Raw genomic sequence first — 54598 nt, forward strand, 5'->3', positions numbered from 1 at the left:
TGCATAGTGCCGGGGAGAGCCGGAGTGGCTCTCCCCGGAGTGTGATGGCGCGCGCAGCACGATTACTGCGCGTCGCCAACCTTGAACCAGTTCATCTTCATGATGTTGTAGTCGGTCACATTCACGACGCCGTCGCCGTTGATGTCCGCGAACAGGTCTACCGTAGACATCCAGGCGCCCTTCAGCACCGAGTAGTCCAGGACGTTGACCGAGTTCGAGTCGTTGATGTCGCCGCCGAGCAGCGTGAAGCAGTAGTCGGCCCCAATGTAGTAGTAACCAGCGTCCGTGAATGCGTTTCCGGTCGCTGGATTGATCTGCAACAGGTGCTTCGTACGGAGACTCCACGCGGTCTTGGCGCTCAGGTTTGCTATGTTAGCCGGAACGTCAGTCAGAGTGACGTCGCTACCCTTGGCCGTCCCACTCGCATTGCTGAACAGGAGAGAGGGTGTCCATGTCTTGAGCACCGTGCCGGCGGAGTCGGTGGCTGTGAAGACCACACTCCGGGTGACGGAGTACGAGGTAGACGATAACGTCGCGAACTTCACCCAGGAGGATTTCCCGCCGATGGTGAGTTGGTTGACGTTGACGTAGATCCAGTCCGTGAGTATCTGCATGTTCCCCGCGCTGTCCATCACCGTTACCGTGACCTCGTGGACGCCGTTGACCATAGTCGCGGGCACGAAGCAGGTCATGCCCTCGGGGCAGGGCACCAATGGCGGGGCAGCAGGGTTATTGCAGCTGACTATCGCCGGGCAGGTGTAGACCCCTCCTCCATCATCGGCAACGGAGCCTGCCCAGACACCGAGACCGTCTACCGCAACCGTGACGGCAGAGATACCTGCGGTGGCATCAGTCGCAGTAACGGTGAAGATGATGCCCGGTGCGACTGGATCTGGCGCAGCGCCACCGCCGCGAAGGGTGACTGGACTCGTCGCTATGGCGCTGCCCGTCAGCACATTGGCGCCGCCCTGAGTCGCCGTAAACGACGCTCCTGGGTCTGTCTTGTCCAGGTAGAAGTTCGTGCTGGCGGATGCCGAGTTCCCGGCCTTGTCGTATGCCGTCACCTGGGCGCTGTGAGTCCCGTCGGACATGCCTGACACGTCGAGGGCGTAGATGCTGGTTGCCGTGAACGGAGCACCTCCGTCTATCGAGAGCTCGTAGTAGTCAATGCCCGCGAGGGCATCTTCCGCCGTGAAGATCAGATTGACGGTGTTCACGTTCGTCCAGCTCGCCGGGTCGGCGCTGATCGCCACATCGTGCGGCGCGGTGCCGTCGATGACGACGTCCACGCTGTCGCTCTTTATCGGGCTGATCAACCCCCCGCCGGTAACCGCAAACCAGGTCTTCTCCACGTCGGTGGCACCATCTGGTCTGAAGACCATATTGGTTGTGCCTTCGGTGCCGGTGGGTGTCAACGTGATGATCGCCGTGGTTGCGTCGGCATCCGTGCCGCCGACCAGGTCGAACCTGACTCCGACTGCCACATCCAGATCGCCGTCCGTGTTCCAGACGTTCCAGATCAAGTTCGTCCAGTCGCCGCCGCCGGGGGCGACACTCACTGCCCCGGGCGCGCCGCTGAAGTAGGCCGAGTCGAACGCAAGGAATGCCTGCACTGCGTCAACCGGCTGCTGCAGGTTCTCGACGTTCATGTTGATGACGCACGTCTCCGTCGGCTTGATGTAGATGCTCGCCGGAGTCGGCTCGAGGTAGAGGTGATTCGGCTCTATCTGAGCATCTTCGAACAGCCCGACGTAGTCCGCCGAGTCGAATGTGATCACGGGATCCCTGACCATGCGGGTCTGTGTCGCATAGGTCGTGTTGCCGACTGTGTCGCCCCAGATCAGCGCAATGCCGTATCCGTTCGTCAGCGTCGGGTTGCCCGCGATGTTCATGTCGCTGAAGGCTTCTCCCCACGCGCCCCATCCCAGTGCAGGGCTTCGCTGGTAGTCGTACATCCCGGCGATCGTGTAGTTCTTTATGTCGCCCCACGTCATCGTCGTGAACGGATCGCCGTACACGTTCGTGAAGCCGTTGTGCTCGTATACGGCTACCACGGTCGAATCGGGTATCGAGGGCGAGGTCAGATCAACGGTCATCCGGCTCCAGTCGGCGTCCAGAACGGTGATCCCGCCGACCACCGTTATTCCAAGAGAGGTAGGGGCGAAGATTCCGTACTTGCCGTTGCCGTCGGTCATGAAGTAGTTGATGGTCGGATATCCCCCCAGGGAATGCTTGAAGTCGAACACAAGCTTGATATCCTTCAGTGCCTTGCCGACGGCGACGTTTGTGGCCGCGAAGGTCCGCGAGCCGTCTCGCCATCCGTTCGGGCCGAGCCCCCCGGTCGCCAGAACGTCTGGCGCGGCACCGTTGTTTTGGTACCAGTACCAGCCGCCGGCATTCCGAGGCTGCTTATGGTACCCCAACTCTGTGCCGTCGTCGCTGATGTCGAACTGGTTCACGCCGTGGGCTGTCGCAACCTTCCATGCGGCCGACTTGGTACTCAGCGATATGTTCGACACGGAGAAAGTCGTGTTCGACGTCCCGCTCATGCCGATCTGCGGGCCCCAGAAGGCGGCGTAGTCGCCGCCGTAGGACGTGCCCATGATCATGTTCTTGACCTGCTCGAATGTGCCGCTCTTCGCAGGGTCATACGCTGACCACGACCCGCCGGGCGGGCGCGTGCGGTAATCAGCGTGAGTCTTGAGATCGAAGGTGTAATCGTAGCTGCCGCCGGCTCCGCTCCAACTCATCGGTGACAAGAGGACCAGCACGCTGCTGCCCGGGCCGCCCGTCGGGCTCAGATACAGGCTCCCGTAGATAGTGCCTGGCGGGTTGTTCATGCCGTACACCTTGTAGCCGCCCCCGATGATGTCGGCAATGCTCAGGTGGTAGGTCTGCGTGTTGAGTCGCGCGAAGACTGAGGCTTCGTCCTCCGCCCAGGCCGCGACGTACGCACTTCCGATGCCTACGCTGGCACTTCCCGCTACGAAGTAGTCAGCCGGATTGCTGAAATCCCAGTTGTACACGTCAGCCTGTAAGGCCGGGCACATGACAAGCAATCCGAGCACTGCAAGTAGTAGATAACGCATTTCGCTTCTCATCCTTTCCCGTCGTCAGTGCGAGGCCTTTGACTGCACAGCGCTCGCATCAGATATCGTATCCCGAGAGACAGAAGGCCGCCGCGAGATGAGTCGGCTCGGTCCGGGGACCCAAGAACGACCCACCGAGGTCGCAACGTGCATTCCGTAACCAACCTCGCTCTCACTTGCCGCAAAGCTCGAAAGCATCACCTCCGTTGATACAGCGAATGGGTAGCCGGATCCACCGAGACGGTCAGTCGCTGGAACCGCCGCGCTACCCGTTGCCGTGAATCGCCATCAACGTGATTTACAGTCCGTGATCCCTTGGCGAATCGTAGACGTACGCGTTACGGTCTCGCGGACGTCGGAAACCCCTCTCAGGACGCACCCCGCCGATCCGTGGTGAGGCTGGCCGGCAAGCCGAACTCCCCGCGGTGCAAAAGCGCCCGGAAGGCGGCATCCGTCCCGAAACTTCATATTCTGATGGCTTGGTACTGGTCGGTAGAGGGCATCGCGGTTGTAAGTCGTCTCGTGGAGAGCAGCGGTGGTGCATCCGCCCGCCCGAGACCCGCGGTAGCCGGTACCGATGGTGCTGGGGATCGCAACGATCTGCGTCGTTTGCCCGAGTTTTCTGTGGCCCCGCTGGAAATCCGATGGACGCTACGTCTGCCCGTGCGACACTTCGGAGGAGTTATCACATGTTCACAGCGATGTCACAGATGCAGTGTTACCTCTAAGCGTGGGTGCGATAGTATTGCTGGCTGACAGTAACGAACCTATTCTAGACCCGAGCCGGCTATTTGTCAAGAGGGTTTTGAAAAACCGGTACATTTACCAGGTCAGTCTCAAATACCGTTGCTGTGGTGCGCCACAGTACTCGGCTAGTTAGTTCTAGCTATGTCAGCTATTAGCGCTGGCAATATTGACTGCTCGGCAGGTCAGGCAACCCTGGCAATAATACTAGTTTTGAGGTTCATGACCACGAAATGACTTGACTAAAACGTCAGTCTGGGGTAGACTGACATGGATAGCCACCAGTGGGTGGTGGCGCGTCAAGGGCAGGGCGCAAATAGTAGGGCCTGCAGACGGCCCGCATCTATACCGGGTTTTGGCACTGTAGAAACATACGGCACGATTCTTGCAGTGCAATACTGACGTGTGAACAACGCAGGTCTTAGAAACCCCGGGATTCCAAAAAGGAGGGATCAGAGGAAGATGGCAACACGCGTATTCTTGGCAATGGTGATTGTCTGCTGTGTACTATCGGTCGCAGTAGCGGATGATCTGGCTCCACCGGTGTGGCGTGGCCAGCCGGGCAGCACGTTCCAGGCCTGGGAGTTCGGCACCGGCGAGAACCCGGCATATCCTAGCGCGCTCAACAACCCGTACGGCACTCCGTGTGCGGTGATTGACTATGATCCTCCGTTCGGCACGGGCTGGATCGAAGGGACTGAGTGGTCGGACGTCTACGGTTCGAAGAGGGGTTGGTGGGACATCGGCACTGGCTCGATCACCATTACCATCCCAAACACCGTGAACACCGCGCCTGATACATACAAGGATATCAGGATTCAGATCACGTACTGGCAGGATATCAGCGACGCTCCATCGGTCAACGTTCTCCCGGGCGGGGTCCATATAGGTGAGACTCAGCACTCCCTGGTCGAGGCTGGTCCCACGGGTGGAGGATGGTATTCCATGCTCGCTGACTGGCGGCTTGTTCCCAATCCCAGTTGCGAAACCATCATTATCGCTGCGGATCCCATGTGGGGCAGTATGATAGATGAAGTCGTGGTTGACACTATCTGCACGGCGGTCCCCGAACCGGGAAGCTTGGCCGTGTTGGCGACTGGTGTGCTGGGCTTGGCCGGATTGGCGTTTAGGCGCAGGTCATAGACCTGGAACTCGATGATCTCAGGGTGGCCGCGGTATCCGTGTGGAAACTGCGGCCACATTCATCTTAGGCCATTGATGAGGTAATGAAGAGAACAGCTCTTGTTCGAAAAGCCAACATTTCGGCCCTTCTCTTGATTCTGCTTCTGGCACTGCCATCTGCGGTTTCGCCGTCCGTCCAATATCGTATCGAGGACCTGGGCGACCTTGGCGGGGGTTTCGCCAGGGCCAGGTCGGCCAACACCGACGGGGTGATTGTCGGAGAGTCACTCATTGACGCTCCAACTCAGGTTGAGAGGGCGTTCATCTGGATTGACGGCAACATGTGGGACCTCGGCACTCTCGGTGGAAGCAGAAGTCGTGCTCTGGCTGTCAACGAGCACGGAACGGCAGTCGGGTGGGCGCAGGATTCCGCCGGACTGTCGTGGGCTGCATATTGGGACTCCGCGGGCGCTCACGCCCTGCCAGGCCTAGGCGGGTCCGGAGGTAGCGCGTGGGCTGTGAACAGCGCAGGGAGCATTGTCGGGAGTGCATATGCGAGCCCAGGGGTCTACCATGCGGCGCTGTGGGATACTGACTCCATCCAGGATCTCGGGACGCTTGGCGGTGTCTACAGCGTGGCCTATGGGATCAACTCCAAGGGGGGAATCGCCGGCGCTGCCGACAACGGAGCCGGTCAACAGCGAGCGTGCATCTGGACTGAGACCGGCCCGATGGATATAGGAGCGCTGTCCGGCGGGAAATGGGATACCGCGAGGGCGATCAACGACAGCGGCGCCGTGATACTCTGGGGCATTCCCTACGCCGAGACGGCGAAGCGGGCGGGGTTCTGGAGCGGCATGACTGGTGATCATGTGGTGGACCTGGGTACATTCGGCGGCAAGGAAAGTTGGGCGTACGGGCTCAACAATCACGGTTGCGTGGTTGGCTGGGCCGGTCTGGCCTCAGGGATCTACCATGCATACGCATATCAGGGCGGAGTAATGACGGATCTCGGCACTCTGGGCGGGCAGTTCAGTTCAGCGAACGGCGTTTCCGATGACGGTGTGATCGTGGGCTGGGCTCACGATACACTGGGCCGCACGCACGCCGTCAGATGGGTGCCGGTCCCTGAGCCGTCGGGGGTGATCACCATGTTTGCTTCGCTAGCGCTTCTGGCTTGCGTAGCGGTCGCCGCCCATGCAGGCGCGCGGCGGAGATCTTCGCGGAGTTGCAGGCTCATCAGGCCTTGACACGGACTGGCCCGGGTGTTAGAATCCCTACATAACCTATCGGGGCGTAGCGCAGCTTGGTAGCGCACCTGTATGGGGTGCAGGTGGTCGCAGGTTCAAATCCTGTCGCCCCGACCATTGGCCATCTCTCTCCGGGGAGGTGGCCTTTGCTCAACTGCCGCAGGTAATGCGCGGCGTCTCACCGCGGGATGGTCTTCGCTTGTCACTCTGCTTTTCGAGGAAAACCATTGCAGAGCTGTGTAAGTTGTGTTATGCTTATTGTCGGGCAGCACCCGAGGCGAGCACGTCCGGCGCCAAGGTCAGTGAAGACTAAGCACGGTGGACTCATGTCGAATGCGCTCTGGATGATCCTGTTGTTCGTCGGAATAGCCGTTGGGGGCACGACGCTTGCGGTAGAGAGGATCTTCGACCTCGGCCGTACTCCGTTGCTCGACGGACTCGTTGTCGCCTCGATCGCGCTTGTGCTCATATCGTTCATCCCCTTCATATCGAAGCTTCGCGACTGACCGCGCTAGAGTATCGTGCGGAAGTAATCGGCATCCGACCTCAGCACCGCGGGCCATTTCTCCCGAGGAAATTTCCCAAGCGACTCGTCCTCTAGGCAGAGGTCCCGGCTGTACCCCGCGCCCTTCAGAATCTCGACGACGCGTCCGTGATCCACATCTCCCTCCCGCATGGGAGACACGTACTTGCTGTACTCCAGGCCGATCTCACGCTGTATCTCCCGAAGTCCTACGGGATAGCTGATGTTCTTCGCGTGTGTGTGCTTGCAGCAGGGGGCAAACCGCTCGATGATCTCGTAGACTCGAGACAGAGGGTGTCCATACCAGTAGAAGTTGCCTGTATCCAGTGTGAGACCGAGTCTCTGCGACCTCACGGCTTCGAACACGGCGTCCAGGAACTCGGGCCGGTTTCCCTGGAAACCGTGGTTTTCAATCCCCATTTCCACGTCGGAGGCCGACGTTTCATCGAGCACTCGGGACATCGCCTTGGCAAAAACCTCAATATTCGTCTCTGGCGGAGTCTCCTCCTCGCCGTGCATCATGGCGTCAATGCGGACCGCCGGGATGCCAAGGGCATCGGCCGCCCTGATAGCTGCAATCGTCCAGTCTATTTCGAAATCCAAGTCGGGATTCGCGAAGTTGTTTGCCATGAGAAAGGCCGGCACCCGGATGCCGTTCTCGGAGAGCTGCTTTCGAAGCGTGTCTATCCCTTGCGGCGTATCCAGTCTGATCCGTTCGTCGCCGGACGCACCGATACGGCGGACCGAGCAATTCCGGTCGAACTCGAGTTCTACTGCGTCGAATCCGAGGGCGTCTAGCCCTTCCTTGATTGAATGCCATCCGGCGAGAATGATATGGTCGCGAGCCGACGGGTACATGGTATGCTCCTCAGGTGGAATGCCTGGTCCGAGTATAGAGCGGCCCCGACGGCGAGTCAAGTTGAGTCCGAGTGCTGGCGAGAGTCATCTTTGACTGTGAGTCAGCTGTGCAGGTATAATGTCCGCGCGCGGAACCAAGCTTTGCGCCCGGGGTGTCTTGTCCCGAGCATTCCCTAGAGCCAACATCGTCTGATATGCTCGCTGAGTTCTTGTCAAACCCTAACAACGAGTTCACCGCCTTGCTTCTGCTGGCGGCGGTCCTTGGGGCTTTCGCCTTGCGCCTGCGCCAACCGCTCATCGTTGCCTTTATCGCTCTCGGCATTCTCGCCGGCCCTTCCGGATTGCGGCTTGCGAACGATACCCAACCCATTCATCTGCTCGCCGAACTTGGCCTCTCGCTGCTTCTCTTCGTGGTAGGTCTGCGCCTCGATGTCGGTCTCATTCGCAGCATGGGGAAAGTCGCCCTAGCCACAGGGTTGGGCCAAGTGGTCTTCACCACGGCACTGGGGTATGCAATCTGCATCGCCCTCGGATTTGCGCCGATCTCGGCTCTGTATATCGCCATAGCCCTCACTTTCTCGAGTACCATCATCATCGTCAAGTTGCTCTCGGACAAGCGGGAGACCGATTCGCTGCACGGTCGGATCGGCATCGGTCTGCTGATCGTGCAGGACCTGGTTGTGGTGCTGGTGATGATCGGGCTCACGGCATTCGGCCGGGACAACGGCCATATGGCGCTTACCCTGCTGGTTGTTCTTGGGAAGGGCATGGCCCTGCTGGCCGGCTTGGGCCTGCTCATGGTCGCGGTGCTCCCGAGACTGTTGGGAGTACTGGCCAGGTCCGCGGAACTGCTTGTACTTTTCGCGATAGCATGGGCGGTCGGCCTGGCTAGTCTAAGTGATGCGATGGGATTCAGCACGGAGGTCGGTGCCTTTCTTGCCGGAGTCTCTCTCGCTTCCACCAGCTACCGCGAGATCCTGGGGGCAAGGCTGGTAAGCCTTCGGGACTTCTTGCTGCTCTTCTTCTTTGTTGATCTCGGGATACGGCTGGATCTGGCATCGCTCGGAGAGCAGGTGTATGCAGCGATTCCGCTCTCCATTTTCGTGCTGATCGGCAATCCGCTGATAATGATGGTGATAGTCGGTCTCTTGGGATACCGGAAGCGAACTGGTTTCATGTCGGGGATTCTAATCGCTCAGATCAGCGAGTTCTCGCTCATTTTGGCTGCGCTCGGACTTGAGCTCGGGCATATCGGCGAGGACGTTGTGGGTCTGATCACTCTGGTGGGCCTGGTAACGATAGGTCTCTCTACGTACATGATAATCTATTCAGAAGCGCTGTACGAGTGGCTGTCCCCGTATCTTGATGTCTTCCAGAGGAAACAGCCGAGGCGCGAGTTGGAAGTAGGGGACGCGCACGGCTTCACATGCTGCGACGCAGACGTGATCCTATATGGACTCGGGCGCTACGGATCGGAGATAGCAGGGCACCTGGTTGATGCCGGGCGGACAGTGCTGGGGGTTGACTTCGACCCGCAGGCAGTGAAGAACTGGAACGCTAGGGGGGGTATGGCATGGTATGGCGATGCAGAGGACCCGGAGTTTCCGGCATCCCTGCCGTTGCTGAGTGCGAAATGGGTCGTAAGTTCGGTCCCTGACCGCGTGATCAACCGTTCCCTTATGCACTCACTCAGGCAGCACGGTTTCAACGGAAGCGTGGCGGTGACAACGCACAGGGCGGATGAGGAGTTGCCGGCCTACTCGGAGGCGGATCTCGTGTTTGTCCCGTTTACGGATGCGGCATTCCACGCGGTGGAACGCATCGCGGAAGCGGATGAAGAGCAAAGGAGGCGCAGGTTGGAAAAGACCATTGCAGGCATATCGAACCACTATATCGTCTGCGGATACGGTCGTATGGGCCAGCAGATCGTCAAGGACTTCCGCAGGTCGGGAATGCCTCACGTCGTAGTGGAGTCGAACCCGATCCAGTTGCCAAAGCTGATCGATCACGACGTTCCCTATGTGGAAGGAAACGCGAGCGAGGACCCGGTTCTGCGCGCGGCGGGGATCGAACGCGCGAGGGGACTCATAGCCGTTGCGGCATCCGATGAGGAGAACGTATTCATCGTTCTAACTGCGCGCGGCATGAACCAGGGGCTCTACATCGTCGCACGCTCGATCCTGGAGGAGAACGAGGACAAACTGCGAAGGGCAGGGGCGAATCGAGTCATGTCGCCGTATATCTTTGGCGGGCATCGGATGGCATCCGCGGCGCTCACTCCTCGCGCCATGGACTTTCTCGACTTCATGATGCACAGCGATCAGGACGATGTGGAACTTGGTGATGTGACAGTCTCCGCGGAATCCGTTCTTGCCGGACGCACGATCAGAGACAGCGGGCTTCGCCAGAGCGCGGGGGTTCTGGTCCTGGGCGTCAAGAGACAGGGAAGTGACAAGTATCATTGTCCGGAGGCGGATTTCGAGATTTCGGTCGGAGACGCGTTGGTGGTCATGGGCTCGGCCGAGGAGATAGACAGGGCCGAGCGCCTCGCTTCCGGGAAGTAGGCCGCCTATGCGGCAGTGGGAGGTCGCGATATTGAAGAGCTTGTTTTCAGTGGTTACGTTGCTAGTGCTCACGCGCACATTCTGCCTCGCTGCCGATGCTCCTAGGGTCGGGGAGGAGGTCAGCGTCAGTGAGTTCGGTGCGGTCGGCGATGGAGTGGCCGACGAGACCGCCGCGATCAGAAAGGCCATCGAAGCGGCAGGCACGGGCGGAACTGTGAAGTTCCCACCCGGACGGTATCTAATCTCCGGCACGCTGGAAATCGAGGGTGTCGCGCTGGTGGGCAGCATCGCCGGCGGGTTTCCGGCGGACTGGGACGTGATGCCGTGCATCATCGTGACGCACACAGGCGGCCCGGCAATCAGGTGCGGCCACGCCGCTAGTGTTCACGGGCTCGTGCTGAGGTACGAAGGAGTCAACTGGGAAGCCCCGGTCAAGTACCCGCCGACGATCCTTCTCTCCGGCGTCGGCATCTCGATAAGCAACGTCAAGACCTGGGGCGCGTACGACGCGATCATCGCCGATGGGAAGTCGAACATAGGGCGCGTGAACCTGGAGAACCTCTTCCTCGCGGAAGTGGTCAACACAGGTGTCTTCCTCACCCAGGCCTACGATATCCCGACGATGCGCAATGTCGAGGTATTCTGCACGAACAAGCGCTTTCTGAACCAGGGTGTAGGATTCAAACTCGGACGGCTCGATGAGTTCCACGCGTCGAACTGCTTCGTAATCGGCGCGCAGATCGGATTTCAGTTCATCGAGCATGAGTCGGCGATCGGCAAGGGCAGCACCGACGGTGGGCTGTCGAACTGCTCGACTGATTTCTGCGGATTCGGGTATGTTGTGGAGTCGGGTGCGAGGCTGCGGGTGACCAACGGCAGCTACCTGAACCACGCGACGGCGTTCAAGATCGCGCATCCGGGTGCCTGCGTGATCGTCCACGGTGCGATCATACAGGGCAACGGATATCATATCGTGGACATATCCGACTGCGGGAATGTGATGTTCAGCGCGTGCCGATTTCAGAAGGCCTTCGAAAACCCGAAAGCCTGGGGTGCGTATATCACGGGCGGCAAGAACATCATCATCAACGGCTGCACGTTCGATGCGTTTGGGCCCGGAGTCTACCTCGGCGGCACGGCCCAGAAAGTAACCGTTTCCTCGAACCTGTTCGAGGCTGAAAAGTTCGAGAAGGTAGAGAACAAGCTAGCGAAGACCGCAGGGACGGTTCTATCGGCGAATCAGTGAGTCCTCTGTCGTTGCGAAACGTAGACTGCGAGTAGAGTCCCCGGGCACGTCTCTGCAGGTGGGGCCGACGATCTGCCTCTAGTCCTTGTCGGCGGTGAACTCCAAGAGCGTCACCCCGTTTGCCTCGAGTCGGAACGTGTGGCAGAATTGGCCCGACCTCCCGACCGGGAACGTCTCTGCGGTTTCCAATCCGCGGCGGTCGGCGTTGTTCCAGATGTTGCTGTGCTCCTTGTCCATGAGATATCGCCTGCAGACGCCGCCTTGTATCTCCTTTGGCAAGTTGTTCAGCAGGAGCCTGATATCTCTCCGGACGCCGTATCTCTGAGCGAAGTTAAGAATCAGCACCGTCACGCACCTTGTTTTCGGGTGGAAGGAAGCGATTCCGGCAAGCTCATCGTCATTCCCTGAGAGCGCGATCCTCTGAGGGGCGAGCATGTTGAACATCCTGCACACATTTGCCGCCGGTTTGGGCCGGTTGTCCTTGAGGAACATTCCCCACGATCCGGCGAACCGATCGTCCCAGTCCTTCGCCAGGAAGTAGCACGCCTTGTCGATACCCCCGGGGATCATGCCGCGCGCCGCGGATGCCGCCGCCCATGCCGCGCCGATCTCGTTGTCGTACGGTCGGTCGTGCCACCAGGCATAGCTCCACTCGGTCAGAATGAACTCCTTCACCTGCTTCTTCACTCGTGGATAGTCCTGGAGGTATCTGCGCGTCGTCTCCGCCTCATCCCTGATGGTCTGCCAGGGGTGGAAGTACTCGTGCCAGGTAATAAAGTCGAGCGGTATCCCCGTTTCTTCACAGTGAGCCATCAGCCCGCGCAGGAAGTCCTCTCCCCGGATGAACGCCGTGCCTTTGTCTGCGTTCCAGGGACCCGCCGCGTTGCACGGACCTCCGACCCATGCATTCGGGTCCGCCCGCTTCACCCCTCGAGCGCACGCATCGTAGAGCTTAAGGTAAGTCTGCAACAGGTCCTCACCGGGCGACGGGACGATCCAGCCCGCGTTCGATTCGTTCCAGACCTCCCAGTACTTCACGTAAGCCTTCCGCTGGACGTTGCACCGCCGGACCGCCGCGTAGACGAAATCCTCCCACTCCTGCCAGTCCCTGGGGCGAGCGTGACGGTCGCTGTTCGGAAAGGCTTCCAGCGCCTCAGGCATATACGAGATGCAGAGGATCGGTTCGGCGGGGATGCTGCGGATGAAGTCGACCCTCCGATCGAAGTCCTCCCAGTCGTAGTAGATCGTGCCGTCGTCTCGCTTCTTTGCGACGTTGGTCAGCACGTTGTCCATGCGGATCCACTTGACGCCCGTGTCGCGGAACCTCGCCGCAGTCTCAGGAGAGTAATCCGGGAGGCCCGCGCCCTGGGACAATCCCCCGAACGGCTGGAGTAGCTTCCCGAGCCGTTTCTCGCAGTCCACCGTGATCTGGAAGGGCTCGTTAACTCGCGCCGAGTCGAGGAACACGATATCGGACTCATTGAGTTCGCCCTCGCCCTCCGCATCGTCCGTCAGGCCCATGAACGCGCGAACCGCCACCCACACGCGTCGCCCCGGGCGCCCGTGTTCAGCGAGGAGAATCATGCCCGCATGGTCGTTGTCGTAGCGCGACTGCAGCTTCCCGTTGACATAGATCTCCCCGCCGCCGGGGGTGTTCCACTTCATGCCAACAGGAAGACCTGCGGTCGGCTCTCCCTCCAGCGTCTCGGGGATGGTCACGATCCCCCTGAACCAGGCGTATCCCCGACACCGCCACTTGTGCCCGCACCGGACGGTCTCCCAGGCCGAATCGTCGAAGAGCAACGCGTGCGCCCCGGACTGATCACCCGCGTGGAATCTCCAGAGCAGTTCCCGGCCGGGGTTCACGGATTGGGCACTCGCAGGACAGGACAAGCCGACAAGCACGATGACGACCAGAAGGGTCCGTATCAGTCCCATGAGTACACTCCTTGCGTTGTGCGTGGCCACAACGAACCTTGACCGGGCGACCGTTGGGTTATTATACTCGGTTTCATGGAGAATGGGATAGAGATGAACCAGCCGCGGCGCCTCGCGCCCCGATACCGTGCCATAGTTCTCGGGGCGATGCTCGTGCCCGTCAACGTCTACTTCCTGCTCTACATGGAGGTAGGCTTTCGGAACATGAGCAACGCCGGCGCCGGTCCGTATCCCTCGACGATCTCTCTATTCGCGAATACCGTCCTCTTTCTCATCGTCCTGACCCTCCTGAACGGCCTCATCGCCCGGTGGTTTGATACTGCACTGGAGCGCGGCGAACTGCTCGTCATCTATGCGATGCTCACCATCTCGACGGCGATCGTAAGCATTGACTTCCTCGATGTCCTGGTTCCGATGATGACGTACCCCTTCCGGTTCGCCACCGCCGAGAACCGCTGGGCGCAGATCATACTCCCGCACATTCCGAGTTGGATCAGCGTGAGCGATCCGGATGCCGTGCGCGGATGGTACGAGGGTCACACTGCACTCGACTGGGCAATCATCCGACACTGGTTGGTCCCGATCGGGGTCTGGTCCAGTGTAATCCTGACCATGCTGGCGGTGATGTACTGCATCAACACGCTCGTCAGGCAGCAGTGGATGGAGAGCGAGAAGCTGCTCTTCCCGATCGTAGAACTGCCACTCCAGATCACCGAGCCAAACCGGCGCATCTTCCGAAGCAGGCTGATGTGGGCGGGGTTTGCAGTCGCCGGCGGAATCTCCATCCTGAACGGCATGCAGCTCTTCTATCCGTCGCTCCCTGCGCTCAATGTGAAGATGTGGGACGTATCGCCGCTGATGCCCGGACGCCCGTGGAGCGCGATCGGCTGGACTCCGATCTCGTTCTACCCCTACGGCATAGGGCTCAGCTTTCTGCTTCCGCTGGACATGCTCTTCTCGTGTTGGTTCTTCTACGTCTCGTGGAGGGTGATCCGCATCGTGGGGGATGTGTACGGCGTGTACGAGTCTACGCCGACGTTTCCTTTCATGGACCAACAGGCGCTGGGCTCGTACTACCTTGTCGCTGTGTTCGCGCTCTGGTCCGCGAGGAGACACCTGGCCAGAATCTTCAGGGCCGCCTTCCGAGGACAGCACGACCCGGACGAGGCGAACGGTCCGATGCGCTATCGAACGGCGTTCCTCGGGATAGCAGTCGGCCTGATCGTGCTGACGTGGTTCTTCCAGGTCATCGGCATGGGATGGTACGTTGCAGCCGCAGTGGTGGTGATGTACTTCTTTCTCGCGCTCGCAATCGCCAAGATGCACGCCGAGTTCGGGCCCCCTGCGCACGATCTACACGGCATCGGACCGGAGATCGTGCTCATCGGCGCACTCGGCCCGGCCGCGTTCAACCCTCAGCAGCTCACGGCGATGAACTGGCTGTTCTGGTTCAACCGCGCCTACCGCAGTATCCCCATCGCTTACCAACTCGACGCCTTCAAGCTGGCACACCGGACTGATACGCCGCAGAGGTACATGGCAATCGCGCTCGGTCTCGCATCGGTCGCCGCGGTGGTCAGCGGGTTTTGGATCTTCCTGCACTTCGGGTACACCAGGGGCGCGTCGGTGGGGATGGCGGGGCACATACCGTATTTTGGGATGCAGGCGTACTCCTGGCGGCTGCACAGTTGGCTCGTCGTTCCGAAGCCGCCCGATATCCCGGCGACGCTTGCGATCGGATGGGGGATGGCTTTCGCCTACTTCCTCTACTTCATGAAGCTGCGGGTCGGATGGTGGCCGTTTCACCCGCTCGGGTTCGCGATCTCGACCAGCTATTCGATCGGTACGCTCTGGCTTCCGATGTTCATCGCGTGGCTTGCGAAGTTCCTCACGCTGCGCTACGGCGGGATGAAGATGTACAAGACGGCGATGGACTTCTTCATTGGCCTGCTGCTCGGCGATTTCATCATCGGGTGCCTCTGGCCGATGGTGGGGTGGGTGCTCAACGCCCCAACGTACAGCTTTATGCAGTGAGGTTTGCATCCTCAGCCCCGATAATGTATCCTTGAAGGGAATCCCCGACGAAAGAGGTCACCCATGGAAGGCATTCTGGTAGCAACGTACCGCTGCAACGCGCGGTGTCACATGTGCAACACCTGGCAGTTCCCATCCACGCCCGAGCAGGAGATGGACCCCAAGTACTACGAGAAGTTTCCCCAGTTGGAGTTTCTCAACATCACCGGCGGTGAGCCGTTCCTGCGCGACGAACTGGAGGATATCGTCAAGATCGTCAAGAAGAAGGCGAAGCGCATCTGCATCAGCACGAACGGGTACTATACCGACAGGATCGTCGCCCTCGCCGAGAAGTTTAACGGCGACATCGGCATCCGCATCTCGCTCGAGGGGCTCCCCTCCGCGAACGACGAGCTCCGCGGCCTCGAGGACGGCTTCGACCACGGGCTCCGTACCCTCCTGACACTCAAGCGGATGGGGATGAAGGACATCGGATTCGGCATCACGATCTCGGACAGGAACTCCGCGGACGTCCTGGAACTGTACGAACTCGCGAAGCACCTCGACGTCGAGTTCGCGACCGCCGTCGTCCACAACACCTACTACTTCCACAAGATGGACAACGAGATCACCAAGCAGGACGAGATCGCGGAGAACGTCCGCAAGCTCATCCGCGAACTATTCAAGAGCAAGAAGCCGAAAAATTGGTTTCGCGCGTACTTCAACCACGGGATCATCAACTACGTCTACGGGGGCGACCGCCTCCTCCCGTGCAACATGGGTCAGGACATATTCCTCTGCGAGCCGTGGGGAGACATCAAGCCGTGCAACGCTCTGGACGAGGTCATGGGCAACATCAAGGATCAGACCTTCGAGGAGATCTGGAACAGCCCCCGGGCGGAGGAGGTCCGCAAGATGGCGCGAAACTGCGGGAAGAACTGCTGGATGATCGGCAGCGTCGCGCCTGAGATCAAGAAGCGGAAGCTCGAAATCGGCAAGTGGATCCTGAAGAACAAGGCTAACTACTAGACGCATCTCCCCTTACCGCTGCGCAGCCAGTGCCGGCCGAATCAGGCCTGCTCCTACCCCGGGAAGGTGGTGCCAGTTCCGTCTGTGTTCTTCCCGCAGCCGCTTGGGGACGTTTCCATAGCGAACGGGGACGTTTCCATAGCGAATGGGGACGTTTCCATAGCGAACGGGGACGTTTCCATGGCGAACGGGGACGTTTCCATGGCGAATGGGGACGTTTCTATGCCGAATGGGGACGTTTCTATGCCGAATGGGGACGTTTCCATGCCGAATGGGGACGATCGCCAAGCGTTGAAGGCCGATCTCGAGCCGGCACTTACCCGCTTCCGCTCGGAAGTGCTATAATGGCGCGTCATGAACGAACACGGCGGGCCGAACATCCTCATCACCAACGACGACGGGATTCATGCGGAGGGCATCCTGGCGCTGAAGCGGGCGCTCGACCCGCTGGGAAACGTGATTGTCGTCGCCCCTGACCGCCCGAGGAGCGCCTCCGGCCACTCCATCACGCTCCACAAGCCTTTGCGCGTCAACCGCGTGCGGCTGCCCGACGGCTCTGCAGGTTACTCCACGAACGGCACCCCGTCAGACTGCGTGACCCTGGGGATACTCGACATCCTGGAGGGGCAGGCGGCGCTCGTCGTCTCCGGTGTCAACCGCGGGCCGAACCTGGGGTGGGACCTCACGTACTCCGGGACGGTGTCTGCGGCAATGGAGGGGGCGATCATGGGGGTGCCTTCGCTCGCGGTCTCGGTCGCATCCTACGACGAGCATGCGTCGTTCGACTACGCGGCGGAGTTAAGCGCGCATCTGGCTGAGTTGATGCTTCGCCATTCGCTTCCGGCCGAGACCCTGCTGAACGTGAACGTGCCGAACCTGCCGCGCGACGAGATTTCGGGTATAGAAGTGACGACGCAGGGGCGCAGGCGTTACGCGGGGCGGATTGACAAGCGCACCGACCCGCAGGGGCGCACATACTATTGGATCGGCGGGGACGTGGTTCCGGAGGAACTCGAGCCGGGGACGGACGGTCGGGCGGTGGCGGACGGCAAGGTATCGGTCACGCCGGTGCACCTGGATCTCACGGGCTACGGCGCACTGGACGAGGTGCGGGCATGGGGCATCGAGGCGGACGACGGCCGCGTCGGCGGTTAGCGATCCGGCTCGGATCGCCTGCCGCGGGAAGAAGGGACGAGGGACATGGAACACCAGATCATTGACGCGAACACCATCATCGGGGTGCATCCGACGCATCATCTCGACCTGTCCTCGGAGCGGCTGCTCAGGGACATGGAGGCGTACAAGATCGAGATGGGGCTGACGCTCTCGACGGTCGGGATCTTCAGCGATCACGTGAAGGGGAACGAGGAGACGCTCGAACTGGCGAAGGCGGAGAAGAGGCTCGTGCCGGTGGCGACGGTAAACCCGGCGCGCTACTTCGGGACGGGCGAGGACCTGCGAGCGTTGCGCGGGGCGGGCTTTCCGATCTGCAGGCTGTACCCTGACGAGCAGGGGTGGCCGGTTGACTCGGCGGCGGTCATACACGTGGTGACCCAGCTTGCCGCGCAGAAACTGCCCGTTATGATAAACGCGGAGGGGGCGGGCGACGCGTCGAGGATATCGCGGCTGATGGCGAACTACCCGGCGCCCGTGATCCTTTGCGGGATCAGCGGCGCGAACCTGAGCGAAGCGCTGGCGCTGTCGGCGTCGCGGAACATCATGGTGGAGACGCACGAGCTTCACGTGCCCGGCGCGCTGGAGTCGCTGGCGGAGCGGCTGGGGGCGGAGCGCATCGTATTCGGATCGGGTGCGCCGAGGCGTTCGATCGCGGCGTCGCTTTATTACGTAATGTATTCCGAGATGTCGGACGAGCAGAAGCAACTCGTGCTCGGGGGGAACATCAAGCGGGTGCTGGAGGCGGCATAGATGGCGATAGACATCAGGGTAAACTACACGGACACGGACGCAGTGGGGAGGGCCTTCGGCACTGAGGGCCTGGTGAAGGCTATGGACCGCTACAAGATCGAGGCGGCGGTGCTCACGTCTCGGCTGGCGGTGGAATGCGACTTCCGGCGGGGCAACGAGGAGCTGCATCAGGTATTGAAGGGCGACGAGCGGCTCTACGGGTACTTCGTTGCGAACCCGAACTACCCAGGGGAGACGGTGGAGATGATGCGGGAGCGCATGAACTCGCCTAAGTTCCTGGCGGCGGCGCTCTACTTCGGCTCGACGAAACCTTACCCGAACGCGGAGGACTTCGACGAGATACTGAACGGCTTCAGGCGGTTCGGCAAGCCGGGATTCATCCACACGACGGACCAGCAGTCGGTGGATGCGGCGGAGGAGATCGCGCAGGCGTTCCCCGGGATACAATTCATTCTCGGCGGGATGGGCGGGGCGGACTGGAAACGGGCGGTGAACGCGGCCGACCGAAGGGTGAACATCTTCCTGGAGACTTCCGGGTCGTACGATGCGGAGAAGATCGCCTATGCGGTGGAGAAGGTGGGAGCGCATCGGATACTCTTCGGCAGCGACCAGCCGTTCGCGGACCCGGCGGCGATGCTGGCGCTCATAAAGAGCAGCGGCATCAGCGAGGAGTCCATGGCGAAGATCGCCGGGCAGAACGCGCGGAGCGTTTTTGAGGAGATGGGGAACAAGGGTTAGGACTTCATCCTCGTCCATCCTTCTCTTCCTCGGACCGACACGCAACTTGCGGAGGGAGCGTCAAAGGTGAACAAGTTCCTGGCGATCGTCGTGCTCTTGGTTCTGCTCGTCGTCCCCTCGGCGGGGGAGAACCTCCGCATTCTCGCACAGTGGGAGTTCACCGAGGCGGGGAACTTCGGCGGCTGGGCGCCTGGGAACGGCATCGAAGGCGCGGAGGTCCGTGACGGGTGCCTGGTGGGGAAGACCGTTTGGCGCGATCCCCTGATTACCGGGCCGTCGGTGAGCCTCCCCGCGAAGCCTAGCCAGTACGTTGAAATACGGATGAAGTCCTCGGCGGACGGGTGGGGGGAGCTCTTCTACACGAACACCACGGAGCAGCCTTACGGCGGCTTCCGCCCGGAGAAGATGCAGCGCATCGAGTATAAGGCGGGCGACTTCCGCGTCTACCGCATCTACCCCTTCTGGCAGAGCGAGAAGCTGATCCTTCGGCTGCGCCTTGATCCACCGGAGGACGCGGACTTTGCGCTCGACTACATCAGGGTTATAGAGGTTGATTCGGGCCTGACGACGCGCGCATTCTTCGACTTCACGAGACTCGATCAGAGGTGGGTATCTCATCAGCCCTACGGCTCGATCGACGATGAGTGGATGCTGCTCGGCGGTGATGAGGAGATCGTGCTCTTCTCGCCGAGACTCGACTTCGACGCGGAGGACTGCTCCTGGCTCTCACTGCAGGCGCAGTTCTTCGGGGTCGAGCACGTCACGCTCCAGTGGGTGACCGACGACCTCCCTGGAGTGCAGTCGCTGGTCATCCGCCCTGGGGAATATCGGTCCCTGCGGGTATACAACATCCGGGCGGAGGAGATTCCCGAGTGGACGGGGCGCATCCGCCGGTTCGTGCTAAGAGTCCCGCCCTGTGAAGGCAAGGGGATCTCCGTCGGCTTCGTGGGCGCATCTGACAAGCCGATGGGACCCGCGCAGATCGAGGTGACGCGCTTCGGTGCCCGGGACGCGATCAACCGCATGGGTAAGACCGCTGTCGTGCAGGCGATGCTGACGAACAGTGGCGGGGAGACGGCGCGTGAAGTCGAGGCGACCCTGCGCCTGCCTGAGAGGGGAGTTCAACTCGTCCTGTCGCCGGACTCCGCGCACGCGACGATAGAAGGTTCGGCGCGGCAAAAGATCGCACGCCTGGGTGCGGGAGAAACCCGGGCGCTGGAATGGGAAGTGAATGCGCGAGGGGAGGGCGAGCTTCGGGCGCGGATTCACGTTACTGCGGCGAACGCGGGAGTGACCTCGGACGAGGCGGTCCTCCGCTGGCATCCGGCGGTCCACGTCCAGAACGCATCGTACGTCCCTGAGCCGAAGCCGGTTCGCGGAGAGTTCGAGGTGGGCGTGTACTACTATCCGGGGTGGCCGAGCTACACGAAATGGAGCGTGCTAGATGACTTCCCGGAGCGGCGCCCGATCCTGGGGTATTACCATGAAGGCGACCCTGAAGTCGCAGATTGGCACATCAAGTGGATGCTGGAGCACGGGATTACTTTCATCATTTATGACTGGTACTGGTCGGCGGGCTCGCGCCATCTCGAGCACGCGATTCACGAAGGGCTGTTCAACGCGAGATATCGAGAAGTGATTAAGTTCTGCCTCCTGTGGGCAAACCACAATCCGGAAGGAACCTCCTCGGCGGAGGACATGGTCAATGTGACCAACTACTGGCTGGACAACTACTTCCTCCTCGAGAACTACGTGAAAGTTGACGGGAAGCCCGTCGTGGTGATCTTCTCGCCCCTTCGCCTGACGGACGACATGGGTGTCGAAGGAGTCAGGGCGGCATTCGAGAAGTCGCGTCAGATGGCAAGGGCGTGCGGCCTCGAAGGCATTTACTTCGTAGCCTGCTCATATCCGGGGCGCGGCGGACTCGAAGTGCTGGAGAGGGAAGGCTACGATGCGGTATCCGGGTACAACTACCCGAGCGCCGGCGACAACGGGCAGCTTGTGGCTCCGTATGCGGACATGGTGAGCGGTTACTCGGAGTTCTGGAAGTCTATCCAGGACAATACGTCGCTTAGATACATCCCGGTGACGGAGCCGGGCTGGGATGCGCGGCCCTGGCACGGACCGGACACGCGTGTTCGCACGGGGAAGTCGCCGGTGCTGTTCGAGCGGATGCTTCGGAACGCCAAAGGGTTTGTTGAGGAACGCAGTCCCGATGCTCGGGAGAAGATCGTGATCATCGAGGCGTGGAACGAGTTTGGCGAAGGCGACTACATCGAACCGCATCAGGAGTGGGCTTTTGAATACTTGGACGCGGTGCGGGCAGTCTTTGCACAGGCCGACGAACCGCACGAAGATATCATTCCGTCGGACGTAGGACTCGGACCGTATGACCTGCGAAAACCACTTCCCGTCACCTCCTGGCAGTTCGACGATCCGAAGCACGCAGGGTGGGATGCTACTCAGCATCTGGGGGAATCACGCGTCGAGGATGGAATCCTCCGGGCGGTTTCCACCGGACCCGACCCGGCACTCTACGGCGAGCTTACGGAACTCGACTCCCGTAGGTTCGGCATAGTCGAGGTCGGGATGCGGGTAGACAAGGGAAGAACGGGCCAGCTATTCTGGGCCCAGCGTGCCAGGGGGTTTAGCGAAGCCTTGAGCCTCAAGTTCGACCTGAGCGCGGACGGCGAGTTCCATGTATACAGACTCGATGTCGGGTCAGTAGCCACGTGGAAAGGGGAGATCAACCGTTTGAGGCTCGATCCGACGGATGAGCAGGGAGCGCGCGTTGAAGTGGACTACTTGAGCATGGTCGAGGGAAGGAATCAATGAGCGATATGAGAGAGTTTCCAAGATTCTGCGTCCTGGGCGCCGGCCACGGCGGCACCGCCATGGCGGCGCATCTTTCATTGATGAGCTTCAGTGTGAGCCTTTATAACAGGAACCCTGAAAGGTTGGGTCCCATACAGGCCCAGGGAGGAATCGAACTAATCGCAGACGGCGGCGATCTCCCCAGGGGGATGGCCAAGATCGACGTGGTCTCGGACAACATCGAGGAGGCTTTGAAGGGTGCCGATGTGTTGATGGTCGTGGTGCCCGCGACAGGGCATTCTTTCATGGCGGAGCAGATGGCGCCGCATCTCGTCGATGGACAGATGATCGTGCTGCACCCCGGGCGCACCGGTGGTGCGTTGGAGGTCCACAGCATCCTCCGCGAGCACGAGGTGACCGCAGATGTCATCGTGGCCGAGGCACAGACCTTCATCTATGCGGCGCGGTCGATGAACCCGGGGCAGACGAAGATATTCCGCGTAAAGAACAACATTCCCATCGCGGCGATCCCGGCGCATCGTACACCGGAGGTCATCAAGGCGCTAAGGCACGCGTATCCTCAATTCGTGCCCGGCGACAACGTGATGAAGACTAGCCTGGACAACATCGGAGCGATCTTCCACCCCGCGGTGACAGTGCTCAACGGTGCGCGGATCGAGAGCACTCACGGCGATTTCGACTACTACACCGAGGGCATTACCCCGACCATGTCGCTGATCCTGGAGGACATGGACCGGGAGCGAGTCGCAGTCGCGGAGGCGCTTGGCTTCCGTTGTATGAGCGCGCGGGAGTGGCTGTACGTAGCCTACGATGCGGCAGGCCCGACTCTCTACGAAGCTATGCGGGCTAACCGCGGCTACGACGGCATCAAGGCACCCAAGACGCTATATACTCGGTACATCAGCGAGGACATCCCGATGAGCCTCGTACCGATAGCATCGATCGGCGATATGGTCGGAGTGCCGACACCGACTACCAAGGCTATCATACATCTGGGCTCACTGCTGCACCAGTGCGACTACTGGGCGCAGGGCCGCACGGCCGAGCGCCTCGGGCTTAGCGGGCTCACTCTCAAACAGGTGCGGCGGTTGGTGCTGGAGGGTGAACTCACGGAAGGTCCCGCATGAGCAAGAAGCTGATCGCTGGGGCGCTCGGCAACTGTGTCCACGTTGCTGGCGTCGTGAACTTCCTCCGCTTGGCGGAGAGCATCGGTTGGGAGACGGTCTTTCTCGGGCCGGCTGTCTCAGTTGAGAGATTCGCTCAGGCGATAGAGGAGCATCGCCCGGACGTGGCGGGCGTCAGCTTTCGGCTGACCCCTGAGGTGGCGTCCGGGCTCTTCGCTGAGTTCAAGGACCACCTTGTTAAGAGGAACCTCCAGGGGACGAGGCTCGTCTTCGGCGGCACTCCCCCCGTTTGCCGGATTGCCAAGGCGTCCGGCATCTTCGAGAGAGCGTTCGACGGTTTGGAACTTCCCGAAGAGGTCATCGGGTACCTCAAAGGAAGCGACCTGTCCGACGATCAGGAGGACTTCGGCTCGACGCAGATAGAGCGTCTGGACAAGAAGAAACCCTATCCTCTGTTGCGGCACCACTTCGGCAGACCGACTATGGAACAGACGGTCGAAGGCATCCGCAAGATTGCGGAGTCCCGCACAGTAGATGTCATTTCAATAGGACCGGACCAGAATGCGCAGGAGAGCTTCTTTCGGCCTGAGGAAATGGATCCGACGCTGGACGGAGCAGGAGGTGTTCCGATCCGGTCGGCGGATGACCTGAGGGCAATCTACGAGGCGTCCCGGTGCGGGAACTTCCCACTCCTTCGCATCTACAGCGGGACCCGCGACTTGATCAAATGGGCTGAACTTGCGCTGGAAACCATAAACAACGCATGGGCCGCGATCCCTCTCTGCTGGTACAGCACGCTTGACGGACGCTCGCCTCGCAGCCCTGAGGAGGCCATACGCGAGAACCAGGAGGCGATGGCCTGGTATGCCGAGCGAGGAATTCCTGTCGAGGTCAATGAGTCTCACCACTGGAGCCTTCGCGATGCCCACGACGCACTGGCTGTCGCGATGGCCTACCTGGCCGCCTACAACGCGAAAGCGATGGGGGTCGCGTATTACATCGCGCAGTATATGTTCAACACGCCGCCCAATACCGGTGGGGCCATGGACCTGGCAAAGATGCTCGCGAAAGCTGAGTTGATCGAGTCTCTTCACGACGATGGGTTCCGTTCGATGCGCCAGGTTCGCGCTGGTCTCACGAGTCTCTCCCCGGATATGGACACTGCAAAGGGGCAGCTCGCGGCGTCCGCGGTCCTCGCGCTCGGCATCAAGCCGCACATCATGCATGTCGTGGGCTTCTCGGAGGGAGATCATGTTGCGACTGCAGATGACGTCATCGAAAGCTGCAAGATCGTAAGGGGTGTGCTCAAGAACTGCCTGTTCGGTATGCCCGAGGGGGCTCTGGATCCACACGTCGTTGAGCGGAGGGATCAACTGAAGCAGGAGGCGATGCAGATTGTGGAAGCTATTCGCGCGGCAGGAAAAGGCTGCGGTGCGGATGCACTCACGTCGCCAGAGAATCTTGCGATGGTGATAAGATCTGGCATCCTGGACGCGCCCCACCTGAAGGGCAACAAGTTCGCCGCCGGCCTCTTGGAGACTCGAATGATCGACGGAGCCGTATATGCAGTCGAGCCTGGCACCGATCGCATTCTGAGTGAGAGGGATCGTCTTCACGCGCTCTTGCCGCCTGATCCGAACAAGGCTTCCTTGCGAGGTACTTCATGTACGTAGCGGGCATAGATGTAGGGACACAGGGAGTCCGAGTGGTCGTATGTGACGCGAACGGGGACGTTGCGGCGCAGGTGTCCCGCAGGTTTGCGGTCCCGGATCAGGTCGAACTTTTGCCCCCCGGATGGTCGGAGCAGAACCCGACGGATTGGTGGGAAGCCTGCAGAGAGAGCCTGCAGGATATCACGGGTCAACTGCACGAGAAGGGCTTCTCAGCGAAGGATATCTACGCTGTCGCTGTGGACTCGACTTCGGGGACGCTGGTCGCGGTTGACTCCGCCTGCAGGCCGCTTCGCGCCGCGATCATGTACAATGACACCCGCGCGGCTTCCGAGGCACTAGAGTGTAACTCCGCGGGAGCCGACCTGACCGAGCGGATGGGATACTCGTTCTCGAGTGGATTCACGTTGCCTAAGATCGTCTGGGTGCGCCGCAACGAACCCGAGATCTTCGAGAAGGCTGTCTTCATCCACGCCGCAGACTATATAGTTGGCATGATGACCGGAAGTGCGGGCATCTCTGATACCTCAAATGCGCTGAAGACGGGATACGATCTGTTGGAAGGCCGATGGCCGCCGTTCCTGGAGTCGGCACTGGGTATTCCGTCAGGCAAGCTGCCGGAGGTAGTGAAGCCGGGCACGGTGATCGGAGAGGTGAGCACTGAGTGTTCGAGAAGCACTGGTCTCTTCGAAGGAACGCCCGTAGTGGCGGGAGTGACCGATGGTACGGCTGGATTCTTCGCATCAGGGGCTGTGAAGGTCGGCGATTGGAGCAGTACGCTCGGGACTACGCTGGTGATTCGGGGGGTGTCCAGCAACTTGATCAAGGACGCACAGGGGCGGATATACTGCCATGCGCACCCCGAGGGCTCGTGGCTCCCTGGAGGCGCGAGCAACTCCGGGGCCGAGTGCCTTGAGAAACTGTTCCATGGACGGAATCTATCCGAGCTGAATGCGTATGTCCCTCAGTATTCGCCTACCGCGCTGCTGGTCTACCCCCTCGTTCGCAGAGGAGAGCGCCTTCCGTTCGTCAATCCGGAAGCCGAAGGCTTCATCATCGGGGAGCCGCGAGACAGTCGGGAGCTGTACGCGGGCTACCTAGAGGGTGTGGCGTACGTGGAACGCTGGTGTTATGAGCTGCTTGCGGACCTGGGGGCGGAGGTCGGTGACACTGTCTACGCGACGGGAGGCGGCGCCCGCAGCCCGGAATGGCTGCAGGTTCGGGCTGACCTTCTTCAGAAGCGAATGGTGCGCCCGGTCTCGACAGAATGCGCAATCGGCGCCGCCGTCGTGGCGGCCTCGAGGACACTCTACGACGGCCTTGAATCGGCGGTCGTCGGCATGGCTCGGCCCGGAATGGAAGTGGAGCCGGATCCCAGGCGTCGAGACATCTACGAGCAGTGCTACCGCGCCTTCCGCGGCGCATGCAGCCACAAGGGTTACGAGTAGGTGCGTGTCCAGAGGATTGTATACCCGGCGCCGCGGTGATGCGTCTAATGACCGGGGTGTGAGGCCTCGGAGAAATACAGGAGGTATGAATGATGCGATTGGTTATGATGTTTGGTCTGGCTTGCCTGTTGACCTGTGCGGTGTTCGCGGCCGATGAGCCTGCGCAGTCTGCCCAGGGGACAAAGGTGATCATCCAGTTTGAGGATGTTGACGCCGCGGACGCGCTGGTGGCGCTTTCGCAGAAGGCGCAGATTACTATTCTTGGCGACGCGACCGTAAAGGGCAAGGTGAGTGGGAATTTCATCAACGAGGTTCCGATCGAGGATGTACTCAACACCATCTGTAAGCCAAACAATCTCGAATGGTACAGTGCACGTGTCAGCATCGCTCCGAACGAGCGGCCAAATGCGCAGAGAATTCTAGCGCTGATAGATGCACTGAAAGGGCTTGGCAACACGAGTCTGATCGTCCAGAATCCGCTGAAGAAACAGGATACGGTCTTCATTGCGGCAGCAGAGGCAGGATCCGTGGACTTTGGCCCGCTATCCGATTCTTTGAAGCTGAGACCTATCTACGTTGTACGGGCGGTTCCTCAGCCGGTGGGTCCGAACGCTCCGCAGGCGAGCGCGCTCGGTCAGCCGCCGGCGGAGGTATCAGCCGCCGCCAGCCAGGTGTGGAACTACTTCTCGCAGATGCAACCGCAGACACAGATGCAGGTCATGCGGGAGCTGGGGCGCATGGTGTTTCAGAATATCCCCCGCGAACAGATGGACCAGATGAGAGAGCAGTGGCGACAGAACAACCCCGACCGCGGTGACCGCGGCAGCTGGGGGGGCCGTGATGGTCAGCGCGGGGAAGGGGGTCCTCCCCGACCGCCGCAGTAGTAGTGCGGTACTCGCCTGATCGCTCCCTGCGGAAGCACGACCAGAGCGTCACGCCCTGGTCGTGCTTCTTTCGTTGGCAGGGAGGGCGTATAGCTAGCGGCATTGAACTCAGCCATGACGTGCATTCGCAGACGTCCTGTGGCACTCTACTGCGGAAAGGAGTAATCAGATGCGCATCGGGTTCATCTGTGACCTGACTGAGGATGATTTTCGATTCGCCAGCGAGAACGGGTTCAGATGCGTCGAATGGAACGGCAGCGACAACATTGACTTCCTTCCTATGGCCCCGGAACTGGCCAGGTATTCGAGGGAATATGGCGTTCCGTTCAACATGATCGGCCTCTTCGGCAGGAACTACATCTCCGATGATCCTGAGGAGCGGGCGCGGCACCTCTCGGATGCCAAGAAGACGATTGACTTCTGCGAGGCGATAGGATCACCTCTTTTCGTAACCGGAGGAGGCCATCCGGAGAACAGATCGCTCGCCGAGAACGTCAGCCGCGCCGCCGATCATCTGGGGAAGCTGATTGAGTACGGTGAGCCCAGAGGTGTTCGAGTCGCCCTGTACAACTGCCACTGGGGCAACTTCGCCGTCGCTCCGGATGCCTGGGATATGTTGATGCCCGCGCTCCCTAGACTCGGCATCAAGTACGATCCATCGCATGCCATCGGGGACGGTCGGGACTACCTGGTGGAACTGCGGGACTGGGGCACGAGGGTCTACCATGTCCACGCGAAGGGCTCGCTTGCCATCGGGGGCAAGCGATTTCCCGACCCGATGCCGGGCATGGACGAAACGAACTGGGGCGCCATGTTTGCAGTCCTCTACGAGCAGAACTATCCGGGTGACGTGAACATCGAACCACACTCTGGCGACTGGGTGGGCGTCCGGCGGCGAGCCGGCCTCCTGTTCTCGAAACGCTATCTGGAGCAATTCGTTATCTAGTCGGGAGTGAGCGGCCAAACTGCAAGGCAGATGACGGAACTAATCGTCTCTCGTTCGACTGCACTGGAGGCTTTCATGCTGAGAGGCCTGACTCATGTGGCCGTATGGGTGACCGACATCGCGCGGGCGCTGGACTTCTACACGCGCATTCCAGGCGTGCACGAGCATTTCCGGCTGCACAAGGACGACGGCTCCCTGTGGCTGATCTACCTTCGGATAGCTCCTTACCAGTTCGTCGAGTTGTTCCCGCGAGCCACCGGGTCCTATGTGCAGCCTACGCACGCGGGATACTCTCACTTCTGCATAGAGACCGACGACATCCGGACGCTCCACGGCGAACTGGTCGCGAACGGGATTACCCCGGATTCCGAGCCTAGGATGGGCGCCGACGGCTCGTGGCAGTTCTGGATTCACGATCCCGACGGCAATCCGATCGAGTTTCAGCAGTTCGTCGACGGCTCGCTGCATCACGGACGTCGGCAATGATCACTTCATACCACTGTCATTCGCGCTGGAGCGACGGCGAGGGTGAGATCCTTGACTTCGTCCGTGTGGCCGGCGAGATCGGAATCTCGGAGGTCGGCCTGTCGGATCACTACGTCCTGACTCCTGATCGAAGGCGCAAGGATTGGGCGATGCCGCTCGATGCTCTAGACGACTACGTCGCAGAGGTGCGGGCAGCGGGCGAGGAGTCTGGGGGAGGGACGGTTGTCAGGCTCGGTATCGAGGCCGACTACATACCGGAGACTGCTGGCGAGTTGCGCGACATACTCTCCCAACATGCATTCGACTATGTCATCGGCTCGGTACACTCCGTGGACGGCTTTCCGATAGATGGCAGCGCCGCTGACTGGGAGCCTCTATCCCAGTCAGAGCGGGACGATATTGTGCGAGGATACTGGACTCGACTATGCGAGATGGCCGCGAGTCGCGTATTTGATTTTGCCGGGCATCTCGACCTTACAAAGAAGTTCGGATACCGCCCGGTCGCGAATACCTCGCAACGGGTTTCATCGGCCCTTGATGCGCTGGCATCATCGGGCATGGCAGTCGAACTGAACACGTCTGGATGGTACGTCCCGGCGGGCGAGCAGTACCCGTCATCCGAGATTCTCGCAGGGTGCTTTGTGCGAGGTATTCCCGTTCTTGTGACGGCCGATGCGCACACTCCGTGCAACGTTGATCGCGACCTCGCCCGCGGCCATTCACTTCTGCGAGGTATCGGGTATCGGGAGCTGTCCTGCTTTGCAGGACGCGTTCGAGGCAACTATGCGCTCTAGACCGGCGGATCGTAACCGACGATATGAAAACGTTTGCAGAGACTCTTCGGGCATTGGGAGGATTTTCCATCGCATATAGCGAATAGTTCGTGCGAGAAAGTCAAGAATCGTGATGCACACGGAGATTCGCAATAGATCGCCGTACATATCTGAATGGTGTGCCTGCCGGAACCATATCAGTATCGCAGCCGTATAAACTAGTGTTTGCGCTGATGGATTGGCCCCGTGCAGTCGAGGGATTTTCTCTTTTTCGGGGCGACCTTCGAACTTGTGTTCGCCAGTTGTTTGTGCTATAATACAGGGCGTCCTGTTTGCAGTGCAAGTCACGATCGGGTCGGAGGCCTCGCATTGCCAGCGACTGGCAACCGATACCCTGAAAAGGATCGCATCAAAATGAGCATGACGAGAGACGCATACGCGAAAGAAGTGTTGAGAGTCGCAGAGGCAGCACTGTACGGAGGAGAATCCGTGCTGTGTCCGCACGAGGGATGCCAGGAACGTTTGTCCATCGTCAAACAGGGCGTCTTGAGCACCAGGTCAATCAGCTGTCCGGTGCACGGCCACATATTCCAGGAACAGAGGGTGGAGCCGTTTAGCAAGTTGGAGTGGCACGAGGCACCTGAAACTGTGGATGACGACGATGACGAGTGTTTCGAGGAGAGAGATCTCATCGAGTCGGAGTATGCCTCGTTCGAGGTCTTGGTGAACGACTAGCTTGTTGTCATCGGATCGGCGCAGAAGGAGGACAGCCCGCTCCCCCTGAGGGAGCGGGCTGTCGGCGTCTCAGATATCCACGAGTCTTACGCTCAGGGATATCTCACGGAAGCGGTTGCGCCACGTTAGCTTCGGCTCCAGGCAGTGGAAACGCTTGGCTACGGAGACTAGCGTATCGAATACGGAGTCGTTTCTGACGTCATATCGTAGTCCCAAGTCCAAGGAGACGCCGCCTACGGGATATCGCAGTCTTGCGGCGAGTTCTTCCTGGATCTCCACGGGATCGAACTCGAACGGGGTCGCGCCGCTTACGGCGTGCGTCAGATAAGTCAACGCGATGTAAGAGTCCGGCCCGAGCCGATGCTCGGCGGCAAGCTGACCCCCAATGCTCATATAGTCATCACCTGTCCCGTACCGGGAATAGCGGGCCATCATGGCAGGCATCGCTCTTGTCGTGTCGGAGAGACGAATGGGACCTATCCATACCAGAGCCCGCAAATCGGCTCGGGAAGACCCTCTACCTGAAGGCTCCTCGGCAAAGTATCCCAGTCCCGCTTCCGCGATAACGCCTATGCCGGACCGCGCTTCGCGCGCCTTGAGAGGATCCAGCAAGTCACCCGAGAGCGTGATGGAGTTCTCCGGGCGTTGGCGGAGACCGGGGTCTCCGGCGGCGCGGAGCTGCCACGTAAGTTCGGGGAGTCTAGAGACCAGAACATCAGATCGTCTTCCCGCATAGTGCGGTTCCAGATATGCGGCTCGCAACCCAAAAGGTGTGCCGGCAACATCCGGAAGCATCAGGCTGCCTTGAAGGAACTGTCGAGTTGAGATGCGAAGCGTCATGCGACCGGTCGAAGAACGCCCGCCCGCGATGTCAATGGCATGCTCGGTATAGAAGCCATACCGTCCAGTGAAGCCGACCGAGGGGAGTTGCAGACCCGCAGTGTCCCGATCTCTCAGCAAGAGGCTGTACTTCGGGATACTGAAGAGCGTGTTGCCGAAGGCGACCATCCTCAATCTCCGCGCCGAGAGCCTGTTCCCGGGTTGGATTCGCAACTCACCCGCCGAGAGATAGTAGTGCGGTGACTCCTGATCGCAGGTGGTGAATCGGGTTTTCTTGAGGAGATAGCCTTCCGGGCTCGACACCAACTCCTCCCCGCGGAACAAGAAACCCTCGATGGACGCACTTGCATCGCGAAAGCTACCGATCCTGGTTCGGTAGTTGTATACCAGACCGTGGCCTGTGATAATGCGCTCGCCTTGGGTAAAGACCACCTGTCCCTCTGCGTCGAACGCACCCGTTACGAAACTTCCGCCTACGGAGTCCGCCGTGACGGTAGTCTCCCCGTACACAACCCTAGCATCTCCGTCGGCGCGGAATGCCTTTGAGTCGAAGTCGAACTCCTGGTACTCACCGGTAACCTGAACATCCAGGAATTCGGGACTGGGCGACAAGTCGGCGGCCTGCAACGGGGAGAGAAACGCGGTAATCAGGAGTACTATGATTCGAACCGCCGTGTTCAAATGCTTATTCCACTCTAGGCAAAGTCGATGTCCATCTCTCGCGCGGCCTGCTCGGCCCGCTTCCCGCCATCCGGATGGCCCATGCTGCGCCGGAAATCCTGGTCGTCGTACATGCGGGTCTTCACAACGACCGGCATCGGGACCGCGTGCCCGATCACAAGAGCCTGCTGCTTGCTGTCCAGGCTCGCCAGGACGCTCCTCAGGCCCCCCGCGCCGCTGACCCCGGTCATCACCGCGTCTATGTCCTTCTCGTCGTTCAGCAGGCATGTGATGCGCGTGCCGACCTGTGACAGTACCTCGGCATCGATCCCCGACGGTCGCTGATCGACGACCAGCAGCGTCACGCTATACTTTCGCATCTCTCGCGCGATTGTCCCGAAGATCGTCTGGCCAGCAACCGAAGGGCTCAGGAACTTGTGCGCCTCTTCGATGGTGATCACCAGCGGCAGAGGCTTCGGGCGGTCTCCCCCGAGCGATTCCTCCGTCTTCTCGACGTACTTTCCGTGGATACGCCTCGTCAGGATATTGGCCACGAGCATGTACCTCAGCGGCTGGGTATGCTGGCCGAACTCCAGGACGACGTGTTTGCCGCCGTCGAGGTAACTCATGATCTGCTTGACGGCATCGACGTCGATCGTGTCCTTTGAGTCGTCGATGAGGAACGACTTACAGCTCTCCGCCAATACTCGCAGTTTCCTCTGAAGGGCAGACAGCGCGCCTTGGTGGACATTGTTGTGCTCGCAGAAATCGTCGATGTCGTCGCGTTCCATCTCCATGAGCTTGCTCAGCCAGCGATCCTCAAACCGGCCCACGAGCGCGTAGCCCGTTTCTACCGCCGTTGAGGACAGGTTCAGATCGTGCTGGAGCAAGACGATATCGTCCACCGTCACCTGGCTGTAGGGAATCTTCACCTCAAAGTCGATCGGCGCTCCCCTCCGGCGAGACGAGTCCGGGTCGAGCGAGAAGACCGCCACCTGGTCGCGGAAGTACTGCTTCAGTCCGCGCACCTCGGCCCGGTCGCCTTCGACGGTTCCCTTCCAGCCGTACTCGCTGTGCATGTCGAATACGAGGTTCGCGGCCTTGCGGTTCTTGATGATTCCGCAGAGCATGATGCGCGTCAGGAAGGTCTTGCCCGTGCCTGACTTGCCGAAGATGCCGTTGCTCCGTTCGACGAACCGTTCGAGGTTGATGCACACCGGCGTCTCCTCCATGTCCAGAGGGGTGCCGATGTTGAAGAACCTGACGTTCTCGTTCTCGTCACCGAAGATCCGGTTGACATCCTGTCCCGTTGCGGGGAGCACCGGACTGAAGTGGCCGGGGATCGTCTTTACGGGCAACAGGTCCGACTCCAGGTCGTTCTTCGGCACCATCAGCATCGGTCGAAGGGAGATGGTTCCGTAGGTAGTTGTACCGCTCAGTATACAGCGCATCAGTTCGTCGCTTCGGCCCGGCGGATTGTCGAGCAGTCCGCGAGCCGAGGTGCTGAGCGTCACGTCCGTGATCATCGAGAAGAAGCGGAACTTCTCGCCCTCTACAACGACGAACTTCCCCGCCCGCACGTCCTCAACGCTGTTCCCCGCATCGAGCTTCATCTCCAGGCCTTCGACCAGCGACCCCTGGACTATCTGTCCGATCTCGCTGGGGGACATGACTTGATCCATCTATCGAATCCTCCTGACGATCGCACGCAACCGCTCGTAGTCGTCCCGCAGGAGGCTGGCCAGCTCCTTGCCGGCGTTCACGATGAAATCGCGATCTCCGTTCCGCGCGGCAAGGGCCTCACGAATGCACGCCGCGACCATTTCGTCACACGGCGCGTTGTGGAAGCCCACCAAGGTGCGGAGGAAGTCCGTGCGGTCAGTGAAGCGTGCGATCTCCTCTGCGTTGCACTCGAACACCTGCGTGTGGATTCTGGGGGGCAGGGAAGGGAGGTACTGCCTGATGGAGTTCCCGTGCGCGTACCCAACGATCGCTGCCTGGAACTTGGTCATAAGCAGCCACTCCGCAAGCTGAGGCTGTTCGCGGGCGAGTTCGTCCTCTGCCTTCCAGTATGCACGGGGCTGCTTGCCAGTTTCGGTGCTCGTCGTCGTTGCGCTGTAGACGACTGCGAAGATCGCCGGCTGAAGGGTGGTAGACGTGTCGATATCCCCCCCGGCCATAACCGCGTCGTAGTCTGCGCTGAACGATCCCTCGGCTGCCCGGAACGCGAACGGATCGTCGGGATCGGAGGCCGGAGTCTCTTGCACGACCGGCGTCATGTCATCCATCCCTGTATCCATCAGGATCTTGACGAAGCTGCCGAACCTGGGCGGTGCGTGAAGAGTATAGCTCTCGGCCGTAAACTCGGATGTACTCGCCTCGATGATCTCGCCGATAAACTCGTGTTCGTCCGTCATCATCGCTGTCAGTATCCCTTCGATATCCGCTTCAGGCTGCGTGTCACCGGCGCCCCATGCTTGATCATAGAGCGTTCCAGAATCTCGTAGAAAGCGCGCCGTTCTGGTCCGCGAACCACCGCTTTGTCGTGTGCCTCGCTAAGTGCAACGGGATATCCTTGACCTTTCCCCGCCTGGTCAGAGCAAACCGAGTGTATCCCATTAAGCAGTCGGGGGCTCTCCGCGACCCAGGTCGGGATCTCGATTCGAGCGATTTCCATGCCAACGCTCAGGTAGAACGCCCCGATCTTGTGTTCGCCGTATGACTCCAGAATCCTCGATTGGCTCGTGAATACCACGGAGCGTTCGCCTTGCTTGAGCCGCCTCCCATACACCGCGCGGTCGGTCAGTCGGCCAAGCCGCTCGCAGGGACGATCGGCGATGTCCGGATGCGGGCAGCGGTCGCAGTTCACGTCGGGCATGTCGCAGAGCATAACGCGCATTGAGTTTGTGAAGTCCCTGCTCCCGGGATCGCTGATGTATCCTGCGATAGGGACGCCGAGGCTCTTGGCAAGGTCGAACGTGGCAAGGTACTCCTCCAGAACCTTCTCCTTGAAGTCCGGCGGCTCGTTCTCGAGGGACCAGCGAATAAGGCTGCCGTCCATGAGCGCGACCACCGGCACACCCGTATCCGCGGCGGCGCGGATCGCATGGAGCATCTCCAGACCCTCGGCCGATGCTCGACGTATGGCGAGAAGCTTCTCGGCCACAGGAACCTTTCGTCCACCGTATTCCTCGAATATGTCCTGTTCCTTGTAGCAGAGCTTCGGAAACGAGCGGAACGTTGGCCGTTCCGGGACTCCGTAATAGAGCGTGACGCTCGAGGTGTTGATCAGAAAGCAGTAAGAAACCTCATGCTTGTCGGGGGCAATCTGAGATCCGTCAACCGCGACGACCGCGTGAGGCATCGGGAGATCGGGGCAGGGGAATGCGCGGTCTGGTGGTTCTTGGAAGTTCGAAAGCAGCCATGACGTGCGGGCCTCTCGGATTCGATGCTTCGCGCTGTCCGGATCGGATGCCATTCTCCGAATGACACCGTCGGCTGCATGGATCTGCTCTTCGGCTCCACGAGCGGACTCCGCACTCTCCCTTCCGAAAGCATCTATGTCGTGGAGAATCTTCTCGAGTTCAAGCATTGAGGCGATCCATGCCGAATGATGCCTGATGATACCAACCTTCCCGATGCCTTGTCAACGCGGCATGGAGTCAGCCCGTGCGCTTTACAAGCGGTTTCCGCGCATAGTATAATCCCGTGTATGAGAATCGCCATCGGATCAGATCATGCCGGTTATCGCCTGAAGACCGAGATACTGCGCCACTTGAGCGATCAGAACGCGGACGTCACCGATTTCGGCGCACACGACGAGTCGCGCGTAGACTATCCGGATATCGGTCTGGCAGTGGCTGACTCGGTGGTTTCGGGCACGTTCGACGTCGGCATCCTGGTCTGTGGTACGGGAGTGGGAATGAGCATCGCCGCAAACAAGGTTCGTGGCATCCGAGCCGCATTGTGCGGTGATACGTACTCCGCAAGAATGTCGCGTCTGCACAACGACGCGAATGTGCTGACGCTCGGCGAACGCGTCACCGGCGTCGGTCTCGCTCTCGACATCGTTGACACGTGGCTGACAACCGAGTATCCAGCCGAGGAACGTCATGGCGGCCGTGTCCGCAAAATGATGGCAATCGAGCGAAGAGACAATGAGGGAGGATGCGAATAGTGCGGACGTTGGAGTTGCGGCTCAAGTGCCCGTCTTTCACAGCTAGCTTGACGGAGGCTGACCCCGAAATAGCTCAGGCCATCGAACTCGAGAAGGCCCGCGAGAACGACAAGTTGGAGATGATCGCCTCTGAAAACTTCGTCAGCCGCGCAGTCCTCGAAGCCCAGGGTAGCATCCTCACTAACAAGTATGCTGAGGGCTACCCCGGCAAGCGATACTACGGCGGCTGCGAGCACGTGGACATAGTGGAGAACCTTGCTATCCAGCGGGCGAAGAAGCTTTTCGGCGCCGATCATGCCAACGTCCAGCCGCATTCCGGCTCCCAGGCGAACATGGCCGTGTACTTCGCTACGATGGAGCCGGGCGATACCTACATGGCGATGAACCTCGACCACGGCGGGCATCTGACTCACGGCAGGTCCGTGAACTTCTCCGGCAAGCTCTACAATGTTGTCCCGTACGGTGTGGATCGGGAGACTGAGCTGATTGACTACGACGAGATGGCTCGACTCGCCCGCGAGCACAAGCCGAAAGTGATCGTCGGCGGCGCCACAGTCTATCCGCGCATCATTGACTTCCCGCGCATGCGCGAGATAGCGGATGATGTCGGCGCGCACCTTATGGTGGACATGGCTCATATCGCCGGGCTCGTGGCCGCCGAGGAACATCCCTCACCCGTACCCTACGCGGATTTCGTATCTTCTACTACTCATAAGACGCTGCGCGGGCCGAGAGCGGGCATGGTCCTCTGCAGGTCCGACCACGCCGAGCGTCTCGACAAGGCGGTCTTCCCCGGCATGCAGGGCGGACCGCTCTGCCACGTTGTTGCCGCCAAGGCAGTCTGTTTCAGGGAGGCAATGACGCCCGAGTTCAAGTCGTATCAGCGGCAGATTCGTCTGAACGCAGCCGCTCTTGCCGATACGCTGATGGCGAACGGTGTCAAGCTGGTCGCAGACGGCACGGATAATCATCTGATACTGGTCAACCTCGTTCCGCTGGGGATCAATGGCAGAGTGGCGCAGACGGCCCTTGACGATGCCGGCATCACGACCAACAGAAACACCATCCCGTTCGATCCGGAGAAACCGTATATCGGCAGCGGCATTCGCATAGGCACCCCCGCTCTGACGACTCGAGGTATGTCCGAGCCGCAAATGCACGTGATTGCGCAACTGATCCACCGAGTGCTGAACCATATTGACGACGAGACAGTTCGCCGAGAGGTTAGGGGAGTGGTGGGAGAGCTATGCACCGAGTTCCCACTGTACGGGTGATTACGATGAGTGAGAGCGAGCGGCACCGTCCAGGGTGGGATCAGTATTTTCTCGAGATTGCGCATGTCGTAGCAAAACGCTCGACGTGCGAGCGTCGTCAGATAGGTGCGGTGATCGTCCGCGACCGGCGGATTCTGACCACGGGATACAATGGGGCTCCTTCGGGACTCGGTCATTGTCTCGAAGTCGGGTGCCTGCGCGACCAACTAGGTATCGCATCCGGTACACGAACGGAAATGTGCCGGGCTCTTCACTCCGAAATGAACGCCATCATCCAGGCCGCCCAGCACGGTGTCTCCACGAAGGGTGCTACCTTGTACTGCACCCATCAGCCGTGCAGTGTTTGTGCCCGCATGCTGATCAACGCGGGCATAACGCGGATAGTCTACACGGGGCCCTATCCTGACGAGTTCTCCATGCAGCTTCTGAGGGAAGCGGGCATCGAGATAGCGATAGTAGACGGCGACTCCACACACTGCTGTGTACAATCGGGCCGTGTGGAAACACGAGATCAATGAACTTCCAAGTACTGGCATTCCTGCTCGCGCTTGCCCTGTCGTTCGCTCTAACTCCTCGCGTGAGGAGGCTGGCTACACGGCTCAACGTCATCGCAGTCCCGGGCGGGCGGCGCATTCACGGTAGGCCGGTGCCGCTGTGGGGAGGTCTCGCGATCTACGCCGGGTTCGCCATCGCCGTCACTGTCGTCCTGAATGTAGGCAACCATTGGATCCCGGATCTGAAACTGGATACCCGGATGTTCGGCATTCTAGTTGCGGGAGCAATAGTGGCGACTATTGGTATGATTGACGATGTTAAAGAACTATCGGCTCCTGTTCAGATTCTCGGCATCGTCGGAGCGGCAGTAGTACTCATGGGCTTCGGCGTAAAGATCGAGTTGGTCTCCAATCCGTTTCGAGAGGGGATGATCGCACTCTCCTGGTTGACGGCACCCGTAACCATTCTGTGGATCTTCGGCCTGACGAAAACCGTGGACTTGATGGATGGCCTCGACGGTCTGGCGGCCGGAATCGGCGCCATTGCCGCGGGATGTCTCGCATTCATGGCGTATCTCTCCACCCAGCCTGCGGTCGCCTTGATGGCTGCGTCCCTGAGCGGGGCGTGCATCGGTTTTCTGCGTTTCAATTTCAATCCCGCGAAGATTTTCATGGGCACGACCGGTAGCCAGTTCATCGGTTTCGCGCTGGCGGCTCTATCCATCATCGGTGCGTTCAAGGTAGCGGTGGCGGCTGCGGTCGCGCTTCCGATACTGGTCTTCGGAGTTCCGATATTTGATGCGGTGTTCGTGGTGTGGAAGCGATGGCGAAACCGTCTCCCCCTGCACAGGCCGGATCACAGCCATCTGCACTACAGGCTGATGCAGCGAGGTTTCACTCACAAACAGACTGTCCTGCTCATATACGGGATATGTCTAGCGTTGGGGATCACTGCGCTTGCGATCTTCTTCATCGCGAGGAGCTGAGCGGTTCATCCTGCGACGTGCACCTGAGGCAACTGGAGGCAGCATGCCGATAAAGGTAATGGCAATATGTGGCACTCGGCCTGACGCGGTCAAGACTGCGCCGGTCATTCACGAACTCCGAAAGTTCCCTGATCGGATAAAGCTCGTGGTGGCGGTCACTGGTCAGCACCGCGAAATGCTCCATCAGGTGCTGGAGGTCTTTGACATCAAGCCAGACTACGATCTGGACATAATGAAACCAAAGCAGACACTGGGGGAGATCACGACCCGGGTTCTGCAGGGTCTCCAGGGTATCATAGAGAAGGAGCAGCCGGATATAGTCCTGGTGCAGGGTGATACCAGCACTACTTTTGTTGCGGCACTAGCAGCATTCTACCACAAGGTGGCGGTTGGGCACATCGAGGCAGGCCTTCGAACTGACAACAAGTACGATCCGTTTCCAGAGGAGATGAATCGTCGGTTGACGACCGTTCTGGCCGACCTTCATTTCGCGCCCACACCGGCTGCCCGAGAGAACCTGCTGGCCGAGGGCGTCCCGTCTAGCCGAATCTACGTTACAGGGAACACCGTCATAGATGCTCTGCTCTCGGTTGCGGAGAGACCGTGGACCTTCGACGACCCGTTTCTCTCGAGGGTCGGGACGGACGGGCGGCGGATGATCCTGGTCACCGCGCACAGGCGTGAGAACTGGGGAGAGCCGATGCAGAATATCTGCGACGCTATCAGGGCTATCGTGGCGACTTTCGACGACACGGAGGTAGTGTTCGCGCTACACAAGAACCCGATTGTTCGCGAGACGGTCTTCCCCGCGCTCGAGGGCGCGGAACGGGTGCATCTGATCGAGCCGCCGGACTATGTACCGTTCGTCCACCTGATTAAGAAAGCGCATATCGTTCTTACGGATTCCGGTGGGGTGCAGGAGGAGGCGCCATCACTGGGGAAGCCGGTGCTTGTCATGAGAAAGACCACGGAACGCCCCGAGGGGGTGGAAGCCGGCACCGCCACGCTGATCGGTACGGAGACCGACAGGGTATTCGAGGCGACGGCGAAACTCTTGCGGGACTCAAGTGCGTACAATGCGATGGCGAAGGCGGTCAACCCTTACGGGGACGGAAGCGCGTCGATGCGAATAAGGGAAGCTCTTTTCAGCTTCTTCGGCTTGGACTGAGGATGGAATGGAAGCGAAGACCCGCGTGGAAAGTGTGTTCGAACTGATCTGGGGGGTCGGGTTGCGGCTCGTGCTCCTGCTCGGTGTCGGCTACTTCGTGTATCGGGTCAGGGCGGTCATCGTCGCCGTCCTGCTCGCGGCGACTCTCACCTATGCGATACTCCCGCTCGTGGACATCCTGTGCAGGCATCGGGTCCGTGGAATCAGGCGCAGGACTCAACGACTGATCGCTACGATTCTTGTTTTTGTCGTACTGATCAGCCTGGGCATCAGCACGATGCTGGCATTCTTCGGCCACCTGGAGATGGAGGTCACAGGCATCAAGGCGAGCTTCGCAAGCTATGTGGCGCAGATAGACCAGATGATGCTCAGCATCAGGGAATGGCACTCCACGCTCTCCCCGGATTTCCAGAGGTTGCTGAGTTCCGACAGCCTGGACAAGATGCAGGATAAGGTCATCGCCTTCTCGTCCTCTCTGTTCAAGCGAACGCTCGACTGGCTAAGCCATGTGGCTGAGGTATTCTTGATCCCGGTGCTGGCCTTCTATTTCACGCTCGACAGCCGTTCACTGAAGCGCGAGTTCGTCGCGCTCGCGCCGAGGCGCGCGCGACGTGAAGCACTGGCGATTCTACATGAAGTCAGCAGTGTGATGCGGAGCTATGTGATCGGTCAGATCATTCTGTGTCTAATCGCGGGGCTCGTCGTCGCCGCGGTCCTCAGCTTCGTCGGCATGGAGTACGTGCTGCTACTAAGCATATTGTCAGCGATCACTCGCGCGATACCGATCGTCGGGCCAATCGTGGCTGGCGTGGTAATCGTACTCCTAGCCACTATCAAGTCGCCGATGCTGGGGTTGTATATGTTCGTCTTCTTCACGACTCTGCATTTCCTCGAGAGCAAATTCATAATGCCCAAGCTCATAGGACATCGAATGCAACTACATCCTGCGCTCGTCATCATCGTTCTGCTGATCGGCGCCGAGTTCTTCGGCATTCTTGGGATGTTCCTGGCCGCTCCAGCGGCCGCGATAGTGCGCACCTTGATTCGATACTACATCATCAAGCCCAAAGAACTGAGAGTCTGGGGACTGACGAACTCTAACTCCGCTTCGGCCCCCGAATCTCTGTTGCGAACCGCTGACAAGGTGTAGGCGGAGCCTAGGACTTACAGGTTGACAAGTGGACCTACTACAGGCAATCATCCTCGGGACCGTTCAGGGACTGACGGAGTTCATCCCCATCAGCAGTTCAGCACACCTCATAGTCATACCGTGGCTTCTCGGATGGGAGTCCTTCGGCCTCACCTTCGATGTCGCGCTCCATCTCGGCACGCTGTTGGCGTTGCTCGCCTATTTCTGGCGGGACTGGTACGGAATGATCCGGGACTCCCTGAGCGCGACCAAGCTCGGCAGGTGGCTGGGCATGAAGCGCTCGACCGGGACCATGCTGCTCTGGCCGATCGTGATCGCCACTGTTCCTGCCGCACTTGCCGGGAAGTTCCTCGAAGAGACCGTCGAGAACCGTGTCCGTTCTAGCTTCCTCCTCGTCGCTGTCGTTACAATCGGTCTCGGGATATTCCTACTGCTGGCCGACAGGTACGGGGCGAAGAGGCGCGCGGCTGAGTCGGTCACCGTCTGGGACTGGTTGATTATCGGAGTCGCACAGGCCCTTGCGATTATTCCGGGGGTTTCGCGTTCGGGTGTTACCATCACGGCGGGAATGGCTTGCGGTCTGCAGAGGGATGCCTCAGCGCGGTTCTCGTTCCTCCTCGGAGCGCCGATCATTCTCGGAGCGGCGGTGTACCAAGTACCGAGTGTTTTGCGGAACGGGCTGGGTTCATCAGAGCTGCTGCCGTTTGTCGTGGGTATCGCATCATCGGCAATCGTAGGCTATCTTTGCATCGGCTTCCTGATGTCATACCTGCGAACGCGGAGTGCCGCGCTCTTTGTGGTGTACAGATTCGTTTTCGGCAGCATGGTGATCGCGTTCACTCTAATCCGATAGATCGACGATTCCAAGCATAAACGCCCCCGATCAAATCCCGGTCGGGGGCGTTTATGCTAGTAGAATAGGCCGATCGCTCTGCGGACGCTATATGATCTGCATCGGCATGACGACGTAAAGATAGTCGTCCTTCCCGACTTGCTTGATCAGTCCCGCACTCAACGGTCCGGAAAGCTCCATCGCGATTCCCTCGGTGTCCACGACGCTTAGGTATTCCATCAGATACTTTGCATTGAAGGCTATCTCAATGTCCTCGCCTTCCTTTACAATCTCAATCTCGTCGTAGGCCTTGCCGACATCACCGCTCTCGGCGGTCACAGTCAGGCGGTCACCCTCGGTGCGGAGCACCACTCGATTTGCGTTCTCACGGGCGACGATAGAAGCCCTGCGGACGGCAGACAGCAGCATCTCGGCCGGCATGATGAGCTTCTTCTCCGTCTGTTGCGGGATTATGCGCTCGTAGTTGGGAAACTGTCCTTCGATCAGCCTAGAGACAACTGACACGCCGTTCACGTCGAACTTTATCTGGTTCTCCGAGATCGCTACCGATACTGGCGTGTCCTCATCCTCCAGCATGCGGCCAACCTCGCTCAAGGCGCGACCGGGTACGATAGCCGTGGCCTCACCCGACGCGTTCGCAACCTGGGACGTCCGCAATGCGAGACGATGCCCGTCACTTCCGACCAGTCGGATCTCATCACCCTGAAGCTGCAGAAGTATCCCCGTCAAGATCGCTCTGGACTCATCCGGTGACACCGCGATGATCGCCTGCTTGATCATGTCGCGCAACGCGGCCTGGGTGATCTCGAAGCTGTGCTCGTCTGGAACTTCGGGCAGGGCTGGAAACTCCTCCGGCGGGAGGCCGTAGATCGTGTAGTCAGAGTTCTGGCACTTCACGTTGACTGCGTTCTGCTCGTCCACCGACAGAACGATATCCAGTTCCGGCAGAGTCGTAAGGAACTCCGCAATCACTCTGGCCGGAACCGTCAGCGAGCCCTCTTCCTCAATGGTCGCGGGGATAGTGGACTCAATGCCCATCTCAAGGTCGAAAGACATCAGCCTCAGCTTGCCGTCCTCGGTCCTGATGAGCACGTTGTTAAGAATGGGCAGAGAACTGCGTCCGGCAACCGCCCGGCTGACGGTCTGGACGCCGTGATGAAGCTCGTTCCTCGAGCAGATGGCTTTCATGCCGCAAACCTCCGTGAAGTCGTGGTGTTGACTCACAATCCCGATCGAATACCCGATGCAGGATTCAACCGGAAGAGTATAGCACAGTGCGTGAAGCCGGTTCAATACTCCGGCGGAAGATCCTTGAGCTGTGCGTTGGAGAAGACCGGGCCGTCGGTGCAGACGTAGTACCGGCCGATGTTGCAGCGGCCGCACTTTCCAATCCCGCACTTCATCTTCATTTCGAGCGTCGTAAAGATTTGCTCGTCCTCGAAACCCAGTTCCTTGAGGTTCGGCAGCACAAACTTGATCATGATCGGCGGGCCGCAGGTGATCGCGACTGCGTTCTCGGGCGACGGCTTCAGGTCCATGAGGTAGGCAGGCACGAAGCCGACGTTCTTGTCCCAGCCTTCCTCTTCCTTGTCGATAGTGAGGAACAGTTCCGCATCCGACGACCCCCGCCACTCGTCGAACTCATATTTGAACGAGAGGTCGCCGGTGGAGCGGGCGCCGTAGATGATGTTGATCTTGCCGTAATCCTGCCTGTTGTCGAGGCAGAAATTGAGCAGCGACCTCAGAGGGGCCATTCCTATTCCGCCACCGACGAACCAGAGATTCTTGCCCTTCATCCTCTCGTAGGGAAACCAGTTACCTAGAGGAGCGCGGATTCCCACGGTTGTGCCTTCGCTCATCTCGTGGAGCGCCGCTGTGACCGATCCGACCTTCTTGACGGAGAACTCCACGAACCCCTTACGGGTTGGAGTCGAGGTGAGGCAGAAAGTCGCTTCGCCAACGCCGAACGCGGAGACGATCTGGAACTGCCCGGGCTCATAGGTGAAGCTCTCCCGGTACTCTTCATCGTCGAAAACAGCTCGAAACGTCTTAGTGTCCCAGGTCTCCTCGATCACCTTCTCGATTGTCGCCAGTTTCGGCACATATGGATTATCGCACATTGGTCGTTCTACGCCTCGATCTCTGTGATGACCTGCCGTATGTCTATGTTTACCGGGCAGGTGGAGATACACCGCCCGCAACCGACGCATCCGAGTATCCCATAGCGCTCGGGGGAGTATTTGAACTTGTGGAAGACGCGCTGCCTGGTTCGTTCCCTTCTCGAAGGTCTCGGATTGTGCCCGTGGCCCATGAGGGTGAACTTGTCGAACTGGCAGTTGTCCCAGCAGCGGAAACGCGTGCCCTTCCGGCCCTGTGCGCATTCCATGATGTCGAAGCAGTGACAGGTCGGGCAGAGGAACGTGCATGCCCCGCATCCGATACACTTCTCCGCGAGCCTGGTCCACATGGCGTCGTCCCAGTCGTACGACTGAGACGCGGCCGCGTGATCCACCGCGGCCGGGAGCTTCGACAGAACGGACTGCCTCAAAGTCTCGATTGCCTGTCTGTCGGCATCGGTCGCTGCGGTGAAATGGGATGAGCCAAGGAGTGCCTCGCCTTCTGGTGTGAGCGCTTCGGCATAGTACTTGTCGCCGAGATCATATAGGAAGGCGTCCGTGTTGATCGGATTCGCCAGGAAATCGCCGACCTCAGTGCAAAAACACGCCCACGACGGCTTGTCGCAGAACACTCCGACGATGAAGGTGTGCTCGCGCCGATCGAAGTACGGAACATCCACCGGCTCGACGTTGGAGTAGACCGCATCTACGTACTTTAGGGCAGCCGCATCGCATGCCCGCGCGCCGAAGATCAGGCGATTCTTCTTGATGCTCTCCGGCGCCGTTACTTCTGCGCCAAGGCCTTCGAGTTTGTACTCGAATAGCGTCTCGGTCTCCGGAGTGAAGCACTCGCGTAGACCGCTCTTCGACGGCGTCGGGCCTAGGTCAATCAGCGAAGGATCGCTCACAGATCTGAACCGTGTGACGCCGTCTTCGGTTACCGGCGCGATCACCTCGTACTCATCCGCCAGGCCCTTCAGCCAAGCTGCGATATCTTGTTTAAGAATAACTCTAGGCTCCACGGTTGTACACCTTACTCTTCCGGACACGGGTCGGGGTCGTCATCTCTCCACGCGCCAAGTATCGGCAGCCCTTCAGGACTCTGGCCGGGTGAGTCCCCAAACATGTCGGCGACATCCATGTCAATCTTCTTGTTCAGCAGCGAGAGCGGGATGCCCATCGGGCAGGCGCGCTCGCACTCGCCACAACCGATGCATCGGCCCGCGAGGTGCATCGCCCGAGTCATGTGGAAGAACCAGTTCGTCGTCGGGTCGGTCGAACGGGTCAACCACATCTGGCCGAGCTTGTCGGTGAAGCACTCCTTGCAGTAGCATGCGGGGCAGGCTTGACGGCACGCATAGCACCGTATGCAGTTCGTGAAGTGCTTCCCCCAAAACTCCCGGCGCTCGGACGGCGACATCTTCTCATACTCCTCGACTGAGGTCTTGGAGTCGGTAATCGGCGTTCGAGCGGGCTGCTCGCCGATCTTGATGTCCGCGATCGCCGGATCGCCGAGCGTGCAGGAGAGGCACTTGGCGAGGAACGCCTTCTCCCTGGGTATGCTCACCTCGCCCGATCCGCTGGTCACCTTGATGCCGTCGTTCACCCACTCGACCGACTTCACGTCGGCAAGATCGATCTCTGCCAGCGCGTCGAGGTTCAGTACGCCGGGGCAGGGGACGACGATGGTCTTCACATCCTCGCGCTCGATCTGGTTCTCCTTCAGCAGTTCGACGACCGACTTCGCGTCGCAGGGCTTGACGACAACGGCGACCTTGCCCTGCTTTACGGCTTGGGGCAGATAGACGGCGAGGTTGTTCACGCACGTCGGATTCCACACCAGACGCTCGACGTCCTCCGGCGACCTGGCCCACAGGGGCGCGCAACTGAACGGCGCAGTCCCCGCTTCGTATCCGATGATGATATCGGACTGCCCGCCTTCCAGTAGCTCTCTCGCTCTGTCTCTGAGCTGCACTTCGAACTCCATCACCCTACCGCTCCAACGCCTTTGAACGGGCCGACCTTCCTGACCTGCTCGGTGAACTGCTCCACGACCTCGGCGAACTTCTGGCCCTCGGCCGCGGAGATCCAGTCGAAGTGGAACCGCTCCGGCTCGATCCCCATGAACTCAAGCATCCGCTGGAAGAGCATGATGCGCCGCCGGGCGTAGTAGTTGCCCTTCGCATAGTGACAGTCGCCGGGATGACAACCCGAGACCAACACACCGTCGAATCCGCGCTCAAACGCCTTCATCACGAACTGTGGATCGATGCGTCCGGAGCACGGTACCTTGACGACGCGCATGTTCGGCGCGTATTTCAGCCTGCTCGACCCGGCGAGGTCCGCGCCGGCATACGTACACCAGTTGCAGAGGAATCCGATGATCTTCGGCTCCCATTCCCTTGGCGGCTCCTTCGCCTTAACCTCTTCGATTACGGTACTGTCTGACATGTGTTCCGCCTATTCCGCAAACGCAAGCGCATCAATCTCCGACAGAATCTGGTTGTCCTTGAAGCCCCTCAGCTGAATGGACGACGACCGGCATGCAGCAACGCAGGTGCCGCATCCATGGCAGAGGCCCTCGTTGACGGCGGCCACCGTCCTGATCGGATTGCCCGCGCGGTCGCAAATCGTCTTCTCCTCAATCGCGGTATACGGGCAGACCTCCTTGCAGAGCAGGCAGCCCACGCAAGTATCTTCGTTCACCTCCGCGACAGTCGGTTCGGACTCGATGTACTCTTTCGAGAAGAGCCCGAGCACTTTCGCCGCCGCGCCGGACGCCTGCGCGACGGAATCCGGGATGTCCTTCGGGTACTGACACGCCCCCGCGAGATAGACCCCGGAGGTGAGGACCTCCACGGGCTTCAGCTTCGGATGCGCCTCGCTGAACCAGTTGTACTCGTCGGTCGAGATGCCGAGCCTGCGCGCGAGGTCCTTGGCATCGGGCTGGGCCTCCATCGCGGAGGCGAGGACCACCATGTCCGCCTCGATCTCCACCGGCCTGCCCGCAAGGGTGTCGGTCCCGCGCACGATCAGCTTGTCGCCCAGGGGATAGACCTTCGAAACGCGTCCTCGGACGTAGATAGCGCCGTACTTGTCAATGGCGCGGCGCACGAACTCCTCGTAGCCCTTGCCGTTCGCGCGGATGTCCATGTAGAAGACGTAGGCCTGCGCGTCGTGGTTCTTCTCCTTCAGGAGAAGGGCGTGCTTCGCGTTGTACATGCAGCAGACCTTCGAGCAATAGGGGTAGCCGTGCTCGTCATCGCGCGAGCCGATGCAGGATATGAATACGACGCTCTTGGGCACCTTTCCATCGGACGGGCGAACGAGCTTGCCGTCGGTGGGGCCGGAGGCGTTGATAAGGCGCTCGAACTGGAGCCCCGTGATGACGTCCGGGTACCTGCCGTAACCGAGGTTGCCATATGCGGCGGGGTCCCAGACCTCGAAGCCGGTCGCCGCGACGATCGCGCCATAGCGGTCGTTGACGATCTCATCCTCCTGCTCATACACGACGGCGTCCGAGGGACAGATCTTCTTGCACACGCCGCACTTCCCTTCCTGCTGGAAATAGCGGCAGGCGGCGCGGTCAATCACGGGAACGTTCGGGACGGCCTGGGGGAAGGGGACGTAGATCGCCTTGCGCTGCCCGAGCCCGCACTCGAACTCCGAGGGAAGCTTGACAGGGCACTTCTCATAGCAGACTCCGCATCCGGTACACTTCTCCATGTCAACGCTACGCGCCCGACGGCGGATGGTCACGTCGAAGTTGCCCACGAACCCCGAGACGCTCTCCACCTCCGCGAAGGTCATGATCTCGATGTTCGGGTGCGACGCGCAGTCCACCATCTTAGGCGTCAGGATGCACGCGGCACAGTCGAGGGTGGGGAAGGTCTTGTCGTACTGAGCCATGCGACCGCCGATGGAAGGCGTCTTCTCGACGAGGGTAACCTTGTACCCCGCGTCGGCGATGTCGAGAGCGGCCTGGATCCCCGCGACGCCGCCCCCGATCACCAGGGCTTTCTTTGTAAGAGGGATCTGTTGCCGGAAGAGCGCCTCGTTACGGGCCACCTTAGCCACGGCCATCGCCGTCAAATCTATCGCCTTCTCCGTAGCCGCGTCTTTGTCCTCGTGAACCCAGGAGCAGTGCTCCCGTATGTTCGCCATCTCGAAGAAGAACGGGTTCAACCCCGCCTCGCCTATGCATCTCTGGAACGTCGGCTCGTGCAACCGAGGCGAGCACGAGGCCACCACGACCCGATCCAGCTTGTGCTCCTCGATCGCCTGCTTGATCAGGTTCTGTCCCGGCTCCGAGCACATGTATTTGTAGTCGGTCGCGTAGACTACCGACGGCATCTTCTTCGCCGCCTCGGCTACCTTCGCGACGTCCACGGTTTTCGCTATGTTCGATCCGCACCAGCAGACGAATACGCCGACTCTTGCCATCCCCAATGACCTTTCAGATATCTATGCCGCCACGCGCACGTGCGTTATCAGCAGCTTCTCTTCCCCGCACACCTCTTGCCCCTCCTCGCGCAGGCACCCCAGGTGGCATTCGATCGCGTCCTTCGTGTTCTCGATCGCTTCCTCGACCGTCTCGCCCTGCGACAGGCATCCCGACAGCGCCGGCACCTCCGTCCAGTAGCCGCCCTCCTCAGCAGGGTGGATGATCACCGTGTATTCCATCTCTTACCCCCTCAGGAATCCGAGGAATTGGTCAACCGTCAGTCCCGCCTTTCGGATCGCCGCCTGTAACAGGCCGACCTTGACCTCTCCGTGCCCGGGTACCGTTATCAACTGCCCGTTCGGCATCTTTATGTTCACGTGACTGCCCTTCCCGGGCCGCTTCATGCCTCCCGCCTTCTCCAGCGCCTTGATGATCTCTTCGCTCCGCAGCCCCCTCGGAATCATCTCCGCCTACTCAGCGCCTATCCCGGAGAGGACCCGCGTCGGATCCACCATCAGCCGCTTGAGCCCCAGGTCCGCCTCCGCGACCCCGAACGCTACCCCCATCAGCTGCGTGAAGTAGAAGACCGGCAGGTCGAACTTCTCGCCGTACTTCGCCTCCGCCTGAGCCTGCCGCGTGTCCAGGTTCGCCTGACACAGGGGGCACGCCGCCACGATGCAGTTCGCCCCCGACCGTTTCGCCATCGAGAGGATCCCCTGCGCCAGCTTCACCACGATGTCCGAGCGCGACAGAGCGAGACTCGCCCCGCAGCACTCGTTTCGGAACGGCCACTCGACCGGCTCCGCGCCGATCGCCGCCATCAGCCCGTCCATCGAGGTCGGGTTCTCCGGGTCGTCGAAGCATGCCACCTTCGGAGGGCGGATCAGCAGGCAGCCGTAGTAGCATGCCGGCCGCAACCCCGCCAGTTCCCGCTTCACGCGCGCCCGTATCTCCTCCGACGGCACCGCCGACAGCGCCTCCAGCATCGAGAGGATGCCGATCTTCCCCTCATACGCGAGGCCCGTCTTCTCCGCCACGGATTTCACCAGCCCCGGGTCGTCCTTCGCCAGGTGATCCGCCGCCTTCAGCCGGCTGAAACACGCCGCGCACGGCGCAACCACGTCGAGCCCCATCTCTTCCGCCTTCGCCAGATCGCGAAGCGGCAGGGCCAGCCCCAGTTCCTTGTTCGTCGCGTGCCCCGACGTCGCCCCGCAGCAGTTCCAGTCCGGGATCTCCTCCAGTTCGATGCCCAGCTCCCGGCAGACCGCCCGCGTCGAGAGGTCGTATTCCTTCGATGTCGAGTGCAGCGAGCACCCCGGATAGTATGCGTACTTCATCGTATCCCCTGACCTCTATCCCTTCGTCCCCTTGAACACCCGCTTGATCTCCCGCATCCCTCGTATCGCCTTCGGGACGAGCACCAGCTTCCCTTTCAAAAACATCTTCGCGCCCAAAATCAGGTCCGAGAAGAGGTCCAGGCTCCTCAGCTTGTATTCCCCCAGCATGCTGACCTCGTGCACCCGGCCCATCCGCTCCACCGACCGCAGGAACGTCTGGTGGAACGTCTTCACCTTCGGTTCGGGGCAGGCGATCCCCCGTCGGATGGATATCTCCCTCAATGCATCGTTTATCCGGCTGATCTCTATCCCCCGGGGGCACCGTGTCGCGCAGGTCTCGCACCCTACGCACAGCCAGATCATCGAAGACCCCAGGACCTCCCGATCCAACCCAAGCTGAACCAGCCGGCTCACCTGGTTCGGCATGATGTCCGCCGCGTATGCCACCGGGCACCCGCCCGTGCACTCCCCGCACTGGTAGCACGACTTTATGTTCTGGCCGCTCAGCTCCTCCACCTCGGCGAGGAACGACCGGTCGTCCGTTATCAGCGTTCTTTCTTCCATCAGGGCCTCAGGCATCAGGTGTCTCCTGTCGCGTCGCAGCAGAGCCGCCTCTCGTTACGGCTGCGCCTACTCGAGGCTCACGGGGTTTCGAACGAGGCACAAGGGGTTCACGCCTTCCCGCACCAAAACCGACCTCCTCAAGCCAAGTACCGACCTCCTCAAGCCGAGTACCGATCTCCTCGAGTAGCCCGAAGGGCGTACCGAGAGGTCCTCCCGCCCCCGTCACGCTGCACGCAGGCATTATAGCACTTTGTGCCAAATGTCACAATGTAGGCCCGGGACGACTTCCCCGAGCCTCATATCCCATTTATCCACCCGCCGTCCGCATTCCTCCTGCCCCCACGCGCAAAAAAGGGGCAGGGCCCATGCACTCGGCCCCGCCCCAGTCACGGAGATCACTAACGACTTCCTTGTCTCATGTCTCGCGCTTCCTGCTTCGAGCTTCTCCTTCGCCTACGCCGCCAGGTCGCCCCGTGCCGCGATCGTCTCCGCCGCCGACGGGGCGGAGAGGTCCTGCGCCGTCGTGCCCCTGTACCGTACCACGTACGTGTAGTCCGTCGCCGGCCCCGTCACGTAGTCGTAGTGCGGCGACTTCGTCGCCGACGCCACCAGCGTGTACTCTTCATCGTCCGACCGTTTCCGGTAGATGTTGCCCGCCTTCACTCCCTCCGGTTTCCCGTTCCGATTCTCCTGTTGAGGGTTCGGTCCCCAGTGTATTGTGATCACTCCCACGCGTGACTCCAGGAATACCTCCGGCACCATCTCCTCTATCGGCGTCGCCTGCTGCGCTATTGACTGAGGCCTCAGCCCCAACAGCGTGCGAAGCTGGTCCGTCATCCCCGGATGGTTGTTTATCCGGCGTACAAGCGGCCTCAGAATCTCCTCGCTCGTCTTTCTCGATCCCTTCTTCGCCTCGCTTGCCGCGCGGGCCAGCCCCGACTGAAGGCCGTACGCCTCAAGCCGAGTGATAAAGTCGTCCTTCGCCTCCGAAATCGGCACCAGGTCGTCGGTAACCAGTCCAACTGCAGCCAGGTTTACCTCCAGAATATTGACGAAGTTGATCAGCCATGCCTCATAGACTTCGTCGTTGACGGGAATGTAGTTCTTTGCCATACGTCAATGCCTCCTTGTGTCATGATGCGCCGTGCCGCCGATGACGGGCTCCATCCCCGCAGGGACGAGCCTCATCCCGCGAGGGTCCGGCGCCGTCACCGCAGGGACAAGCCCCGTTCCGCGAGGGTCGGGCCTCATTCCTCGAGGGATAAGCTCCGTCCCTCGAGGGAGGGGCCGCGTTCCGCGGCTCGAAAAGCCCGGCTCGTGCGCGGCGGGCTCCCCCGCACCATTGCGCGGCCCGCCTTCTAATATGTATTGTGGCATTCCGCCGGGAGTCTCTTTACCCCCGCGCGGCAGGGCAGGGCAGAGCGGAATACCGACCTCCTCGAGCTTAAGACCCTTCTCCTTGAGCCAAGTACCGATCTCCTTGAGCCAAGTACCGATCTCCTCGAGCCAAGGACCGACCTCCTCGAGTAGCCCGAAGGGCGTAACGAGAGGCCTGACCACCACCCTCGTGCCGGAGCCGCCTCTCGTTACGGCTCCGCCTACTCGAGGCTCACGGGGTCTGTGAGGAGCAGCACGGGGTTTGGGAGGAGGCTCACGGGGTTTGGGAGGAGCAGCACGGGGTTTGGGAGGAGCCTCACGGGGTCTGTGAGGAGTTACACGAGCCCGGGGAGGTGATGGCCGTGGTCGCCGTCGAAATGCCTCCGAAACAGAACGTTTGGAGCAGAGACCGATCTCTCTGAGCCAAAGACCGACCTCCTCGAGTAGCCCGAAGGGCGTAACGAGAGGTGCACTATCCTCTCTTCTAAGGAGAACATGATGGGGCAGCCCTTCTACGTCTACATGCTCTTGTGCGCGGACGGCACATACTATGTCGGCCACACGGATGATATGGAGAACCGCCTCGCCGAGCACCAGCACGGAGGCAAGTGCGTCTATACCAGTCGGAGGCGGCCGGTCCGGCTTGTCTGGTGCGAGAGTCTGCCCACGCGTGATGAGGCCAAGATTGCCGAGCGAAGAGTAAAGAAGTGGAGTCAGGCGAAGAAATCGGCCCTGATCAGGGGTGACTTCGCCGGACTCAGTGAGGCGGCGAAGAAACGCGACTGGGAGGGCCACAAACAGCGCCTGGCTGCGCGCTCCGATTCAAAGACCAACGCCCTCAAGTCCGAGACTGATCTCCTCGAGCCGAGTACCGATCTCCTCGAGCCGAGTACCGATCTCCTCGAGTAGCCCGAAGGGCGTAACGAGAGGCCCGACCACCACCCTCGTGCCGGAGCCGCCTCTCGTTACGGCTCCGCCTACTCGAGGCTCACGGGGTTGGGCAGAAGGCTCACGGGGTTTGGGAAGAGGCTCACGGGGTTTGGGAGGGGCCTCACGGGGTTGGGCAAAAGGGGAAGAGGGACTACGCCTTCCCGCGCCAAGGCCGATCTCCTCGAGCCAAGTACCGACCTCCTCGAGTAGCCCGAAGGGCGTAACGAGAGGCCCTCCTGCTTCCGTCAGCCAAGTACCGATCTCTCTGAGCCAAGTACCGATCTCCTCGAGTAGCCCGAAGGGCGTAACGAGAGGCCCGACCACCACCCTCGTGCCGGAGCCGCCTCTCGTTACGGCTCCGCCTACTCGAGGCTCACGGGGTTTGGGAAGAGGCTCACGGGGTTTGGGAAGAGGCTCACGGGGTTTGGGAAGAGGCTCACGGGGTTTGGGAAGAGGCTCACGGGGTTTGGGAAGAGGCTCACGGGGTTTGGGAGGAGGCGAAGGGGGGTCAAGCTTCCGGGAAGGGAGACGCGCGCGAGGCGGGGAAATCATAGGCGTCGGCGCGACGAGACCGCGCCGCCCGAAGACCGCGCAGGAGGCCGATATGCCCAGGATAGTCGTCGTCGGATCGAGCAACACGGACATGGTCGTCAAGACTGAGCGCCTTCCCGCGCCGGGGGAGACCGTCACCGGGGGGACGTTCGCCCGCGTGCCCGGGGGGAAGGGCGCGAACCAGGCGGTGGCGGCGGCGAGGCTCGGGGCGGGGGTAGTCTTCGTCGGCAAGGTCGGCATGGACCTGAACGGAGACGAGGCCGTCCGAGGGCTGGAGCGGGAGGGGATCGCGGCGGGCTTCGTCGCGCGGGACCCGAAGGCCGCGTCGGGCGTGGCGCTCATCTTCGTTGACCGATCGGGAGAGAACATGATCGCGGTGGCCCCCGGCGCGAATGCGTCGCTCTCCCCGGAAGACGTGGAACGGGCCGCCGGCGAGATAGCTGGGGCCGACGCGCTCGTGGTCCAGCTCGAGGTGCCGATAGAAGCCGTCGAGCGCGCGGTGAGGATCGCCCGGGAGGCGGGAGTGCGCGTCATACTCAATCCCGCGCCGGCGCGCCCTGTGCCGGCGGAGCTTCTCTCGGAGGTGGACGTGCTCACCCCGAACGAATCGGAGGCGCGCATGCTGCTCGGCCTCGGCGCGGATGAGGCGGCAGACGATCCGGCGCTTCTCGGGCGGCTTCTGACGGCGGGATGCGGGGCCGTCATCCTCACGATGGGGGCGCGCGGGGCGCTGATGGTGACTGCCGACGATGCGACAAGGATCGCCCCTCACGCGGTAGACGCTGTTGACGCGACGGCGGCGGGCGACGCATTCACCGGGGCGCTTGCGGTTGGGCTGTCCGAGGGCATGACACTCGGGGCGGCGGCCGACTTCGCGGGCGCGGCGGCTGCCCTGTCGGTGACGAGGCTGGGCGCGCAGGGGTCACTGGCGGGCAGGGCGGAGGTGGAGGCGCTTCTCCGTTGAACCGATGAGGCGAAACGGGCTATTGACCTGCTTGCGCGATTGGTGTAACATATTGCGGGATTCAGCTTCGAAAGGAGACGCTCTATGCTTTCTAGAACCGTAATAATGACACTGGTGGTCGGGATCTTGCTGTCCGCCCTGCCCGCGATGGCGCTCAACATGAGCGGGGCGCCGGACGTGGTGGCGGAAGTGAACGGCGAGAAGATCACGAAGCAGGCCCTTGGGGATGTATTGTTCGACTGGAACGCAGTGATGGTGCTGGAGGAACTGATAGACCAGCGCATCGTTGGGCAGGAAGCGCGTAAGGCGGGGATAGTGATCACCGCCGATCAGATCAAGGCGAAGATCGAGGAGATCAAGACGCGCATTCCGCCGGGACAGACGTTTGACGAGGCGCTGAAGGGCATCGGCATGACGCCGGGGCACTTCTTTGCGCGGGTGAAGTTCGATCTTCAGATGAGAGAGATCGTCAAGCGCCAGGTAAAGGTCACCGACGACGACCTGGCGGGCTTCATCAAGGCAAGCCACATCCTTGTTCGCATTCCATACACGGCTGACGAAGCCGAAAAGGCGAAGAAGGAAGAAGAAGCAAAGGCCAAGATAGAGAAGATAGCCGCCGAGATAAAGGCAGGGAAGTCCTTCGCTGATGCGGCAAAGGAGTACAGCGACGACACGGCCAACAAGGAGAAGGGCGGAGACCTTGGTTTCTTCGGGAAGCAGTATATGGCGAAGGAATTCGAGGATGCGGCATTCGCATTGAAGGCCGGCGA

At 60.5% G+C, this 54598-nt stretch carries 47 protein-coding genes and 1 tRNA gene; 30 read left to right on the forward strand and 18 right to left on the reverse strand.

What is annotated here, in order from left to right:
• Positions 1 to 62: 62 nt before the first annotated feature.
• Complete coding sequence (locus KBC96_10015) at positions 63 to 3089, reverse strand: dockerin type I repeat-containing protein (protein ID MBP6964730.1); 3027 nt, start codon at positions 3087 to 3089, stop codon at positions 63 to 65.
• Between the two features lie 1206 nt (positions 3090 to 4295).
• On the opposite strand from KBC96_10015, the gene KBC96_10020 reads away from it, so the two are divergent.
• From KBC96_10020 to KBC96_10035, 4 genes are all read left to right on the forward strand, one after another.
• Positions 4296 to 4976 carry a PEP-CTERM sorting domain-containing protein gene (locus KBC96_10020; protein MBP6964731.1) on the forward strand — a complete coding sequence of 227 codons (681 nt, stop codon included), beginning with the start codon at positions 4296 to 4298 and terminating at the stop codon, positions 4974 to 4976.
• An 83-nt stretch (positions 4977 to 5059) separates the two neighbouring features.
• Positions 5060 to 6205: a hypothetical protein gene (locus KBC96_10025; protein ID MBP6964732.1), complete on the forward strand. Its 1146-nt coding sequence runs from the start codon at positions 5060 to 5062 to the stop codon at positions 6203 to 6205.
• Positions 6206 to 6245: 40 nt separating this feature from the next.
• A tRNA-Pro gene (locus tag KBC96_10030) sits at positions 6246 to 6322 on the forward strand.
• Positions 6323 to 6507: 185 nt separating this feature from the next.
• Complete coding sequence (locus KBC96_10035) at positions 6508 to 6711, forward strand: hypothetical protein (GenBank protein MBP6964733.1); 204 nt, start codon at positions 6508 to 6510, stop codon at positions 6709 to 6711.
• Between the two features lie 5 nt (positions 6712 to 6716).
• Here the strand turns inward: KBC96_10035 and KBC96_10040 are convergent, their stop codons facing one another.
• Complete coding sequence (locus KBC96_10040) at positions 6717 to 7586, reverse strand: sugar phosphate isomerase/epimerase (GenBank protein MBP6964734.1); 870 nt, start codon at positions 7584 to 7586, stop codon at positions 6717 to 6719.
• 194 nt (positions 7587 to 7780) lie between these two features.
• On the opposite strand from KBC96_10040, the gene KBC96_10045 reads away from it, so the two are divergent.
• Positions 7781 to 10150 carry a cation:proton antiporter gene (locus KBC96_10045; protein MBP6964735.1) on the forward strand — a complete coding sequence of 790 codons (2370 nt, stop codon included), beginning with the start codon at positions 7781 to 7783 and terminating at the stop codon, positions 10148 to 10150.
• A gap of 7 nt (positions 10151 to 10157) precedes the next feature.
• On the forward strand, positions 10158 to 11396 hold the full coding sequence (locus tag KBC96_10050) for a right-handed parallel beta-helix repeat-containing protein (GenBank protein MBP6964736.1): 1239 nt from the start codon (positions 10158 to 10160) through the stop codon (positions 11394 to 11396).
• Positions 11397 to 11474: 78 nt separating this feature from the next.
• Here the strand turns inward: KBC96_10050 and KBC96_10055 are convergent, their stop codons facing one another.
• Positions 11475 to 13334 carry a hypothetical protein gene (locus tag KBC96_10055; GenBank protein ID MBP6964737.1) on the reverse strand — a complete coding sequence of 620 codons (1860 nt, stop codon included), beginning with the start codon at positions 13332 to 13334 and terminating at the stop codon, positions 11475 to 11477.
• 93 nt (positions 13335 to 13427) lie between these two features.
• Between KBC96_10055 and KBC96_10060 the strand changes: the two genes are divergently transcribed.
• From KBC96_10060 to KBC96_10125, 14 genes are all read left to right on the forward strand, one after another.
• Entirely contained in the window at positions 13428 to 15368 is a 1941-nt protein-coding gene (locus KBC96_10060; GenBank protein ID MBP6964738.1) for a hypothetical protein, read from the forward strand.
• A 63-nt stretch (positions 15369 to 15431) separates the two neighbouring features.
• Complete coding sequence (locus KBC96_10065) at positions 15432 to 16376, forward strand: radical SAM protein (GenBank protein MBP6964739.1); 945 nt, start codon at positions 15432 to 15434, stop codon at positions 16374 to 16376.
• A gap of 354 nt (positions 16377 to 16730) precedes the next feature.
• Positions 16731 to 17531 (forward strand): 5'/3'-nucleotidase SurE, encoded by an 801-nt coding sequence (surE, locus tag KBC96_10070; GenBank protein MBP6964740.1) that lies wholly within the window; start codon positions 16731 to 16733, stop codon positions 17529 to 17531.
• Between the two features lie 45 nt (positions 17532 to 17576).
• Complete coding sequence (locus KBC96_10075; protein MBP6964741.1) at positions 17577 to 18302, forward strand: amidohydrolase family protein; 726 nt, start codon at positions 17577 to 17579, stop codon at positions 18300 to 18302.
• Positions 18303 to 19040 (forward strand): amidohydrolase family protein, encoded by a 738-nt coding sequence (locus tag KBC96_10080; GenBank protein MBP6964742.1) that lies wholly within the window; start codon positions 18303 to 18305, stop codon positions 19038 to 19040.
• Between the two features lie 66 nt (positions 19041 to 19106).
• On the forward strand, positions 19107 to 21875 hold the full coding sequence (locus KBC96_10085; protein MBP6964743.1) for a glycoside hydrolase family 99-like domain-containing protein: 2769 nt from the start codon (positions 19107 to 19109) through the stop codon (positions 21873 to 21875).
• Positions 21876 to 21880: 5 nt separating this feature from the next.
• Positions 21881 to 23002, forward strand: coding sequence for an NAD/NADP octopine/nopaline dehydrogenase family protein (locus KBC96_10090; protein MBP6964744.1), 1122 nt, complete (start codon positions 21881 to 21883; stop codon positions 23000 to 23002).
• On the forward strand, positions 22999 to 24672 hold the full coding sequence (locus tag KBC96_10095; GenBank protein MBP6964745.1) for a cobalamin B12-binding domain-containing protein: 1674 nt from the start codon (positions 22999 to 23001) through the stop codon (positions 24670 to 24672). The genes KBC96_10090 and KBC96_10095 overlap by 4 nt, the downstream gene beginning before the upstream one ends.
• Positions 24663 to 26117 carry an FGGY-family carbohydrate kinase gene (locus KBC96_10100; GenBank protein MBP6964746.1) on the forward strand — a complete coding sequence of 485 codons (1455 nt, stop codon included), beginning with the start codon at positions 24663 to 24665 and terminating at the stop codon, positions 26115 to 26117. Before KBC96_10095 ends, KBC96_10100 begins: the two co-directional genes overlap by 10 nt.
• Before the next feature lie 89 nt (positions 26118 to 26206).
• On the forward strand, positions 26207 to 27001 hold the full coding sequence (locus tag KBC96_10105) for a hypothetical protein (GenBank protein ID MBP6964747.1): 795 nt from the start codon (positions 26207 to 26209) through the stop codon (positions 26999 to 27001).
• A gap of 169 nt (positions 27002 to 27170) precedes the next feature.
• Positions 27171 to 27947: a sugar phosphate isomerase/epimerase gene (locus KBC96_10110; protein ID MBP6964748.1), complete on the forward strand. Its 777-nt coding sequence runs from the start codon at positions 27171 to 27173 to the stop codon at positions 27945 to 27947.
• A 75-nt stretch (positions 27948 to 28022) separates the two neighbouring features.
• Positions 28023 to 28433 carry a VOC family protein gene (locus KBC96_10115; protein MBP6964749.1) on the forward strand — a complete coding sequence of 137 codons (411 nt, stop codon included), beginning with the start codon at positions 28023 to 28025 and terminating at the stop codon, positions 28431 to 28433.
• Positions 28430 to 29227 carry a histidinol-phosphatase HisJ family protein gene (locus KBC96_10120; GenBank protein MBP6964750.1) on the forward strand — a complete coding sequence of 266 codons (798 nt, stop codon included), beginning with the start codon at positions 28430 to 28432 and terminating at the stop codon, positions 29225 to 29227. The genes KBC96_10115 and KBC96_10120 overlap by 4 nt, the downstream gene beginning before the upstream one ends.
• A gap of 399 nt (positions 29228 to 29626) precedes the next feature.
• Positions 29627 to 29941, forward strand: a complete 315-nt coding sequence (locus tag KBC96_10125) for a hypothetical protein (GenBank protein MBP6964751.1) — start codon at positions 29627 to 29629, stop codon at positions 29939 to 29941.
• A gap of 69 nt (positions 29942 to 30010) precedes the next feature.
• Here KBC96_10125 and KBC96_10130 read toward each other — a convergent pair whose 3' ends face one another.
• From KBC96_10130 to KBC96_10145, 4 genes are read right to left on the reverse strand one after another with little or no spacing between them, the layout of a single operon-like run.
• Entirely contained in the window at positions 30011 to 31462 is a 1452-nt protein-coding gene (locus KBC96_10130) for a hypothetical protein (protein MBP6964752.1), read from the reverse strand.
• A gap of 14 nt (positions 31463 to 31476) precedes the next feature.
• Complete coding sequence (locus KBC96_10135; protein MBP6964753.1) at positions 31477 to 33123, reverse strand: ATP-binding protein; 1647 nt, start codon at positions 33121 to 33123, stop codon at positions 31477 to 31479.
• Positions 33124 to 33861, reverse strand: a complete 738-nt coding sequence (locus KBC96_10140; protein ID MBP6964754.1) for a hypothetical protein — start codon at positions 33859 to 33861, stop codon at positions 33124 to 33126.
• A gap of 5 nt (positions 33862 to 33866) precedes the next feature.
• Positions 33867 to 35033, reverse strand: a complete 1167-nt coding sequence (locus KBC96_10145; GenBank protein ID MBP6964755.1) for a DNA double-strand break repair nuclease NurA — start codon at positions 35031 to 35033, stop codon at positions 33867 to 33869.
• Positions 35034 to 35153: 120 nt separating this feature from the next.
• Between KBC96_10145 and rpiB the strand changes: the two genes are divergently transcribed.
• Genes rpiB through KBC96_10180 form a run of 7 tightly spaced genes read left to right on the forward strand, consistent with a single transcriptional unit; the run spans position 35154 to position 41543 of the window.
• Positions 35154 to 35618, forward strand: coding sequence for a ribose 5-phosphate isomerase B (gene rpiB / locus KBC96_10150; GenBank protein MBP6964756.1), 465 nt, complete (start codon positions 35154 to 35156; stop codon positions 35616 to 35618).
• Positions 35609 to 36892 carry a serine hydroxymethyltransferase gene (locus KBC96_10155; GenBank protein MBP6964757.1) on the forward strand — a complete coding sequence of 428 codons (1284 nt, stop codon included), beginning with the start codon at positions 35609 to 35611 and terminating at the stop codon, positions 36890 to 36892. Before rpiB ends, KBC96_10155 begins: the two co-directional genes overlap by 10 nt.
• A gap of 5 nt (positions 36893 to 36897) precedes the next feature.
• Entirely contained in the window at positions 36898 to 37410 is a 513-nt protein-coding gene (locus KBC96_10160) for a cytidine/deoxycytidylate deaminase family protein (protein MBP6964758.1), read from the forward strand.
• Positions 37407 to 38372, forward strand: a complete 966-nt coding sequence (locus KBC96_10165) for an undecaprenyl/decaprenyl-phosphate alpha-N-acetylglucosaminyl 1-phosphate transferase (protein ID MBP6964759.1) — start codon at positions 37407 to 37409, stop codon at positions 38370 to 38372. Before KBC96_10160 ends, KBC96_10165 begins: the two co-directional genes overlap by 4 nt.
• Positions 38373 to 38415: 43 nt before the next feature.
• Positions 38416 to 39540 carry a UDP-N-acetylglucosamine 2-epimerase (non-hydrolyzing) gene (wecB, locus tag KBC96_10170; protein ID MBP6964760.1) on the forward strand — a complete coding sequence of 375 codons (1125 nt, stop codon included), beginning with the start codon at positions 38416 to 38418 and terminating at the stop codon, positions 39538 to 39540.
• A gap of 7 nt (positions 39541 to 39547) precedes the next feature.
• Complete coding sequence (locus KBC96_10175) at positions 39548 to 40690, forward strand: AI-2E family transporter (protein MBP6964761.1); 1143 nt, start codon at positions 39548 to 39550, stop codon at positions 40688 to 40690.
• Positions 40691 to 40718: 28 nt separating this feature from the next.
• Positions 40719 to 41543, forward strand: coding sequence for an undecaprenyl-diphosphate phosphatase (locus tag KBC96_10180; GenBank protein MBP6964762.1), 825 nt, complete (start codon positions 40719 to 40721; stop codon positions 41541 to 41543).
• Between the two features lie 87 nt (positions 41544 to 41630).
• Here the strand turns inward: KBC96_10180 and dnaN are convergent, their stop codons facing one another.
• The 11 genes from dnaN to KBC96_10235 all read right to left on the reverse strand — a co-directional run bounded on the left by dnaN (position 41631) and on the right by KBC96_10235 (position 51118).
• Positions 41631 to 42731 carry a DNA polymerase III subunit beta gene (gene dnaN / locus KBC96_10185; GenBank protein MBP6964763.1) on the reverse strand — a complete coding sequence of 367 codons (1101 nt, stop codon included), beginning with the start codon at positions 42729 to 42731 and terminating at the stop codon, positions 41631 to 41633.
• Between the two features lie 101 nt (positions 42732 to 42832).
• The gene (locus KBC96_10190) at positions 42833 to 43663 is read right to left on the reverse strand and encodes an FAD/NAD(P)-binding protein (GenBank protein MBP6964764.1); all 831 of its coding nucleotides are present in this window, start codon (positions 43661 to 43663) and stop codon (positions 42833 to 42835) included.
• Between the two features lie 8 nt (positions 43664 to 43671).
• A complete protein-coding gene (locus KBC96_10195; GenBank protein MBP6964765.1) occupies positions 43672 to 44682 on the reverse strand; it encodes a 4Fe-4S dicluster domain-containing protein in 1011 nt (336 codons plus the stop codon).
• Positions 44683 to 44693: 11 nt separating this feature from the next.
• Positions 44694 to 45647, reverse strand: coding sequence for a 4Fe-4S dicluster domain-containing protein (locus KBC96_10200; GenBank protein MBP6964766.1), 954 nt, complete (start codon positions 45645 to 45647; stop codon positions 44694 to 44696).
• Complete coding sequence (locus tag KBC96_10205; protein MBP6964767.1) at positions 45647 to 46111, reverse strand: hydrogenase iron-sulfur subunit; 465 nt, start codon at positions 46109 to 46111, stop codon at positions 45647 to 45649. The genes KBC96_10200 and KBC96_10205 overlap by 1 nt, the downstream gene beginning before the upstream one ends.
• Positions 46112 to 46120: 9 nt before the next feature.
• A complete protein-coding gene (locus KBC96_10210) occupies positions 46121 to 48103 on the reverse strand; it encodes a CoB--CoM heterodisulfide reductase iron-sulfur subunit A family protein (protein ID MBP6964768.1) in 1983 nt (660 codons plus the stop codon).
• Positions 48104 to 48124: 21 nt separating this feature from the next.
• Positions 48125 to 48343 (reverse strand): type II toxin-antitoxin system HicB family antitoxin, encoded by a 219-nt coding sequence (locus tag KBC96_10215; GenBank protein ID MBP6964769.1) that lies wholly within the window; start codon positions 48341 to 48343, stop codon positions 48125 to 48127.
• 3 nt (positions 48344 to 48346) lie between these two features.
• Positions 48347 to 48568, reverse strand: a complete 222-nt coding sequence (locus tag KBC96_10220) for a type II toxin-antitoxin system HicA family toxin (protein ID MBP6964770.1) — start codon at positions 48566 to 48568, stop codon at positions 48347 to 48349.
• Between the two features lie 6 nt (positions 48569 to 48574).
• A complete protein-coding gene (locus tag KBC96_10225) occupies positions 48575 to 49441 on the reverse strand; it encodes a CoB--CoM heterodisulfide reductase iron-sulfur subunit B family protein (GenBank protein ID MBP6964771.1) in 867 nt (288 codons plus the stop codon).
• A gap of 15 nt (positions 49442 to 49456) precedes the next feature.
• A complete protein-coding gene (locus tag KBC96_10230; protein MBP6964772.1) occupies positions 49457 to 50005 on the reverse strand; it encodes a 4Fe-4S dicluster domain-containing protein in 549 nt (182 codons plus the stop codon).
• Positions 50006 to 50458: 453 nt separating this feature from the next.
• Positions 50459 to 51118: a hypothetical protein gene (locus KBC96_10235; GenBank protein ID MBP6964773.1), complete on the reverse strand. Its 660-nt coding sequence runs from the start codon at positions 51116 to 51118 to the stop codon at positions 50459 to 50461.
• A 762-nt stretch (positions 51119 to 51880) separates the two neighbouring features.
• On the opposite strand from KBC96_10235, the gene KBC96_10240 reads away from it, so the two are divergent.
• The 3 genes from KBC96_10240 to KBC96_10250 all read left to right on the forward strand — a co-directional run.
• Positions 51881 to 52291 (forward strand): GIY-YIG nuclease family protein, encoded by a 411-nt coding sequence (locus tag KBC96_10240; GenBank protein MBP6964774.1) that lies wholly within the window; start codon positions 51881 to 51883, stop codon positions 52289 to 52291.
• Between the two features lie 625 nt (positions 52292 to 52916).
• The gene (gene rbsK, locus KBC96_10245; GenBank protein ID MBP6964775.1) at positions 52917 to 53828 is read left to right on the forward strand and encodes a ribokinase; all 912 of its coding nucleotides are present in this window, start codon (positions 52917 to 52919) and stop codon (positions 53826 to 53828) included.
• 84 nt (positions 53829 to 53912) lie between these two features.
• A partial coding sequence (locus KBC96_10250; protein MBP6964776.1) for a peptidylprolyl isomerase occupies positions 53913 to 54598 on the forward strand: 686 nt, incomplete at its 3' end.

This window comes from Armatimonadota bacterium (genome assembly GCA_017993055.1).
Lineage (GTDB): Bacteria > Armatimonadota > UBA5829 > DTJY01 > DTJY01 > JAGONM01.

Excerpts from the sequence above, each read along its gene's own strand:
- KBC96_10015 (MBP6964730.1), bottom strand. The coding sequence starts at position 3,089 with ATGCGTTATCTACTACTTGCAGTGCTCGGATTGCTTGTCATGTGCCCG.
- KBC96_10020 (MBP6964731.1), top strand. The coding sequence starts at position 4,296 with ATGGCAACACGCGTATTCTTGGCAATGGTGATTGTCTGCTGTGTACTA.
- KBC96_10025 (MBP6964732.1), top strand. The coding sequence starts at position 5,060 with ATGAAGAGAACAGCTCTTGTTCGAAAAGCCAACATTTCGGCCCTTCTC.
- KBC96_10040 (MBP6964734.1), bottom strand. The coding sequence starts at position 7,586 with ATGTACCCGTCGGCTCGCGACCATATCATTCTCGCCGGATGGCATTCA.
- KBC96_10045 (MBP6964735.1), top strand. The coding sequence starts at position 7,781 with ATGCTCGCTGAGTTCTTGTCAAACCCTAACAACGAGTTCACCGCCTTG.
- KBC96_10050 (MBP6964736.1), top strand. The coding sequence starts at position 10,158 with ATGCGGCAGTGGGAGGTCGCGATATTGAAGAGCTTGTTTTCAGTGGTT.
- KBC96_10055 (MBP6964737.1), bottom strand. The coding sequence starts at position 13,334 with ATGGGACTGATACGGACCCTTCTGGTCGTCATCGTGCTTGTCGGCTTG.
- KBC96_10060 (MBP6964738.1), top strand. The coding sequence starts at position 13,428 with ATGAACCAGCCGCGGCGCCTCGCGCCCCGATACCGTGCCATAGTTCTC.
- KBC96_10065 (MBP6964739.1), top strand. The coding sequence starts at position 15,432 with ATGGAAGGCATTCTGGTAGCAACGTACCGCTGCAACGCGCGGTGTCAC.
- surE (MBP6964740.1), top strand. The coding sequence starts at position 16,731 with ATGAACGAACACGGCGGGCCGAACATCCTCATCACCAACGACGACGGG.
- KBC96_10075 (MBP6964741.1), top strand. The coding sequence starts at position 17,577 with ATGGAACACCAGATCATTGACGCGAACACCATCATCGGGGTGCATCCG.
- KBC96_10080 (MBP6964742.1), top strand. The coding sequence starts at position 18,303 with ATGGCGATAGACATCAGGGTAAACTACACGGACACGGACGCAGTGGGG.
- KBC96_10090 (MBP6964744.1), top strand. The coding sequence starts at position 21,881 with ATGAGAGAGTTTCCAAGATTCTGCGTCCTGGGCGCCGGCCACGGCGGC.
- KBC96_10095 (MBP6964745.1), top strand. The coding sequence starts at position 22,999 with ATGAGCAAGAAGCTGATCGCTGGGGCGCTCGGCAACTGTGTCCACGTT.
- KBC96_10100 (MBP6964746.1), top strand. The coding sequence starts at position 24,663 with ATGTACGTAGCGGGCATAGATGTAGGGACACAGGGAGTCCGAGTGGTC.
- KBC96_10105 (MBP6964747.1), top strand. The coding sequence starts at position 26,207 with ATGATGCGATTGGTTATGATGTTTGGTCTGGCTTGCCTGTTGACCTGT.
- KBC96_10110 (MBP6964748.1), top strand. The coding sequence starts at position 27,171 with ATGCGCATCGGGTTCATCTGTGACCTGACTGAGGATGATTTTCGATTC.
- KBC96_10115 (MBP6964749.1), top strand. The coding sequence starts at position 28,023 with ATGCTGAGAGGCCTGACTCATGTGGCCGTATGGGTGACCGACATCGCG.
- KBC96_10120 (MBP6964750.1), top strand. The coding sequence starts at position 28,430 with ATGATCACTTCATACCACTGTCATTCGCGCTGGAGCGACGGCGAGGGT.
- KBC96_10125 (MBP6964751.1), top strand. The coding sequence starts at position 29,627 with ATGACGAGAGACGCATACGCGAAAGAAGTGTTGAGAGTCGCAGAGGCA.
- KBC96_10135 (MBP6964753.1), bottom strand. The coding sequence starts at position 33,123 with ATGGATCAAGTCATGTCCCCCAGCGAGATCGGACAGATAGTCCAGGGG.
- KBC96_10140 (MBP6964754.1), bottom strand. The coding sequence starts at position 33,861 with ATGATGACGGACGAACACGAGTTTATCGGCGAGATCATCGAGGCGAGT.
- KBC96_10145 (MBP6964755.1), bottom strand. The coding sequence starts at position 35,033 with ATGCTTGAACTCGAGAAGATTCTCCACGACATAGATGCTTTCGGAAGG.
- rpiB (MBP6964756.1), top strand. The coding sequence starts at position 35,154 with ATGAGAATCGCCATCGGATCAGATCATGCCGGTTATCGCCTGAAGACC.
- KBC96_10155 (MBP6964757.1), top strand. The coding sequence starts at position 35,609 with ATGCGAATAGTGCGGACGTTGGAGTTGCGGCTCAAGTGCCCGTCTTTC.
- KBC96_10160 (MBP6964758.1), top strand. The coding sequence starts at position 36,898 with ATGAGTGAGAGCGAGCGGCACCGTCCAGGGTGGGATCAGTATTTTCTC.
- KBC96_10165 (MBP6964759.1), top strand. The coding sequence starts at position 37,407 with ATGAACTTCCAAGTACTGGCATTCCTGCTCGCGCTTGCCCTGTCGTTC.
- wecB (MBP6964760.1), top strand. The coding sequence starts at position 38,416 with ATGCCGATAAAGGTAATGGCAATATGTGGCACTCGGCCTGACGCGGTC.
- KBC96_10175 (MBP6964761.1), top strand. The coding sequence starts at position 39,548 with ATGGAAGCGAAGACCCGCGTGGAAAGTGTGTTCGAACTGATCTGGGGG.
- dnaN (MBP6964763.1), bottom strand. The coding sequence starts at position 42,731 with ATGAAAGCCATCTGCTCGAGGAACGAGCTTCATCACGGCGTCCAGACC.
- KBC96_10190 (MBP6964764.1), bottom strand. The coding sequence starts at position 43,663 with ATGTGCGATAATCCATATGTGCCGAAACTGGCGACAATCGAGAAGGTG.
- KBC96_10200 (MBP6964766.1), bottom strand. The coding sequence starts at position 45,647 with ATGGAGTTCGAAGTGCAGCTCAGAGACAGAGCGAGAGAGCTACTGGAA.
- KBC96_10205 (MBP6964767.1), bottom strand. The coding sequence starts at position 46,111 with ATGTCAGACAGTACCGTAATCGAAGAGGTTAAGGCGAAGGAGCCGCCA.
- KBC96_10210 (MBP6964768.1), bottom strand. The coding sequence starts at position 48,103 with ATGGCAAGAGTCGGCGTATTCGTCTGCTGGTGCGGATCGAACATAGCG.
- KBC96_10215 (MBP6964769.1), bottom strand. The coding sequence starts at position 48,343 with ATGGAATACACGGTGATCATCCACCCTGCTGAGGAGGGCGGCTACTGG.
- KBC96_10220 (MBP6964770.1), bottom strand. The coding sequence starts at position 48,568 with ATGATTCCGAGGGGGCTGCGGAGCGAAGAGATCATCAAGGCGCTGGAG.
- KBC96_10225 (MBP6964771.1), bottom strand. The coding sequence starts at position 49,441 with ATGAAGTACGCATACTATCCGGGGTGCTCGCTGCACTCGACATCGAAG.
- KBC96_10230 (MBP6964772.1), bottom strand. The coding sequence starts at position 50,005 with ATGGAAGAAAGAACGCTGATAACGGACGACCGGTCGTTCCTCGCCGAG.
- KBC96_10235 (MBP6964773.1), bottom strand. The coding sequence starts at position 51,118 with ATGGCAAAGAACTACATTCCCGTCAACGACGAAGTCTATGAGGCATGG.
- KBC96_10240 (MBP6964774.1), top strand. The coding sequence starts at position 51,881 with ATGGGGCAGCCCTTCTACGTCTACATGCTCTTGTGCGCGGACGGCACA.
- rbsK (MBP6964775.1), top strand. The coding sequence starts at position 52,917 with ATGCCCAGGATAGTCGTCGTCGGATCGAGCAACACGGACATGGTCGTC.